50 protein-coding genes (2 of these 50 only partly in view) are annotated in these 57091 nt (G+C 72.5%); 30 read left to right on the top strand and 20 right to left on the bottom strand.

Annotation, left to right across the window (positions count from 1 at the left end; translation table 11 throughout):
• Positions 1-112, bottom strand: the 5' portion of a protein-coding gene (locus tag ACLJPY_RS12025; protein ID WP_410588117.1) for a hypothetical protein. 62 nt of this gene lie to the left of the window's left edge; the window shows 112 of its 174 coding nt (coding positions 1-112); the start codon lies at positions 110-112; the stop codon falls past the left edge of the window.
• 317 nt (positions 113-429) lie between these two features.
• Between ACLJPY_RS12025 and ACLJPY_RS12030 the strand changes: the two genes are divergently transcribed.
• Both ACLJPY_RS12030 and shbA read left to right on the top strand, forming a co-directional pair.
• Positions 430-1377: a hypothetical protein gene (locus tag ACLJPY_RS12030; protein WP_410588118.1), complete on the top strand. Its 948-nt coding sequence runs from the start codon at positions 430-432 to the stop codon at positions 1375-1377.
• Between the two features lie 238 nt (positions 1378-1615).
• A complete protein-coding gene (shbA, locus tag ACLJPY_RS12035) occupies positions 1616-2251 on the top strand; it encodes an RNA polymerase sigma factor ShbA (RefSeq protein ID WP_410588308.1) in 636 nt (211 codons plus the stop codon).
• 22 nt (positions 2252-2273) lie between these two features.
• Here the strand turns inward: shbA and ACLJPY_RS12040 are convergent, their stop codons facing one another.
• Positions 2274-2759, bottom strand: coding sequence for a sigma-70 family RNA polymerase sigma factor (locus ACLJPY_RS12040; RefSeq protein WP_410588120.1), 486 nt, complete (start codon positions 2757-2759; stop codon positions 2274-2276).
• Positions 2760-2927: 168 nt separating this feature from the next.
• The gene (locus tag ACLJPY_RS12045; protein WP_410588121.1) at positions 2928-3296 is read right to left on the bottom strand and encodes an RNA-binding S4 domain-containing protein; all 369 of its coding nucleotides are present in this window, start codon (positions 3294-3296) and stop codon (positions 2928-2930) included.
• Positions 3297-3505: 209 nt separating this feature from the next.
• Between ACLJPY_RS12045 and ACLJPY_RS12050 the strand changes: the two genes are divergently transcribed.
• Positions 3506-5071: a GMC oxidoreductase gene (locus ACLJPY_RS12050; RefSeq protein WP_410588122.1), complete on the top strand. Its 1566-nt coding sequence runs from the start codon at positions 3506-3508 to the stop codon at positions 5069-5071.
• A gap of 31 nt (positions 5072-5102) precedes the next feature.
• Here ACLJPY_RS12050 and ACLJPY_RS12055 read toward each other — a convergent pair whose 3' ends face one another.
• Together ACLJPY_RS12055 and ACLJPY_RS12060 are read right to left on the bottom strand one after the other, a co-directional pair.
• Positions 5103-5588, bottom strand: a complete 486-nt coding sequence (locus ACLJPY_RS12055) for a carboxymuconolactone decarboxylase family protein (protein ID WP_410588123.1) — start codon at positions 5586-5588, stop codon at positions 5103-5105.
• Positions 5585-6679, bottom strand: a complete 1095-nt coding sequence (locus tag ACLJPY_RS12060) for a dihydrodipicolinate reductase (RefSeq protein ID WP_410588124.1) — start codon at positions 6677-6679, stop codon at positions 5585-5587. The genes ACLJPY_RS12055 and ACLJPY_RS12060 overlap by 4 nt, the downstream gene beginning before the upstream one ends.
• A gap of 113 nt (positions 6680-6792) precedes the next feature.
• Between ACLJPY_RS12060 and ilvD the strand changes: the two genes are divergently transcribed.
• On the top strand, positions 6793-8484 hold the full coding sequence (gene ilvD, locus ACLJPY_RS12065; RefSeq protein WP_410588125.1) for a dihydroxy-acid dehydratase: 1692 nt from the start codon (positions 6793-6795) through the stop codon (positions 8482-8484).
• On the opposite strand, the gene ACLJPY_RS12070 is transcribed toward ilvD, so the two are convergent.
• Both ACLJPY_RS12070 and ACLJPY_RS12075 read right to left on the bottom strand, forming a co-directional pair.
• Entirely contained in the window at positions 8463-9830 is a 1368-nt protein-coding gene (locus tag ACLJPY_RS12070; RefSeq protein WP_410588126.1) for a class I adenylate-forming enzyme family protein, read from the bottom strand. The two genes, ilvD and ACLJPY_RS12070, sit on opposite strands and share 22 nt — an antisense overlap.
• A 111-nt stretch (positions 9831-9941) precedes the next feature.
• The gene (locus tag ACLJPY_RS12075) at positions 9942-10355 is read right to left on the bottom strand and encodes an SsgA family sporulation/cell division regulator (RefSeq protein ID WP_410588127.1); all 414 of its coding nucleotides are present in this window, start codon (positions 10353-10355) and stop codon (positions 9942-9944) included.
• Positions 10356-10683: 328 nt separating this feature from the next.
• Here ACLJPY_RS12075 and sigK point away from each other — a divergent pair, with 328 nt between their 5' ends.
• The 4 genes from sigK to ACLJPY_RS12095 all read left to right on the top strand — a co-directional run bounded on the left by sigK (position 10684) and on the right by ACLJPY_RS12095 (position 14225).
• Positions 10684-11280: an ECF RNA polymerase sigma factor SigK gene (gene sigK / locus ACLJPY_RS12080; protein ID WP_410588128.1), complete on the top strand. Its 597-nt coding sequence runs from the start codon at positions 10684-10686 to the stop codon at positions 11278-11280.
• Positions 11277-11957 (top strand): anti-sigma factor domain-containing protein, encoded by a 681-nt coding sequence (locus ACLJPY_RS12085; RefSeq protein WP_410588129.1) that lies wholly within the window; start codon positions 11277-11279, stop codon positions 11955-11957. Before sigK ends, ACLJPY_RS12085 begins: the two co-directional genes overlap by 4 nt.
• Positions 11950-13461 carry a molybdopterin-dependent oxidoreductase gene (locus ACLJPY_RS12090; RefSeq protein WP_410588131.1) on the top strand — a complete coding sequence of 504 codons (1512 nt, stop codon included), beginning with the start codon at positions 11950-11952 and terminating at the stop codon, positions 13459-13461. Before ACLJPY_RS12085 ends, ACLJPY_RS12090 begins: the two co-directional genes overlap by 8 nt.
• 92 nt (positions 13462-13553) lie before the next feature.
• A complete protein-coding gene (locus ACLJPY_RS12095; RefSeq protein ID WP_410588132.1) occupies positions 13554-14225 on the top strand; it encodes a fasciclin domain-containing protein in 672 nt (223 codons plus the stop codon).
• A 1-nt stretch (position 14226) separates the two neighbouring features.
• On the opposite strand, the gene ACLJPY_RS12100 is transcribed toward ACLJPY_RS12095, so the two are convergent.
• The 3 genes from ACLJPY_RS12100 to ACLJPY_RS12110 all read right to left on the bottom strand — a co-directional run bounded on the left by ACLJPY_RS12100 (position 14227) and on the right by ACLJPY_RS12110 (position 17064).
• Complete coding sequence (locus ACLJPY_RS12100; RefSeq protein WP_410588133.1) at positions 14227-15219, bottom strand: LLM class flavin-dependent oxidoreductase; 993 nt, start codon at positions 15217-15219, stop codon at positions 14227-14229.
• A 116-nt stretch (positions 15220-15335) separates the two neighbouring features.
• Complete coding sequence (locus tag ACLJPY_RS12105) at positions 15336-16265, bottom strand: alpha/beta hydrolase family protein (RefSeq protein ID WP_410588134.1); 930 nt, start codon at positions 16263-16265, stop codon at positions 15336-15338.
• Positions 16266-16464: 199 nt separating this feature from the next.
• A complete protein-coding gene (locus ACLJPY_RS12110) occupies positions 16465-17064 on the bottom strand; it encodes a QsdR family transcriptional regulator (RefSeq protein WP_410588136.1) in 600 nt (199 codons plus the stop codon).
• A 120-nt stretch (positions 17065-17184) separates the two neighbouring features.
• On the opposite strand from ACLJPY_RS12110, the gene ACLJPY_RS12115 reads away from it, so the two are divergent.
• The gene (locus ACLJPY_RS12115; protein WP_410588310.1) at positions 17185-17811 is read left to right on the top strand and encodes a DsbA family oxidoreductase; all 627 of its coding nucleotides are present in this window, start codon (positions 17185-17187) and stop codon (positions 17809-17811) included.
• On the opposite strand, the gene ACLJPY_RS12120 is transcribed toward ACLJPY_RS12115, so the two are convergent.
• Positions 17786-17971, bottom strand: coding sequence for a hypothetical protein (locus ACLJPY_RS12120; protein ID WP_013229246.1), 186 nt, complete (start codon positions 17969-17971; stop codon positions 17786-17788). The genes ACLJPY_RS12115 and ACLJPY_RS12120 overlap by 26 nt on opposite strands.
• Before the next feature lie 400 nt (positions 17972-18371).
• A complete protein-coding gene (locus tag ACLJPY_RS12125; RefSeq protein ID WP_410588138.1) occupies positions 18372-19424 on the bottom strand; it encodes a LacI family DNA-binding transcriptional regulator in 1053 nt (350 codons plus the stop codon).
• 110 nt (positions 19425-19534) lie between these two features.
• On the opposite strand from ACLJPY_RS12125, the gene ACLJPY_RS12130 reads away from it, so the two are divergent.
• The 6 genes from ACLJPY_RS12130 to ACLJPY_RS12155 all read left to right on the top strand — a co-directional run bounded on the left by ACLJPY_RS12130 (position 19535) and on the right by ACLJPY_RS12155 (position 28043).
• Positions 19535-20461 (top strand): carbohydrate ABC transporter permease, encoded by a 927-nt coding sequence (locus tag ACLJPY_RS12130; protein WP_410588139.1) that lies wholly within the window; start codon positions 19535-19537, stop codon positions 20459-20461.
• A gap of 70 nt (positions 20462-20531) precedes the next feature.
• Positions 20532-21341, top strand: coding sequence for a carbohydrate ABC transporter permease (locus tag ACLJPY_RS12135; RefSeq protein WP_410588312.1), 810 nt, complete (start codon positions 20532-20534; stop codon positions 21339-21341).
• 47 nt (positions 21342-21388) lie between these two features.
• The gene (locus ACLJPY_RS12140) at positions 21389-22732 is read left to right on the top strand and encodes an ABC transporter substrate-binding protein (protein WP_410588140.1); all 1344 of its coding nucleotides are present in this window, start codon (positions 21389-21391) and stop codon (positions 22730-22732) included.
• Complete coding sequence (locus ACLJPY_RS12145) at positions 22729-24276, top strand: alpha-N-arabinofuranosidase (RefSeq protein ID WP_410588141.1); 1548 nt, start codon at positions 22729-22731, stop codon at positions 24274-24276. The genes ACLJPY_RS12140 and ACLJPY_RS12145 overlap by 4 nt, the downstream gene beginning before the upstream one ends.
• The gene (locus ACLJPY_RS12150) at positions 24269-26023 is read left to right on the top strand and encodes a glycoside hydrolase family 35 protein (protein WP_410588143.1); all 1755 of its coding nucleotides are present in this window, start codon (positions 24269-24271) and stop codon (positions 26021-26023) included. The genes ACLJPY_RS12145 and ACLJPY_RS12150 overlap by 8 nt, the downstream gene beginning before the upstream one ends.
• Positions 26024-26150: 127 nt before the next feature.
• A complete protein-coding gene (locus tag ACLJPY_RS12155; protein ID WP_410588145.1) occupies positions 26151-28043 on the top strand; it encodes an RICIN domain-containing protein in 1893 nt (630 codons plus the stop codon).
• Positions 28044-28079: 36 nt separating this feature from the next.
• On the opposite strand, the gene ACLJPY_RS12160 is transcribed toward ACLJPY_RS12155, so the two are convergent.
• Positions 28080-28415 carry a DUF3140 domain-containing protein gene (locus ACLJPY_RS12160; RefSeq protein ID WP_410588147.1) on the bottom strand — a complete coding sequence of 112 codons (336 nt, stop codon included), beginning with the start codon at positions 28413-28415 and terminating at the stop codon, positions 28080-28082.
• 174 nt (positions 28416-28589) lie between these two features.
• Between ACLJPY_RS12160 and ACLJPY_RS12165 the strand changes: the two genes are divergently transcribed.
• On the top strand, positions 28590-29315 hold the full coding sequence (locus ACLJPY_RS12165; RefSeq protein WP_410588314.1) for an ANTAR domain-containing response regulator: 726 nt from the start codon (positions 28590-28592) through the stop codon (positions 29313-29315).
• A gap of 456 nt (positions 29316-29771) precedes the next feature.
• Here the strand turns inward: ACLJPY_RS12165 and ACLJPY_RS12170 are convergent, their stop codons facing one another.
• Positions 29772-30641 (bottom strand): MurR/RpiR family transcriptional regulator, encoded by an 870-nt coding sequence (locus tag ACLJPY_RS12170; RefSeq protein ID WP_410588148.1) that lies wholly within the window; start codon positions 30639-30641, stop codon positions 29772-29774.
• Positions 30642-30758: 117 nt separating this feature from the next.
• On the opposite strand from ACLJPY_RS12170, the gene ACLJPY_RS12175 reads away from it, so the two are divergent.
• The 3 genes from ACLJPY_RS12175 to ACLJPY_RS12185 are packed head-to-tail and all read left to right on the top strand — an operon-like array spanning position 30759 to position 33774.
• On the top strand, positions 30759-32150 hold the full coding sequence (locus tag ACLJPY_RS12175) for an MFS transporter (protein WP_410588150.1): 1392 nt from the start codon (positions 30759-30761) through the stop codon (positions 32148-32150).
• Entirely contained in the window at positions 32147-32569 is a 423-nt protein-coding gene (locus tag ACLJPY_RS12180; RefSeq protein WP_410588152.1) for a GAF domain-containing protein, read from the top strand. Before ACLJPY_RS12175 ends, ACLJPY_RS12180 begins: the two co-directional genes overlap by 4 nt.
• Entirely contained in the window at positions 32566-33774 is a 1209-nt protein-coding gene (locus ACLJPY_RS12185; protein ID WP_410588153.1) for an amidohydrolase family protein, read from the top strand. Before ACLJPY_RS12180 ends, ACLJPY_RS12185 begins: the two co-directional genes overlap by 4 nt.
• On the opposite strand, the gene ACLJPY_RS12190 is transcribed toward ACLJPY_RS12185, so the two are convergent.
• Both ACLJPY_RS12190 and ACLJPY_RS12195 read right to left on the bottom strand, forming a co-directional pair.
• Positions 33775-34839, bottom strand: coding sequence for an aldo/keto reductase (locus ACLJPY_RS12190; RefSeq protein ID WP_410588154.1), 1065 nt, complete (start codon positions 34837-34839; stop codon positions 33775-33777).
• 82 nt (positions 34840-34921) lie between these two features.
• Entirely contained in the window at positions 34922-36427 is a 1506-nt protein-coding gene (locus ACLJPY_RS12195; protein ID WP_410588155.1) for a tannase/feruloyl esterase family alpha/beta hydrolase, read from the bottom strand.
• A 122-nt stretch (positions 36428-36549) separates the two neighbouring features.
• Here ACLJPY_RS12195 and ACLJPY_RS12200 point away from each other — a divergent pair, with 122 nt between their 5' ends.
• The gene (locus ACLJPY_RS12200) at positions 36550-39633 is read left to right on the top strand and encodes an AAA family ATPase (RefSeq protein WP_410588157.1); all 3084 of its coding nucleotides are present in this window, start codon (positions 36550-36552) and stop codon (positions 39631-39633) included.
• 93 nt (positions 39634-39726) lie between these two features.
• Positions 39727-40761: an alpha/beta fold hydrolase gene (locus ACLJPY_RS12205; RefSeq protein WP_410588159.1), complete on the top strand. Its 1035-nt coding sequence runs from the start codon at positions 39727-39729 to the stop codon at positions 40759-40761.
• A gap of 220 nt (positions 40762-40981) precedes the next feature.
• Here ACLJPY_RS12205 and ACLJPY_RS12210 read toward each other — a convergent pair whose 3' ends face one another.
• The gene (locus ACLJPY_RS12210) at positions 40982-42574 is read right to left on the bottom strand and encodes an ABC-F family ATP-binding cassette domain-containing protein (RefSeq protein WP_410588160.1); all 1593 of its coding nucleotides are present in this window, start codon (positions 42572-42574) and stop codon (positions 40982-40984) included.
• 193 nt (positions 42575-42767) lie between these two features.
• On the opposite strand from ACLJPY_RS12210, the gene ACLJPY_RS12215 reads away from it, so the two are divergent.
• Positions 42768-43790 carry an NAD-dependent epimerase/dehydratase family protein gene (locus ACLJPY_RS12215; protein ID WP_410588161.1) on the top strand — a complete coding sequence of 341 codons (1023 nt, stop codon included), beginning with the start codon at positions 42768-42770 and terminating at the stop codon, positions 43788-43790.
• A 186-nt stretch (positions 43791-43976) separates the two neighbouring features.
• On the opposite strand, the gene ACLJPY_RS12220 is transcribed toward ACLJPY_RS12215, so the two are convergent.
• The 3 genes from ACLJPY_RS12220 to larB are packed head-to-tail and all read right to left on the bottom strand — an operon-like array spanning position 43977 to position 46350.
• The gene (locus ACLJPY_RS12220) at positions 43977-44450 is read right to left on the bottom strand and encodes a DUF4383 domain-containing protein (protein WP_410588162.1); all 474 of its coding nucleotides are present in this window, start codon (positions 44448-44450) and stop codon (positions 43977-43979) included.
• Entirely contained in the window at positions 44447-45658 is a 1212-nt protein-coding gene (gene larC / locus ACLJPY_RS12225; RefSeq protein ID WP_410588164.1) for a nickel pincer cofactor biosynthesis protein LarC, read from the bottom strand. Before larC ends, ACLJPY_RS12220 begins: the two co-directional genes overlap by 4 nt.
• Positions 45655-46350, bottom strand: coding sequence for a nickel pincer cofactor biosynthesis protein LarB (larB, locus tag ACLJPY_RS12230; RefSeq protein ID WP_410588166.1), 696 nt, complete (start codon positions 46348-46350; stop codon positions 45655-45657). The genes larC and larB overlap by 4 nt, the downstream gene beginning before the upstream one ends.
• 196 nt (positions 46351-46546) lie before the next feature.
• On the opposite strand from larB, the gene ACLJPY_RS12235 reads away from it, so the two are divergent.
• The 8 genes from ACLJPY_RS12235 to ACLJPY_RS12270 all read left to right on the top strand — a co-directional run.
• Entirely contained in the window at positions 46547-47392 is an 846-nt protein-coding gene (locus ACLJPY_RS12235) for an asparagine synthase-related protein (RefSeq protein WP_410588168.1), read from the top strand.
• Positions 47393-47594: 202 nt separating this feature from the next.
• Positions 47595-49424: a BTAD domain-containing putative transcriptional regulator gene (locus ACLJPY_RS12240; protein WP_410588169.1), complete on the top strand. Its 1830-nt coding sequence runs from the start codon at positions 47595-47597 to the stop codon at positions 49422-49424.
• 179 nt (positions 49425-49603) lie between these two features.
• Positions 49604-51268 (top strand): class I adenylate-forming enzyme family protein, encoded by a 1665-nt coding sequence (locus ACLJPY_RS12245; RefSeq protein WP_410588170.1) that lies wholly within the window; start codon positions 49604-49606, stop codon positions 51266-51268.
• Positions 51269-51454: 186 nt separating this feature from the next.
• Positions 51455-53374, top strand: a complete 1920-nt coding sequence (locus ACLJPY_RS12250; RefSeq protein ID WP_410588171.1) for an FAD/NAD(P)-binding protein — start codon at positions 51455-51457, stop codon at positions 53372-53374.
• Positions 53371-54699 carry a lyase family protein gene (locus ACLJPY_RS12255; RefSeq protein ID WP_410588172.1) on the top strand — a complete coding sequence of 443 codons (1329 nt, stop codon included), beginning with the start codon at positions 53371-53373 and terminating at the stop codon, positions 54697-54699. Before ACLJPY_RS12250 ends, ACLJPY_RS12255 begins: the two co-directional genes overlap by 4 nt.
• The gene (locus ACLJPY_RS12260) at positions 54696-55760 is read left to right on the top strand and encodes a branched-chain amino acid aminotransferase (RefSeq protein ID WP_410588173.1); all 1065 of its coding nucleotides are present in this window, start codon (positions 54696-54698) and stop codon (positions 55758-55760) included. The genes ACLJPY_RS12255 and ACLJPY_RS12260 overlap by 4 nt, the downstream gene beginning before the upstream one ends.
• 7 nt (positions 55761-55767) lie before the next feature.
• A complete protein-coding gene (locus ACLJPY_RS12265; RefSeq protein WP_410588315.1) occupies positions 55768-56370 on the top strand; it encodes a disulfide bond formation protein DsbA in 603 nt (200 codons plus the stop codon).
• A gap of 10 nt (positions 56371-56380) precedes the next feature.
• Positions 56381-57091, top strand: partial view of an ATP-grasp domain-containing protein gene (locus ACLJPY_RS12270; RefSeq protein ID WP_410588175.1) — the 5' portion only. It continues 537 nt past the right edge of the window; the window shows 711 of its 1248 coding nt (coding positions 1-711); its start codon is at positions 56381-56383; its stop codon lies off the right edge, out of view.

The following is a 57091-nucleotide window of genomic DNA, read 5'->3' on the forward strand; positions in this document are numbered from 1 at the left end:
CCCCGGCCGCCAGTCCGACGAACACGGACAGGTGGGCGGCGGCCGGCACGGCGGTGATCAGGAACAGCCGCAGCGACCCCGAGATCAGCAGGCGCCACATCCTCGGGCTCATGATCAACAAATACCCGGCCCGTGCCGCCGTCAACCGGGTCCGCCCACGTTCACCCGCGGGGGTGGTGGCTCGGAATCCCGGTGTGCGGGATCGTCATTTCGACACTTCCACCGCCGGGGTCGCGTGGGTTTCCGCCGGGAAATCGCGGCGGGGCAATGGGCGCGCTGTTAGCCGATCGCCAAGGAGTTTCGGCGTTTCGGCGTCGCTCCCGGAACGGGAACCGCGGGATAACGATCCGTTTGCCGGAGCGTGATCGACTGGACATCGGCGGTGGTGCTGGCCAGCATTGATGCCCGTGCGAGGAAGGGGAGACAACGGTGAGCCTCAGTGCGGCGGACGTGGTCGGCGAACTCAAGACCCTGCGCAAAGGGAGGGCAATTTTCACGACACCGCTCGCGGACCGGATCGGTCCCGCATTGCGCGCCGCTTGCGGCATTCTGGAAGATGACGGAACCGTGGAGGTGCGGCGCAAGCTGTCGGATCGATTGCGCCCGCTGGTCGAGTCGTTGCCCGACGATCTGAAGATCGCGTTGCTCGCCGCATTCGCGTTCGAGGAACGGGCGCGCAAACCGTTCTACCAGGAACGGGTGCACTGGGCGGCGAACACGCTCGACCGCGACGACCGGACGGTCCGGCGCCGGATCGACGAGGGGATCGAACAGCTCGCCGCGCTGGTCGTCGCGGCGGCCGGGCCGGCGGACCGGCGCACGCCGGGCCGCGGCTGGCACACCGAAGAACTGCGCGTCACGCTGGCGCTCGACCAGCCGGTGGCGGAGGCGTTCGAATTCCGCAGGGTGGTCGCCGACGCCGACGAAATCGCCGTGCTCGACCTCGCGCTGACGCTGCCGGCCACCGGCGGGTCCGGTGGTTCGGTGCGGGAGACGGACCTCGGCGTCGACGTGTTCCACGGCGGGGTGCTCGCCGGCCGGGCGATGGAATCGAGTGACCGGATCGGGTTGCCGTTGCGGCTGCCGGAGCCGTTGCGCCGGGGCGCGCGGCACGAGGTCGGCCTGCGGTTCCGGGCGAATTTGCGCGAACCGCGGTACGTCTGCGTGCCGCGGCACCCGTGCGACCTGTTCGACCTGCACGTCCGCTTCGGTGAACGCGTGCCGAAACGGATCGTGTGCGAGGAAAAGGTTTCCCCGGCCGGTGGGGCCGACCGGACGCGGACCGGGACCGCGCTGGCGGCCGACGACGCCGGCGAGGTGCACGTCCGGTTCCGGAACCTCGCTCCGGGCTTCGCGTACGGAATTCGCTGGAGCTGAAACTTCCGGGATCTGTCCAGTATTTGTCCGGTGCCCCGCCGGTGTCCGGCGACCGTTTCCGCCGGGTCGTGAACGGTTAACGGACAATATCTGGACAACCCCCACCACTCTGCAACGTTGCTGGTCAGCGCCTCGATTACTCCGGATGTCGGACCGGGAACCGTCCAGCCACCGTAATGTCCGTTGTGGACGGACGAGACGGACCCGCCGGCGGAAACGAGGAGGGCCCGTGGAGACCATGATCGCCCAGGTGGCGCCGGCTGTCGACGGCTACACCGTGCTGGAGGACGCGCCGAGGCCGGAGGGCGGCCTGGCGAAGGAGCGGCTCGACCCGGTGGTGGCGGCCGCACGCGGCGGCGACCCGGCTGCCGTCCGGGAGCTGCTGGAGCTCATCAAGCCGATGGTCGTGCGCTACTGCCGGGCGCGCATCGGCGGCCGGGACCTGTCGTACCTCTCGGCCGACGACGTCGCCCAGGAGGTGTGCCTGGCGGTGCTGAAGGTGCTGCCGGGCTACCAGGACCGCGGGGGCTCGTTCGTGTACCTGGTGCGCGCGATCGCGGCGAACAAGGTCGCCGACGCGTTCCGCTCGGTGGCCAGGGACCGGTCGAAGCCGGTCCCGGAGCTGCCGGACCGGCCGCTGGGCGGCAACGAGCCGGAGAACCACGTCCTCGAACTGGACCTGGGTGCCCGGCTGGGCCGGCTGATCGCGTCCCTGCCGCCGCTGCACCAGGACATCCTGTCGCTGCGGATCGTCGCCGGCCTGTCGGCGAACGAGACGGCGGAGGCGCTGGGCATCTCCGCCGGCAACGTCCGCATCACGCAGTTCCGCGCGTTGACGAAGCTGCGCGCCATGATCGGCGAAGGTGGGCTGTAGGGCGGCACGGCGGGGGCGTGGGTCAGGGGCTGGTCACGACCTTCCGCAGCTGGCCGAGCGCTCGGTGCTGGGCGACGCGGACCGCGCCCGGCGTCGAGTCCACCGCCGCCGCGGTCTCCTCCGCCGACAGGCCGACGACCACGCGCAGCACGACGATCTCCCGCTGCTTGCGCGAAAGGACCCGCAGCAGTTTCGCCATCCGCTCCCGCAGTTCCCGCCGCAGCGCGTGGTGTTCGGGGCCCATGGCCGAATCGGGCGCGTCGGGCAGTTCGGCCACCGGTTCGTCCGGCCGCGCGGCCGCCTCGCGCGCGGCCGCCACCTTGGCGCGCGCGATGTCGCGGACGAAGTCCGGGAACGGCCGGTCCGGCGACCACCGCGGCAGGGCGTCGAGCAACGCCACGCAGACGTCCTGGGCGACGTCGTCCGCCGTGTCGGGGTCCAGGTGGGCGCGGCAGTAGCGCACCACGAGCGGCCGTGCCGCGGCCAGCAGGGTTTCCGGGTCGGTCATGAAGTTCCCTCCGTGCGGAGGAACTACCCGCATTCCGGCGGGCCCGATCGGCCCGGCGCGGATTCCCGGCTATTTCCGGAACGGCCGGGAGAGAAGCGGAGATCCCTTGATCGACGGGGAAGATGACCTAGTGTCCTACGTGGCCGGACGTCCCGGACGGCTTGCGGCCTAGGGTTCCTGCCCGAACCGGAAGGCGTCCAGCACCCGGCGCTCCCGTTTGGTCGGCCGGCCCGCGCCGCGGTCGCGGCGGGCGACCGGGATCGCCGACTCCGGTGGCGGCTTCGGTGTGCGGTCCACGTAGCACGTCGCCGCGTCCGGGGCGCCCACGCGCTTCTGGATCACGCGGACCACGTCGAAGACCTTCGTCGTGCCGCCGACGCGCAGGCGCACTTCGTCGCCCGGGACGACCGTCGTCGCCGGCTTGGCCGGTCGGTCGTTGACGCGCACGTGGCCGCCGCGGCAGGCCGCCGCCGCGTCCGGGCGGGTCTTCGTCAGCCGGACCGCCCAGAGCCAGCGGTCCACTCGGGTGGACTCCACAGTCGTCCATCATGGCCCATTCAGCGGCACCACCACCCAACCCCGCCAGGTTACTCGTGGGTATATGTCGACTTGTCTGCAGCGTCAAGCTATAACTTGTTCTAAAATACCTCAACGGTGAGGAACAAGGCATGAGCGACGAACCCATGTGGCGAACAACTTCCGGCTCAGTGTCCCGTCGCGTCTTCATTGCTGGAACCGGTTCTATCTTGGCGAGTGCCGCGCTGGCCGGTCGGGCGTCGGCCACCGCGCCGCAGCCGACGGCCACGACGGCCGCGATCAACGACGGCGCCCGCGTCTCCGCCCTGGTGATCGGGTCCGGTTACGGCGGTTCGGTCGCCGCCCTGCGGCTCGCACAGGCCGGGGTCGACGTGCAGGTGGTCGAAATGGGCATGGCCTGGGACACCCCGGGCCCGGACGGCAAGGTCTTCTGCGCCACGACCAGCCCGGACCAGCGCTCGTACTGGCTGCGCACCAGGACGAAGCAGCCGTTGTCCAACTTCCTCGGGTTCCCGATCGACAAGGACATCCCGCGCTACACTGGCATCCTCGACGCCGAGGAGTTCAGCGGGATCACCGTGTACCAGGGCCGCGGGGTCGGCGGCGGCTCGCTCGTCAACGGCGGCATGGCCGTGACGCCCAAGCGCGAGAACTTCGGCGCGATCCTCCCCACGGTCGACGCGAACGAGATGTACGACGTCTACTACCCGCGCGCCAACGCCGGGCTCGGCGTCGCCAACGTGCGCCCGGCCTGGTTCGACACCACCGACTGGTACCAGTTCGCCCGCGTCGGCCGGAAACAGGCCCAGCGGTCCGGGTTCCCGTTCGTCTTCGTGCCGGACGTGTACGACTGGAACTACATGGAGCAGGAAGCGGCGGGTACCGTCCCGAAGTCGGCGCTGGCCGGCGAAATCCTGTACGGCAACAACTACGGCAAGAAGTCGCTGCAGAAGACCTACCTGCCGAAGATCGCCGCGACCGGCCGGGTCGGCATCTCGCCGCTGCACCGCGTGACGCAGGTGGTACCGGCCGCCGGGGGCGGCTACACCGTGACCATCGAGCAGCTCACCACCGCGGGTGCGGTGGCCACGATCAAGACCGTCACGGCCGGCACGGTGTTCTTCGCCGCGGGCAGCGTCGGCACGAGCAAGCTGCTGGTGAAGCTCAAGGCGACCGGTGCGCTGCCGAACCTGAACGACGAGGTGGGCAGGGGCTGGGGCGACAACGGGAACGTGATGTGCGGGCGCGCCAACCAGATCTGGGACCCGACCGGCGCCTCGCAGTCGACCATCCCGTGCGGCGGCATCGACAACTGGGCCGCGGGTGGTGCCTTCGCGGAGGTCGCGCCGCTGCCGACCGGGATCGAGACGTGGGCCTCCTTCTACCTGTCGATCACGAAGAACCCGAACCGCGCGCAGTTCACCTGGAACCCCGCCACCCGCGCGGTGGAGCTGAACTGGCAGACGGCGTGGAAGCAGCCGGGCATCGACATGGCGAAGACCATCTTCGACAAGATCAACGCCACCGAGGGCACGATCTACCGCACCGACCTCTTCGGCACGTACAAGATCTGGGGCGACCACCTCACCTACCACCCGCTCGGCGGCGCGGTGCTCGGCAAGGCGACCGACAACTACGGCAGGCTCGCCGGCTACCCGGGCCTGTACGCGATCGACGGCTCGCTGATCCCGGGCAACACGAGCGTCAACCCGTTCGTCACCATCACGGCGCTGGCCGAACGCAACATCGAGAAGATCGTCGCGCAGGACTTCTGAGCCGCGGGGGGTGCGGGGCGGGCCCCGCCCCTCACCCCCGGTGGGACGGCAGCACGCAGACGGTGTCGATGCCCAGGACGTGGTTGAGGCGGCCGAACGCCAGCCAGGCGCCGAGGCTCATGCTCAGCTCCACGATCTCCTGCTGCGTGTAGGACGCCGACATCCGCTTCCAGAACTCGTCGTCCAGGTTGTGGTGGTCGGTCGCGTACCGCTCGGCGTACTCCGCCGCCAGCCGCGTCCGCTCGTCGAAGCGGCCGGTGGTGCGCCACTGCGACACCGCGTCCGCGAACTCCGGCTCGACCTTGACGCCGTCGCGTTCGGTGCGCCAGTCGAGGCAGAAGACGCAGCCGTTGAGCTGCGCGATCCGCAGCCGCGCGGCTTCGAACTCCCGCAGCCCCAGCGTCGTGTGCTCGTACACCGCCAGCGAGAACTGCGACGCGGCGATCCCGATGCCGGGCACCATCTCGCCCCAGACGTATCCGATCGGGTCCTTGCCCTCGGGGATGTCGATGTTCACGAGCGCCTCCTTCCGAGCTTGCCGGCTGCCGGGCGCAGCGGGACGTCGAGTGCGTCGTAGAGGCCGGGTTCCGCCGCGGCCAGCCAGTCGATCGCGCCGACCAGGCGGCCGACGGCGGTGGCGTTCCCGCCCGCCGACCGGTTCTCGCCTTCGTCGGTCGCCTCGACGGTGACCTCGATGCGCGGCCGGCCTTCGATGATCACGCGGTGCGCGCCGTCGCCGCTGGGCGGCGCCGGCCAGTCCGGCGCGCACGACGGGTGGATGCGGGTGACGTGCTCGATGACGATCCGCGGTTCGCCGCCGACGATGCCCTGCACCTCGAACCGCACCGCGCCCTGCGTGCCCTTCTCGAACTCGCCCATGGTCCGCGTGGACACGGTTTCGTCGAGCGGGCGCCGGTCGAGCGTCTCGCGCAGTTCGCCGACCTCGACACCGAGGCCGCGCGCGATCAGCCGGACCTGGCCGCCCCACACCATCGACGGCACGCCGGCCATCAGCATCGGCGGGTCGTACTCCATCGGCTGGCCCATCCCGACCAGGTACCGGACGGAGTCGGGCTGCTCGTACGTCGAGTAGTCGAAGATCTCCTGGCAGCGGACGACGTCGACGTCCGTGCCGAGCCCGCTGACCAGCAGCGGCAGCACGTCGTTGCCCCAGCCGGGGTCGACGCCCGAGACGAACAGCGAGCCGCCGCCTTCCTCGACCGCCGCGAGCACCGGGTCCCGCAGCTCCGGAGGGGCGTTGCGCTGGTCGTAAAGGGGGTACAGCGCCGGTGTCACGACCACCGCGCCCGCCCGGACCGCGCGGACGATGTCGGCGAGCGCGTCGTCGAACCGGACGTCACCCGAAGCGGCGTAGACGACCGCGCGCGGGCCCGCCGCCAGGACGGCCTCGATGTCGTCGGTGGCCGCGACCCCCAAGGTGAAGTCGAGTCCGGCCAGCGCACCGGCGTCCTTGCCGACCTTCGCCGGGTCGTGGACGAGCACCGCGGTGAGCTCCAGCGCCGGGTGGGCGTCGACGGCCCGGATGGCCGCCCGGCCGACGTTGCCCGTGCCCCACACCACTGTGTTGATCGAAGCGGTGGCGATCATGGCCTGAGTTTTCGCCCGCCCGCACGGGCGCGGGTAGGAAATCGTTCCGGCCAGCGGACCGCGCGTCCGTTGGTAACATGACCAGCGCCCGAACGTCGTATCAGAGGCCCGCGATGACGATCGACCCGAAACCCCGCAGCCGCACGGTGACCGACGGGATCGAGGCCGCGCCCGCGCGCGGCATGCTCCGCGCGGTCGGGATGGGCGACGGCGACTGGGGCAAGCCGATCATCGGCGTCGCCAGCTCGTGGAACGAGATCACCCCGTGCAACCTGTCGCTGGACAGGCTGGCCCAGGCGTCGAAGGAAGGCGTGCACGCGGCCGGCGGCTACCCGCTGCAGTTCGGCACGATCTCGGTGTCCGACGGCATCTCCATGGGCCACGACGGCATGCACTTCTCGCTGGTCTCCCGCGAGGTCATCGCCGACTCCGTCGAGACGGTGATGCAGGCCGAGCGGCTCGACGGCTCGGTGCTGCTGGCCGGCTGCGACAAGTCGCTGCCGGGCATGCTGATGGCCGCCGCGCGCCTCGACCTGGCGTCGGTGTTCCTCTACGCGGGCACGATCGCCCCCGGCTGGGTGAAGCTCACCGACGGCACCGAAAAGGACGTCACGCTCATCGACGCCTTCGAGGCGGTCGGCGCCTGCCGCGCGGGCCGGCTCGGTACCGCCGACCTGGACCGCATCGAACGCGCCATCTGCCCCGGTGAAGGTGCCTGCGGCGGCATGTACACCGCGAACACGATGGCGTCGGCGGCCGAAGCGATGGGGATGAGCATGCCGGGCTCGGCGGCGCCGCCGTCCGCGGACCGGCGGCGCGACCACTACGCCCACCTGTCCGGGGAAGCCGTCGTCGGCCTGCTCGAAAAGGGCATCACCGCGCGGGACATCCTCACCCGGGAGGCGTTCGAGAACGCCATCACCGTCGTGATGGCCCTCGGTGGTTCGACCAACGCCGTGCTGCACCTGCTGGCCATCGCGCACGAGGCCAAGGTGCCGCTGACGCTCGACGACTTCAACACCGTCGGCGACCGCGTCCCGCACCTGGGCGACCTGAAGCCGTTCGGCAAGTACGTCATGAACGACATCGACCGCCACGGCGGCATCCCGGTGCTGATGAAGGCGCTGCTGGACGAGGGCCTGCTCCACGGCGACGCGCTCACCGTCACCGGCCGCACGGTGGCCGAGAACCTCGCCGCGCTCGACCCGGACCCGATCGACGGCGAGGTCCTGCGCGGCCTGGACAACCCGCTGCACCCGACCGGCGGCATCACCATCCTGCGCGGCTCGCTCGCCCCCGAAGGCGCGGTCGTGAAGTCGGCGGGCTTCGACACGGCGAGCTTCGAGGGCCCGGCGCGCGTGTTCGAGCGCGAGCAGGAGGCGATGACGGCGCTGAACGAGGGCCGGATCGAGGCCGGCGACGTCGTCGTCATCCGCTACGAAGGCCCCAAGGGCGGGCCGGGCATGCGCGAGATGCTGGCCATCACCGCGGCGATCAAGGGCGCCGGGCTCGGCCGCGACGTCCTCCTGCTGACCGACGGGCGGTTCTCGGGCGGGACCACCGGCCTGTGCATCGGGCACGTCGCCCCCGAGGCGGTCGACGGCGGCCCGATCGCGTTCGTCCGCACCGGCGACCGGATCGCGATCGACATCAAGGCCCGCAGCATCGACCTGCTGGTCGACGCGGCCGAGCTGGCCCGCCGCCGCGAGGGCTGGGAGCCGCTGCCGAACAAGTTCCCGGAAGGTGTGCTCGGCAAGTACGTCAAGCTGGTGCGGTCGTCGTCCTACGGGGCCGTCACGAGCTGAGCGAGGGCGCGCTTGTCCACCTTGCCCACGTCGGTGAGCGGCAGCGCGTCGACGAAGGCGACGCGCGCCGGGACGTAGTGCTCCTGGCCGAAGGTCTCCCGCGCGTGGGCTTTGAGCGCGGCTTCGGTCACCTCGCCGGACCTGACCACCGCTGCGTGCAGCACCTGGCCGTCCGGGCCCGGGACGCCGAAGACCGCGGCGGCCCGCACGGCCGGGTGGGCCGCGAGGGCGTGTTCGACGACGGTCGTGGGCACCTTCGTACCGTGCTCGCCGGCCACGACGACGTCGTCCGCGCGGTCGAGCAGGTAGAGGTAGCCCTCGTCGTCGAAGCGGCCGAGGTCGCCGGTGCGCAGCCAGCCCGCGCCGACCTCCGGGCCGCCGAGGTAGCCGTCCATCATCGCCAGTCCGCGCACCTCGACCTCGCCGTCGCCGGTGATGCGCGCTTCCATCCCCGGCACGATCCGGCCGACCGAGCCCAGCCGCTCGGGCCGCCCGATCAGCTCGGCGGCGGAGATGTTCGCGATCATCGGCGCCTCGGTGAGGCCGTAGCCCTGGCCGACGACCGGGCCGAAGACGTCGAGGGCCTGCGCGAGCCGGTGCGGCGGCAGCGGCGCGGCCCCGAGGGAGAGCGAGCGGACGCTGCCGAGGTCGGTTTCCGGGCGGTTCGGGTGGTCCAGCAGCGCGGCCAGCCGGGGTGGGGTCAGCGAGAGCGTGTCGATCCGGTGCCTCTGGATCGCGTCGAGAACCGCTCCTGCGTCGAAGCCGTCGTGCACCACCACGGTGTCGTGGCGCAGCAGCGCGCCGAGGACGGTGGCGTTGCCGGTCATGTGCGTCATCGGGGCGACGAGCAGCGTGCGGCCCGGGCCGTCCGGTGACGGCGTGAAGATGTGCGCCATGCCGTCGTAGATGCCGCTGTGGCGGATCAGCTTCGGGGCGCCGGTGGTGCCGCCGGTGGGGAAGAGGAGACGGACGGTTTCCGGCGGGCGCAGCGGCTGCGGCTCGCCGTCGAGGTCGTCGAGGGTCCGGACGTCGCCGGCGGGCCAGTCGTGCGGGCGGTCGGTGACGACGGTGGCGCCGTTCGCCGCGGCGAGCCGGTCGCCGGTGGGCGCCGAAGCGGGGACCATGAGCACGGTGGCGCCGCGGAGGAGGGCGGCGAGCTGCACGAGGACCGTCTCGGGCCGGTTGCGCAGGTCGACGGCGAGCGTGCCGACCTCGCCGAGGCCGCCGTGCAGGCGGCGCAGCCGGTCCCGGGCCTGGTGGTAGGTGGTGACGCTGTCCTGGATGAAGAGGGGACGGTCACCGCCCTCGTCGAGCGCGGCGAGGACCTTCGTCAGGAAGAAGCTCACGCTCAGGGACGGTACTCAGGTGAGGCTTGTTCTGCCGTCGCCCGCCGCATGGCTTCGCTGCTCCGGCCGCCGGTTCGCGCGTGGGGCGCGGCGGGCTGACCAGAACAAGCCTCAGTCCTGGTAGGAAAGCTTTTCCATTTCCTCGTCGAAGTCGAACCAGTCGCTCTCGCGGCCGGCCGGGACGACGTCGTAGGTGCGGTCGAGGAAGGCCGCGATCTCCTTGGCGGGTGCTTCGAGCACGGCGGCGCCGTCGGGGGAGCTGAGCTCCACGACGACCAGCGCGGGGTCGCCGGCGGGCCCGATCCGCACGTCGCCGTCGCCGCAGCGGCCCAGGAGGCCGTCGGCGAGCAGGTCGCGCCCGAAGAGCCAGCGGACCGCGCTCGGGCCGGCGTGCAGCACCACGGCGACCGCGTACGGGTCGAGGGTGTCGTACTCCAGCTCGGCCGGCACGGGCCGCGGCGCGGCCCCGAAGGTGCGCAGGGCGAAATCGATGCGGGCGGTGGTGAGGTTGTCCGGGTCGGTCATGGGGACCGCCTTTGCTACTCGTCGGTTAACTTCGTCTGGTTCCAGGGATAACCCATAGTCAGTTCAACGCCCAGCGTTCCGAATAACTTTCACACTCTGGGGTGATCAAGAAGTGTCCGAGGTCACCGTCCGCATGGCCGATCGGGCAATCCTCTCACCCGCTGTGCGACCGGTCGGCGGTGCTTTCGAAGCCGGGCCGCCGCCGGATGGGTCCGGGCGCCGGATTTGCGCCGTCCGAGTGGGATAGGCCACCGCGCACCAGTCCGGGCCGTCGCCCGGCCGCGAACCCCTCCCGAGGAAGTGGTGGATGAGGTGGAGGGTGCCGGGCATGGGTGAGCGTGGGCGGCTGCGGCTGCAGCCGGACGAGGCGCCGGCGCTCGCGCCGAGCGCCGAAGAACTGCTTCGGCGGGTGGCGGCGGGGGACGAGACGGCGTTCGCGTCGCTGTACGACCTCGTCGCCGGGCCGGTGCTCGGCCTCGCGGTGCGGGTGCTGCGCAGCCGGGCGCAGGCCGAAGAAGTGGCGCAGGAGGTGCTGGTGGAGGTGTGGCGCAAGGCCACGAGGTACGAGCCGGAGCGCGGCGGCGCGCTGTCGTGGGTGCTGACCATCGCCCACCGCCGGGCCGTGGACCGCGTGCGCTCGCACCAGGCCGGCGTCGACCGCGAGGAGCGGGCCGGCCTGATGGACGTGCGGCGGCCGTTCGACGAGGTCACCGAGTCCGCGCTGGCGGGACTGGAGCAGCAGCGGGTGCGGCAGTGCCTGTCCGCGCTGACCGACCTGCAGCGCGAGTCGATCGTGCTGGCCTACTACAACGGCTACACCTACCCGGAGGTCGCCGAGGTGCTCAAGGTCGCGCCCGGCACCGTGAAGACCCGCATCCGGGACGGCCTGATCCGGCTGCGCGATTGCTTGGGGGTGGACCGGTGACCGCCGAGCTGCACACACTGACCGGGGCCTACGCCCTGGACGCCGTGTCCGAGGGGGAGCGCGCCGAATTCGAGCGTCACCTCGGTGAGTGCGTCGCCTGCCGCCAGGAGGTGGCGGAGCTGCGGGCCACCGGCGCGCGGCTCGGCCTCGCCGCCGCGGTGGACCCGCCGCCGGGGCTGAAGCTGGTGGTGCTCGCCGACGTCGCCCGCACCCGCCAGGTGCCGCCGCGGGTGCCGGTCGTCCGCCGGCTGAGCCGGGCCAAGACGTGGCAGCTGCGGACCGGGCTCTTCGGGGCGGCCGCCGCGGCCGTGGTGGCGGTCGCCTTCGGCGCCACCAGGACACCCGCGCCCGTCGATTCGGTGCTGAGCGCGCCGGACGCGTCCGCTGTCCAGGGCGTCGGCGAGGGGCACGCCACGCTCGTCGTCTCGCGTAGCCGGCACCAGGCCGTGCTGCTCGCCTCGGAGCTGCCCGCGCTGGACGCCGGGCACGTCTACCAGGTGTGGCTGATCGGCGCCGGCGGCGCGCGGTCGGCCGGGCTGATGACGCCCGCGGCGTCGCAGCGGATGCTCGTGGCCGACCTCCCGGCGGACGTCGACCGGATCGGGATCACCGTCGAGCCGGCCGGCGGTTCGGCCGGCCCGACGTCGCCCGCCGTCACCAGGATTTCCCTTGTCTGACGGCGAGCTGCGGCGCGGGACGGCCGCCCTGCTGGGCGTCCTGGCCCTCGTCGCGGCCCTGGCGGCGGGGCACCTGGTGGCCGGGTTCGTCGGCGTCAGCGCCTCGCCGTACCTCGCGGTCGGCAACGGCGCCATCGACCTGACCCCGGTGTGGCTCAAGGACTTCGCCGTCCGGACGTTCGGCACGCACGACAAGCTCGTGCTGCTGTCCGGGATGGCCGTGGTGCTGGTGCTGGTCGCGGCCGTGGCGGGGCTGCTGTCCCGCCGCACGCCGGTGCCGGGGCTGGTGGTCGTCGCCGGGTTCGGGCTCGTCGGGCTGGTCGCGGTGTACGCGCGTCCCGACCTCGGCCCGATCGCGCTGCTCGCGCCGCTGGCGAGCCTGGTCACCGGGGTGGCGACGTTCGCCTTCCTGCACCGGCTCGACGTCGCACCGGACGCCTCGCGCCGGAGGGTGCTGCTCGCGGGCGCCGGCGTGGTCGCCGGGGCCGGGGTCGCGGGCCTCGGCGGGCAGCTGCTCGCCGGCAGCCGGGACGCGACGGCGTCGCGCGAAGCGGTCGGGCGGCTGGTCCCGGCCCGGACCGCGCCGATGATCCCGGCCGACGCCGACTTCGCGAAGCTGGGCACGCCGCCGTTCCTGACGCGCAACGCCGACTTCTACCGCGTGGACACCGCGTTGACCGTGCCCCAGGTGCGGACCGAGGACTGGAGCCTGCGGCTGCACGGCCTGGTCGACCGCGAACGGCGGTACCGCTACGGCGACATCCGCAACCGGCCGCTGGTCGAACGCACGATCACGATGACCTGCGTGTCCAACGAGGTCGGCGGCACCTACGTGTCCACCGCGAACTTCATCGGCGTCGACCTGGCCGACCTGCTCGAAGAGGCCGGGGTGCGCCCCGGCGCCGAACAGCTCTTCTCGTCCAGTGTGGACGGCTGGACGTCCGGCAGCCCGGTCGCCGCGGCCGTGGACCGCTCGCGTGGGGCGATGCTCGCCATCGGCATGAACGGCGAACCGCTGCCGCTCGAACACGGTTTCCCGGCCCGGCTGGTCATTCCGGGGTTGTACGGGTACGTCTCGGCCACGAAATGGGTGACCGACCTCGAAGTCACGACCTGGTCCGCGCGGCAGGCGTATTGGCTGAAACGCGGCTGGGGCCGTGAAGCACCGATCAAGACGGAATCGCGGATCGACACGCCGAAGGGTTTCGAAACCGTCCCTTCGGGGAAGGTCCGGGTGGCCGGGATCGCCTGGGCGCAGCACACCGGGATCGCGAAGGTCGAGCTGCGCATGGACAACGGCCCCTGGCGGGAAGCCGTGCTGTCGCACGAGGTGAACGCGGAAACCTGGCGCATGTGGTGGCTCGAGTTCGACCTCGGACCGGGCGGGCACCAGGTCGTCTGCCGGGCGACCGACAAAAGCGGGTACACGCAGACGGAAATGCGTGCGGGCACCGTGCCCGACGGGGCGACCGGGTGGCACAGCATCGCCTTCACGGCACGGTGACCCGGATCACCTGAACGGGGCCAATCCATTTACCGGACAGCTCCGAATACCGATCAAGAAGAAATAATCAGCCGTATATGGGAGTGATTTACGTGACCAAGCTCCGTGTCGCCGGAATCGGCGTCGCCGCCGTTGCCGCCCTTTCGCTGACCGCGTGCAGCAGCAGCGACACCGCTTCGTCGGGCAGTTCCAGCAGCTCGATGCCGTCGTCGTCGGTGCCCGCGCCGTCGTCCAGCATGGCGTCCGGCACCGCCAACGGCGTGACCACCAACGCCGACGTGTTCGGCCCGGCGTGTTCGCAGCTGCCGCAGGGCTCCGCCCCCGGCTCGCTGGACTCGATGGGCCCGCAGCCGGTCGCCTCGGCCGCGTCGACGAACCCGCTGCTGACCAAGCTGGTGGCGGCCGTCAAGGCCACCAACCTGGTCGACACGCTGAACAGCCAGGAGGCCATCACGGTGTTCGCGCCGGCCGACCCGGCGTTCGCCGCGCTGGGTGACGCCAAGTTCAACGAGCTGGCCGGCAAGCCCGCCGAGCTGGCGCCGATCCTGCAGTACCACGTCGTCGGCAAGCGCTACGACGCCAAGGGCCTCGCCGCGGCCGGTTCGGTCGACACGCTCAACACCGCCGGTGGCCCGGTCAAGATCGAGGGCTCGGGCGACAACATGACGATCAACGGCGCGAAGATCCTGTGCGGCAACATCCCCACGAAGAACGCCACCGTCTTCGTGATCGACAAGGTGCTGACCCCGGGCACCAACAAGTGATCTAGCGTCCCAGCAGCGGGCCCAGGCGTTCCGCGATGTCGGTGAGGATCTGCACGTAGTCTTCGTGTTCGAAGGTGAACGGCAGGGCGAAAGCCACCTCGTCGATCTCGCGGAACGCCTGGTGCGCGTGCAGCCGCTCGGCGATTTCCGCGGACGTGCCGACGAAGTCGGGGGAGAACAGCATCCGCGCGGGGCCCTGGGGTTCCGCGGTGCGGGGCAGCCGCTTCTCGGCGTAGGCCGCGTACTTCGCCCGCTGTTCCGGTGTCGCGCGGTCGGTGGGGATCACGACCAGGCCCTGCGAGATGCGGCCGGTGGGGTGCTGCTCGCGGAACGTCCGGATGTGCGAAAGCTGGATCTCGGCGAAGTCCGTGCTCTCGCCTTCGGCCTTGACCACGCTGCTGGTCAGGAAGTTCATCCGGTGTTTCCCGGCCCACTCCGCCGAGCGCAGGCTCGCGCCGCCGTACCAGAGGCGGTCGCCGAGCCCGGGCGACTGCGGCTGGACGCGGTCGGAGAACACCTCGAACCCCTGGGTGCCGCTGAAGCCGGTGGCCGGCTCGCCGCGCACGAAGTCCAGGAGCCGCTGGACGCGGTCGTAGGAGAAGTCCTCGGCGTCCGCGGTGTCCGGGTAGAGGGCGTGCTTGACCTCGTCCCAGCGCATCGGCGGGCCGACGCTGATCCCCGGGTTGAGCCGGCCGCCGGAGAGCAGGTCGACGGTGGCGAGGTCCTCGGCCAGCCGCAGCGGGTTCTCCCAGCCGAGCGGGATGACCGCGGTGCCGAGCTCGATCCGGCTGGTCCGCTGCGACGCGGCGGCCAGCACGGCGACCGGCGACGAGATGCCGTACTGCAGGTGCCGGTGGCGCACCCAGGCGCTGTCGAACCCGAGCTGTTCGCCCAGCTCGATGATCTCCAGCGTCGACTCGTGACCCCGGCGTGGGTCGGCCGCGTCGAACAGGCCGATGGTCAGGAAGCCGAGCTTCCGCAGTGGTCGTGGCACGGTGCCGATTCTGCCTCGCGCCCGCGCGGTGTTCCAGCTGGTGGACTACCGCTGCTCGAGCCCGGAAGACCGGTGCGGTGTCGTCACCCGCACCGGCCCCGGAGATCCGTTTCGCGTCAGCCGTTGTGCGGGCAGTTACCGCGGTAGTCCGAGATGGACAGGCTCGTGCTCGGGATCGGGCACAGGAACTGTTCGTAGCGGGCGTCGTTGTCGATGAAGCGCTTGAGCCAGGACAGCGTGTACTTCGCGATCGTCGTGTTCGGCGAGTTCGGGGCGAAGTGGCTCGCCCCGCGCAGCTCGAGGTACGCGCGGTCCAACGTGGTGGGCAGGCTCGTGTAGAAGGGGATCGAGTGCGACGCCACCGGCGCGACGGTGTCGGACTGCGCCCCGACGACCAGGGTCGGCACGCGCAGCGTCGACCAGTTCTTCGTCAGGTCCCAGCCGGTCAGCGGCACCGCGGCCTGCAGCGACGGGCGCGAGCGCGCCGCTTCCAGGGTGCCGCCGCCGCCCATCGAGTGGCCGACGACGCCGAGCCGGGTGCTGTCGATGCGCGAGCGGACCGAGCTCTGCTGGGTCAGGTAGTCGAGCGAGGCCAGCAGCTGCCTGCCCCGGCTGTCGGGCTGGTCGCTGGTGGTCAGGGTGTCGATGGTGAACACCACGAACCCCTGCGACGCCAGGCGCGGGCCCAGCCAGGCGATGCTCGACTGCGTGGCGGTGAAGCCGGGCGCGATCGAGATGGCGCCGAACGTGCCGGCGGTCGTGGTCGTCGGGTAGTAGATGGTGCCGCCGCCGAAGCCGGACACGGCCAGGCGTGACACCGTCACGGTGCTCGTCGCGAAGGAGCCGGCGGTGGCTTCGATGCTGGCGGTGGTGGGGTCGGGGCCCCGCTCGTAGGGGTTCGCGGCGGCGGGCGCCGGCGCGGCGACGCCGGTGGTCAGCGCCAGTGCGGCCAGCACGACGCCGGCGGCCTTGGCGCGCCACCCGCGGCGGCGGGAAATTTTCTCACCCGAGCCGGACGACGTCGGCGGGCTGGTGAGTGTGGACATGGATCGCTCTCTTTCCCCGGGCAGGCGAAAGCTCGCCCGGACACAGACGGGCGGATCGGCAGAACTGGTGCACGGCAACGGAAGAGGGGTGCCGCGGGCGGGGTGCGGGGTAACCGCTTTCCCGTCGCCTATGAAACACCTTGGCGAAATGTTCCACATCCTCCGAATGGGGGAGTGGACTGACGAACTGTGCGGTCGCTCAGTGAACGGGCACCGGCTCCAGGGCGCCGCGCACGAGGGTGTCGATCAACGTCGTCGCGACGGTCAGGTCCACCGAGCGGGCGGCCAGTACGTCGGAATAGAGGAAGGACTCGCCGAGCCGGACCACCGCGAACGCCAGGTCGGGCAGCCCGACCAGCGGGGCCAGCCCGGCCGCTTCGGCGTCGGCGCGGAAGAGTTCGACGTGCGCGTCGACCAGCCCGGGCTGGACGGCGCCGCGCGGGTCGGTCAGCACGCGCAGGGCGACGCTCGACTCCGCCTCGATCAGCTTGCGCATGCCGTCGCTGCCGGCGACCTCGCGCCGGTACTCCTCCATGACCCAGAGGGAGCGCAGCCGGCCCTCCGGCGTGCGCACCGCGTCGCCGTGCCGGGCACGCCAGCCGTCGAGCGCCCGCTGCCAGGTCCGGTCGGAGAGCAGCCGCAGCCCGGCGCCCATGAGGTCGTCGCGGTTGCCGACGCGCCGGAAGAACGTCGTGCGCGAAATCCCGAGGTCGGCCGCCATCCGGCCGAGGTCGAGGCGCGTCCCGGCCAGCAGCAGCCGGGCCGCGTGCCGGACGATGTCGTCGGTCGAGACGGTCACCGGCTCACCCTAGCTCCGCCGGCGTCGTGGCGGAGCCGGGTGCCGCGGTCCGCAGGTGGCCGCCGGTTACCTTGAAGTGCGCGGTGCCCCTTCGGTTAGCGTGGGTTCGTGCGCGTAGACATCTGGTCCGATCTGGTCTGTCCCTGGTGCTATCTCGGCAAACGCCGCTTCGAGCAGGCGGTGGCCGAAGCCGGCGTGGACGTCGAGGTGGTGCACCACTCGTTCCAGCTCGATCCGTCGTTCCCGCGCGGGACTTCGCGGCCGACGCGCGAGGTGCTGGCCGAAAAGTACGGCCGGACACTGGAAGAAGCCGACGCGATGGAAGCCGAGATGGAGCAGCGCGCGGCCGCCGACGGCCTCGAGTACCACCTCGACGGCGTCCACATGGGCAACACCGTCGACGGCCACCGCCTGGTCCACCTCGCGGCTTCCCGCGGTCTGGCCGATGCTGTCGTGGACAGGTTCTACGCGGCGCACTTCACCGAGCGCCGTTCGCTGTTCGACCACGATTCGCTGGTGTCGCTGGCCGCGGAAGCGGGACTGGACGCGTCCGAGGCGCGGGCCGTGCTCGATTCCGACGCCTACGAAGCGGAAGTGGCGGCGGACGGCGAGCAGGCCCGCGCGCTCGGCGCGTCCGGCGTGCCGTTCTTCGTGATAGATCAGCGGTACGGCGTGGCGGGAGCCCAGTCGCCGGAGGTGTTCGCGCAGGTGCTGAGGCGGGTCAGCGACGGCGCCGCCGCCGGGTGAACCGCGACCGGTCGGTGGCGACCCCGGCCAGGTGCAGGGCCACGCACAGCAGCCCGGCGGTGGTGAGCGTCCCGGTGGTGATCACCGGACCCAGCCCGAACCCGGCCAGCTCCATGAGCAGAGCGAGCCCGAAGAGCACGGCGGCGAGAATGGCGAGCATGAAGGCCTCGTTTCGGTGGGGGTGCGCCCGAATGGTCCACACCACTGCGACGTTCGCGGGACCGAGGGTCCCGGCGTTGGTGGCCGGTAATTCCCCCGCCCCGCCCACCTGAAACGACCTCTTTGACGCACCCGACAGCTCTGCCCGTACCCGGAGAGGCAACTCGCGTGATCAGCGAGGCATCACCCGTGATTGGAGGGGCATCTCGCGTGACTGGAGGGGCATCGCGCTGATGCCCGCTCAATCACGCGAGATGCCCGCTCAGACACATGTGATGCCTGTCCAATCACGCGAGATGCCGTTCCGGACACGGGTGATGCGCGCCTGATCACGGGAGCTAGCCGGGCCCGCGGGGGCGCCCCCCGAATTCCACGCTACCGGAGGGCACCGACAGTTTTCGTCACGCAGGCGGTGGCGCCGTGCTGGAGCGGATCACCAGTTCCGTTGGGAGCAACACTGGTTCGCCGGCCTCAGTGCCGGTCTCGATTTCCGTCAGCAACGCCGCCACCGCGTGGCGGCCCACCGCCTCGAACGACTGGCGGATCGTCGTCAGCGGGGGCCAGAAGTGGGCCGACTCCTCCATGTCGTCGAAGCCCACCACGCTGACCTCCGACGGCACCGCGCGGCCCGTCTCGTGCAACGCGCGCAGCAGTCCCAACGCCATCTGGTCGTTCGCCGCGAACACCGCCGTCACCGTCGGGTCGGCCGCCAGCTGCAGGCCCGTCCGGTAGCCCGACTCCGGAGACCAGTCGCCGGCCAGCACCGGCGGGACCACGCGCCCGGATCGCTCCAAAGTGGCCTGCCACGACTTCCGGCGCCGCTCCGCCGAGTACGACTGCGGTGGACCGGCGATGTGCCAGACCGTCGAGTGCCCCAGTGACAGCAGGTGGCTCGTCGCCCGGGCGGCTCCGTCGGCCTGGTCGTTGTCCACCACCGGGTAGTCGTAGCGGGCGCTCGAGTCGATCACCACCACCGGGAGCCCGTGCGGGAGCTCGATTTCGCTCTGGTCGAGCTGGTGCTGCTCGATGAGGATGATGACGCCGTCGACGGCCTGCTCGTTCAGCGTGCTGAACGCGCCCGTCACCTCGCCCTGCGTCGGGCGCGTCACCGGCATCAGGATGATCGAGAACCCCTCCGTCACGACCGCCGCCGCGATGGCGTCGAGCGTGCGGCTGTTGCCGAACGTCGGGAGCGCCGAAATGATCACCCCGATGCTGCGGAACTGGCCGTTGCGCAGGGCGCGGGCCGCGCTGTTGGGGCGGTAGCCGACCCGGCGCATCGCGGCGAGGACCCGCTCGCGGGTCGCGTCGTCCACATTGGTCTTCCCGTTGGCCACCCGGGAGACCGTCTGGCCCGACACGCCCGCCTCGCGGGCCACGTCCGCCATCGACGGGCCTCGGCGCCGGGCGGGGCCGGGTGCGGATGACGTCGCTGTCTGGCGCGGCACGGTCACTCCTCGGCTTTCTGGACATGTTTACGTCAACACGTTACTCTGCGGCCGTCCATGTTGACGTAAACATCACCCGGGTCCCCGACCCGGCCGCACCACCACTCGGAGAGACGATGACGTCCACAGCGGCTCCGCCCGCCCCGGTGCCGTCGCGCCGGGCGCCCGCGGCCCGCCGGTCGCGGCGGAACTGGCGGGGCTGGCTCTTCGTCGCGCCGTTCATGCTGGTGTTCGCACTGACCTTCATCGCGCCCGTCGGGTACGCGTTCGTGCTGAGCCTCTTCCGCGACCAGGCCTTCTTCGGCGGCACGGTCTTCGTCGGGGCCGACAACTACGTGCAGGTCTTCGGCGACCCGAAGTTCTGGGAGGCCTTCCGGCGGGTGCTGGTCTTCCTCGCCGTGCAGGTGCCGATCATGCTCGTGCTCGCGCTGATCGCGGCACTGGCGATCGACAGCGCCCGGCTGCACGCCGCCGGCTTCTTCCGGATCGTGATCTTCCTGCCGTACGCCGTCCCCGCCGTGGTGGCCGCGCTGATGTGGGGCTTCATCTACGGTGACCACTTCGGGCTCGCGGCCGACCTGAACCACCTGCTGGGCACCTCGGTGCAGCCGCTGGCGCCGGGCTGGCTGCTCACGTCGATCGGCAACATCGTCACGTGGGAGTTCGCCGGCTACAACATGCTCATCTTCTACTCCGCGCTGAAGGTGATTCCCAAGGAGCTGTTCGAGGCGGCCGCGATCGACGGCGCCGGCGCGTTCCGCACGATCCGCTCGGTCAAGCTCCCCGCGATCCGGGGCGCCATCGTCGTCGCCACGATCTTCTCGATCATCGGCAGCTTCCAGCTGTTCAACGAGCCGAACATCATGCGCAACCTGGTGCCGAACACGATCGGCACCTTCTACACGCCGAACATGTACGCCTACAACCTTTCCTTCAACGGGCAGCAGTACAACTACTCCGCCACCGTCGCGATCGTGATGGGCGTGATCACCGCGGTCATCGCCTACGTCGTGCAGCTGCGCGGCTCCCGGAAGGAGATCTGACGTGGCCGTTCTTCCCCGGACGCAGTTCTCGGTGACCAGACCCCGCAAGTCGCGTGTCCTGACCGGCTTCATGGCGCTCTACCTGCTCTACACCCTGGTTCCGCTGGTGTGGCTGGTGATCAACGCGACCAAGACCCAGCCGTCGCTGTTCTCGACCTCGGGGCTGTCCTTCGGCGACTCGTTCGCGCTCTTCGACAACATCGGGCAGACGTTCACCTACAACGGCGGGATCTTCTTCCGCTGGCTCGGGAACACCCTGCTCTACGTCGTGGTCGGGGCCGGCGGCGCGACGATCCTCGCCACGGCCGCGGGGTACGGGCTGGCCAAGTACCGCTTCCCCGGCCGCCGCGCGGTGTTCGCCGTCGTCCTCGGGGCCGTCGCCGTGCCGCCGACCGCGCTGGCCGTGCCGACGTTCCTGATGTTCAGCAAGCTCGGGCTGACGAACACGCCGCTGTCGGTCATCATCCCGTCGCTGATCAGCCCGTTCGGCCTGTACCTGGTCTGGGTCTACGCCGCCGACGCCATCCCGGACGAGCTCCTGGAAGCGGCGCGGATCGACGGCGCGGGCGAACTCCGGATCTTCCTCACCGTGACGCTGCGCCAGCTGGTCCCCGGGATCATCACGGTCGCGCTGTTCACGATGGTGCAGACGTGGAACAACTACTTCCTGCCGCTGATCATGCTCAGCGAGCCGAAGTGGTACCCGCTGACCGTCGGGCTCAACCAGTGGAGCGCCCAGGCCAACGGCGCCGGCGCCCAGCCGATCTTCAACCTGGTCCTCACCGGGTCGTTGCTCACGATCATCCCCCTCGTCGTCGCTTTCCTGCTCATGCAACGGTTCTGGCAGTCCGGGCTGAGCGCCGGAAGCGTCAAGCAGTAGCAGCGTCATCAGCAAACAGCCGTCACACCGCCGTGAAGGGACACCCGATGTCACGCATCCGCAACCGCGCCAAGGCGGCCGCCGCCCTGGCGCTGGCCGCCGCACTGGCGGCCGGCTGCTCGTCCGGGGGCGGCTCGTCGTCCGCGCCCGCCGCCGCCACCGGCACGCAGGACTCCGTCGACGCCGCGCTGAAGGCGGGCGGCGAGCTCACCTACTGGAGCTGGACGCCGTCGGCGAAGGACCAGGTGGCCGCGTTCGAGAAGGAATACCCGAACGTCAAGGTCAACTACGTCAACGCGGGCACCAACAAGGACGAGTACACCAAGCTGCAGAACGCGATCAAGGCCGGCTCGGGTGCCCCCGACGTCGCCCAGATCGAGTACTACGCCCTCCCGCAGTTCGCGCTGACCGATTCGCTGGCCGACCTGAACCAGTTCGGGTTCGGCTCGTTCGAAAAGGACTACAGCGCCTCGACGTGGGCGCAGGTGAAGAACGGCAACGGGCTCTACGGCCTCCCGCAGGACTCCGGCCCGATGGCGCTGTTCTACAACAAGGAAGTCTTCGACAAGAACGGCATCGCCGTCCCGAAGACCTGGGACGAGTACATCGCCGCGGCCAAGAAGCTGCACGCCGCCGACCCGACCAAGTACATCACCTCCGACACCGGTGACCCCGGCTTCGTGCTGAGCATGATCTGGCAGGCGGGCGGGCGCCCGTTCACCGTCGACGGCCGGAACGTGAAGGTCGACCTCGCCGACGCGGGCACCAAGAAGTGGACCGCGCTGTGGGACCAGCTGATCCAGGGCAAGCAGCTCGCCCCGGTCAAGGAGTGGTCCGACGACTGGTTCCGCGCCCTCGGTGACGGCACCATCTCCTCTCTGGTCAGCGGCGCCTGGATGCCGGGCAACTTCATCTCCTCGGTGCCCGGTGCCGCCGGCAAGTGGGCCGTCGCGCCGATGCCGACCTACGACGGCAAGCCGGTGACTTCGGAGAACGGCGGCAGCGCCCAGTCCGTGGTCAAGCAGAGCAAGAACCCGGCGCTCGCCGCGGGGTTCGTGCGCTGGCTCAACCACGCCGGCGGTGTGCAGCCGTTCATCAAGAGCGGCGGCTTCCCGTCCACCACCGCGGACCTGACCTCACCCGCGTTCGTCGACCAGACCGTGCCCTACTTCGGCGGCCAGAAGATCAACCAGGTGCTGACCCAGGCATCGAAGGACGTCGCGCCGGGCTGGACCTACCTGCCGTACCAGACCTACGCCAACAGCGTCTTCAGCGACACCGCGGGCAAGGCCTACCTCAACGGCACCGGCCTCGACGCCGGGCTGGCGGCCTGGCAGCAGGCCATCGTGGACTACGGCAACCAGCAGGGCTTCACGGTCAGCGCCGGATGACCGTCCACATCGAAGGCGACGTCGGCGACCCTGCCCAGGTGATCGGCCCCGTCCCGCGTCGCCTCTTCGGCTCGTTCGTCGAGCACATGGGCCGTTCCGTCTACACCGGGCTGTACGAGCCGGGCCACGCCACTGCGGACGAACGCGGGTTCCGCGGCGACGTCCTCGAGCTGGTCCGGGAACTCGGCCCGACCGTGCTCCGCTATCCCGGCGGGAACTTCGTCTCCGGCTACCGCTGGGAAGACGGTGTCGGGCCCGAGCGGCCCGTCCGGCTGGATCCGGCGTGGCACAGCGTGGAACCCAACCGCTTCGGCCTGCACGAATTCGCCGCGTGGGCCGAAGCCGCGGGTGCCGAGGTGATGTACGCCGTCAACCTCGGCACCCGCGGCGTCCAGGAGGCCGCCGACGTCCTCGAGTACTGCAACCACGCCGGCGGCACCGAACTGAGCGAGCGGCGCCGCGCCAACGGCGCCGACCGCCCGTTCGGCTTCAAGCTGTGGTGCCTGGGCAACGAGATGGACGGCCCGTGGCAGATCGGCCACAAGACGGCCGAGGAGTACGGCCGCCTGGCCGCCGAGACCGCCCGGCTGATGCGGATGATCGACCCGGACCTCGAACTCGTCGTCGCGGGCAGCTCGCACGCGGACATGCCGACGTTCGGCGAGTGGGAGCGGACGGTGCTGCGCCACACCGCCGAGCTGGCCGACCACATCTCGCTGCACGCCTACTACCAGGAGCTGCACGGCGACACCGACAGCTACCTGGCCAGCGCGGCCGCGCTGGACCGCTACATCCGCACGACCGCGGGTGTCATCGACGAAACGCTGGCCGAGCTCGGCCTCGACAAGAAGATCGGGATCAGCGTCGACGAGTGGAACGTCTGGAACCTGCGCCGCTGGAACGAGGTCGACCAGGCGAAACTCGCCGAGGGCGGCTGGCGGCAGCACCCGCGGATCATCGAGGACACCTACACCGTGACCGACGCGGTCGTCGTCGGTTCGCTGCTGAGTTCCCTGCTGCGCAACGTCGACCGCGTCACCATGGCCAACCAGGCCCAGCTGGTGAACGTCATCGCGCCGATCCGCACCGAACCCGGCGGCCCGGCGTGGCGGCAGACGACGTTCCACCCGTTCCAGCGGGTCGCCGCGCTGGCCCGCGGGGCGAGCCTGCGCCTGACCGTCGAAGGCGACCGGCTGCGGACCGCGCAGCACGGCGAGGTCGACCTCGTCAACGTCGCCGCGACGGTCGGGGAGTCCGGGCGCGGGGCGGTGTTCCTGACCAACCGCGCGACGGCGTCGGCGACCGAGGTCCGGCTCCGCCTGCGCGGCGCGCGGTTCGGCGTCTACGCCGCCGAAACCCTGGCCACACCGGACGGCGAGACCCGCCACACCGTGAACACCGCCGATGCACAACCGGTCCGGCCGGTGCCGCTACCCGGCGCCGCCGCGACGTCCGATCCCGGGGGGACCACCATCACCGTGACACTGCCACCGCTGTCCTGGACCGTGCTGCAGCTGACCCCGCAGGCGGGCCCGCATGCCTGAGTTCGCCATCGGGGAGCGCGACTTCCTGCTCGACGGCCGCCCGTTCCGCATCCTCTCCGGTGCCCTGCACTACTTCCGCGTCCACCCGGACCTGTGGGCCGACCGGATCGACAAGGCCCGGCGGATGGGGCTCAACACCATCGAGACGTACGTGGCGTGGAACGCCCACGCCCCCGAGCCCGGCGTGTTCGACCTGACCGGCGGCCTCGACCTCGACCGCTTCCTGCGGCTGGTGGCCGAGGCCGGGATGTACGCGATCGTGCGGCCCGGCCCGTACATCTGCGCGGAGTGGGACAACGGCGGCCTGCCGGCGTGGCTGTTCCGCGACCCGTCGGTCGGGGTGCGTTCGTACGAGCCGAAGTACCTCGACGCCGTGCGCGACTACCTGACGAAGGTGTACGAGGTCGTCGTCCCGCACCAGGTCGACCGCGGTGGGCCGGTGCTGCTGGTCCAGGTCGAGAACGAGTACGGCGCCTTCGGCGACGACAAGCGCTACCTGAAAGCGCTCGCCGAGCACACGCGCGAATCCGGTGTCACCGTGCCGCTGACCACAGTGGACCAGCCGACGCCGGAAATGCTGGAAGCGGGCAGCCTCGACGGGCTCCACCGCACGGCGTCGTTCGGTTCCGGTGCCGAGGAGCGGCTGGCCGTCCTGCGCGCGCACCAGCCGACCGGCCCGCTGATGTGCAGTGAGTTCTGGAACGGCTGGTTCGACCACTGGGGCGCCCACCACCACACGACGCCGGCCGCGGATTCGGCGGCGGAACTCGACGCGCTGCTCGCCGCGGGCGCGTCGGTCAACCTCTACATGTTCCACGGCGGCACCAACTTCGGCCTCACCAACGGCGCCAACGACAAGGGCGTCTACCAGCCGCTGATCACCTCCTACGACTACGACGCGCCGCTGGACGAAGCGGGTGACCCGACGCCGAAGTACCACGCCTTCCGCGACGTGATCGCCCGCTACCACAAGGTGCCCGACACGGTCCCGCCGCCGGCGCGGCCCGCGCCGACGCCGTCCGGCGTGCTCGGCGACCCCGTCCGGCTGCTCGACGCCCCGGAGCGCTGGGGCACCTGGGAGTTCCACGAGGAGCTGCCCGCGTTCGACGACCTGACGCCGATGCCGCAGCTCGCACTGCTGCGCACGAGGATCGAGGGCGAGCGACCCGGCGTGCTGACCTTCGGCGAGGTCCGCGACCGCGCCACGGTGTTCTTCGACGGCGACCTCGTCGGCACGCTCAGCCGGGACCACCACGAGCGCGCGCTCCCGCTGCCGCGGGCGACCGGCGAGCTGCTGGTGCTGGTCGAGGACCAGGGCCGCGTCGACTACGGCCCGCGCATCGGCGAGGCGAAGGGCATCATCGGCGGGGCGGCGCTGCACGGCGAGCCGCTGGCCGGCTGGGACGTGCTGCCGTTCGACCTGGCCGCGCTGCCGTCGCTGCGGCCCGTGCAGCCGGAGCCGGTGGCGGGTGCGGTGGCCGGGCCGGTGCTGCTGCGCGCCGACATCGATGTCGACGAGCCCGCCGACCTGTTCCTCGACACCGGCGAGTGGGGCAAGGGCGTCGCGTGGCTGAACGGGTTCGCGCTCGGCCGGTACTGGCGGCGCGGCCCGCAACGGACGTTGTACGTGCCGCGCCCGGTGGTCCGGGCCGGCGCCAACGAACTCGTCGTGCTCGAACTCGGCACGCTGCTCGACCCCGCGGCCCGGTTCGTGCCGCGGCCGCTGCTGGGCCACACCGAAGCCTGAGGAAGTCCCCACCGAAGCGAAGGGCAGTTCGACGATGAACCTGCGGCGTTTGCTCACCGTCCTTTGTGTACCGATTGTGGCCTCCGGTCTGGCGGCGGCGCCCGCGGCGGCCGCTACCGCCGTCACGGTGAAACCGGATCCGACGTACCGGCAGCAGCCGTTCGACGGCTGGGGCGCCAGCCTGGCCTGGATGGCCGAGGCGACCGGCGGCTACCCGGACGCCGTCCGGAACCGGCTGGCGGACCTCGTCTTCGGGCCCGAGGGGCTGAACCTGAACATCGCCCGGTTCAACGTCGGCGGCGGCAACGCCCCGGACGTCCCGGCGTACCTGCGCCCGGGGGCCGCGGTCCCCGGCTGGTGGAAGGCGCCGGCCGGCACCACCCGCGCCGACCAGGACTGGTGGACCCCCGGCGACCCGGCCGAGTTCGACCCGAAGGCGGACCCGAACCAGCGCTGGTGGGTCGACCGGATCAAGAACCGCGTCACGAAGTGGGAGGCGTTCAGCAACTCGCCGCCGTACTTCCAGACCGTGTCCGGGTACGTCTCGGGCGGTTTCAACGCCACCGACGAGCAGCTGCGCGCCGACAAGATCGGCGACTTCACCGCGTACCTGACCCAGGCGGTGCGCACCCTGGAAAAGGCGCACGGCATCAGGTTCACGTCGGTGAACCCGATGAACGAGCCGAACACGAACTACTGGAAGACCACCCTGGGGGCCGACGGCAACCCGGCCGGCGGACGGCAGGAAGGCGCGCACATCGGCCCGTCGGTCCAGTCGCAGCTGATCCCGGCGATGGCGTCCGCGTTGAAGGCGGCCGGCTCGCGGGCGGTCGTCTCCGCGCCGGACGAGACCAACCCGGACACCTTCGCCGCGGACTGGGCCGGCTGGTCGGCCGACGCCCGCGCCGCGGCGGGCCGGCTCAACGTGCACACCTACGGCACCGGCAACCGGCCGGTCCCGCGGGACCTGGCCAAGGGCGCGGGCAAGCCGCTGTGGATGAGCGAGGTCGGCGGCAGCTGGCTCGACCGGCAGGACTTCACGGACATGGACCCCGGCCTCGGCATGGCCGAGCAGATCACCGACGACCTGCGGCTGCTGGAGCCGAGCGCGTGGGTCAGCTGGCAGCCGATCGAGGACTACGACAACATGAAGCCGGGCGGGGAGTCCGCGGCCGGGATGAACTGGGGCGAGATCCAGGTCCCGTTCGACTGCCCGAAGAACGCCACGCTGCAGACCTGCCCGATCCGGACGAACACGAAGTTCAACACCATGCGGAACTTCACCCACTACATCCGGCCGGGTGATCGCCTGATCGGGGTGGACGACACCGCGTCGACGGTCGCCATGCGCGGCGAGGACCTGACGACGGTCGTGCACACCAACGCGGGCACGGACGAGCAGGACGTCACCCTCGACCTGTCGGGCTTCCGGACCGTCCGGCCCGGCGCGTCGGTGACGCCGGTCGTCACCGACGTCACCGGGGCGCTGAAGCGCGGCAAGCCGGTGCGGGTGACCGCGGGCCGGGCGACGCTGCGGGTGCCGGCGCGTTCGGTGACGAGCTTCCTCGTCGACGGCGTCTCCGCGGCGGCGGCCGGCACGGGCATCGGCTCCGGCAAGCCGGTCACCTTCACCGGCGTGCAGAGCGGCAAGTCGCTGTCGGCGGAGAACGGTTCGCTGGTCCAGCGCACCACGGACGCCTCGGCGACGGCGCAGCGGTGGACGCTCACCGACCGCACGGGCCGCTACGGCAACCGCGACCGGTTCACCATCACCAACGCGGGCACCGGCCAGGTCCTCGGCACGTCGGGCGGCGCGGTGACGCTGACCGCGGCGGGCACGTGCGACCCGGCGGCGGAATGGACGCTTTCCACGACAGGCGACGGTAGTTGGACATTCGTCAACGCGGCGACCGGCCAGCTGCTCGACGTCATCGGCGAATCCCGCGACGACGGCGCCCGCATCGGCCTGTACAAGCCGACTAACGGGCCCAACCAGCGCTGGCAGGCCGTCGCCCGCTGACCCCGAGCGCCCCAAGGCGGCCTTGGGGCGCTTGGGTCAGGCCGGTTTGAGCGGGTCGTGGCCGATCGACATCAGGCGGTGGCGCCAGTGGCTCTCGCCCGCCGTCGGTTCGAGGTCGTCGCGGCGCTGGGCGTGCACGCGGTCGACGACCTTGCGCATCACGTCCGCGTCGCGCTGGTCCACGTCGGACCTGCGCTTGCGCAGGATGGCCAGCACTTCGTTGCCGGTCGGCGGCCCCGCTTCGCCGGGGAGCGGCTCGGTCTCCGGACCGGCGTCGCGCGTGCGCAGCCAGTCCTCCAGCTCGCGCGAAGTCATGTTCACCACCCGGTGGAACTCCGCCCACAGCTCGTCGTCAACAGCCGGATCGTCCATGGTCCCGGGCTACCCGGCGCGGCCGACGTCAAACCGGGGCCGGTGGCCGGTAGAATTCGTCCGGACCCGTTGAAACGCCAGCGGTGGTCTCTGTTGACGCTGCTGGCGAGCTCGAACCCGTGCTCGCCGCTTGACGCATGGGAGGGGTGGGCCTTGCCGACCACTGGCGACGGCATGGCGGAGCGGGTCGACGAGCTGAACGCCGTGCTGGCCGATCTCGTCGGGGTCCTCGAATCGATGTCCGACACGCCGGGCCTGCTCGACGCGGTCTGCGGCGAGGCGGTCCGGGTGGTCCCGGACGCGGACCTGGCCAGCATCATGGTCGTCCGCGACGGCGTGACGCAGACCGCGGCGTTCACCGACGAGCGGGCCCGGCGCATCGACGACGTCCAGTACGCGGCGGGCGACGGTCCGGGCCTGCTCGCGGCGCTGACGGGCGAGGTCGTCCGGGTGGCGGTCGCCGAAACCGGCGACCAGTGGCCCGAATTCGTGGCCGCTGCGAAGGAACTGGGCGTGGGCAGCTACCTGGCGGTCCCGCTGCGGGTGGACGACACGCTGGTCGGGGCGATCACGCTGTTCGCGTTCGAGGGCCACGGCTACCACGAGTTCGACACGAAGGTGCTGCGGCTGTTCACGTTGTGCGTGGAGACGGTGCTGCGGCTGACCCGCCGCTACCGCGAGGCGCGCGGCCTGGCCGACGAGCTGCGCAACGCGATGGAGACCCGGGCGGTGATCGAGCAGGCCAAGGGCATGCTGATGCTGATCCACCGGGTCAACGAGGACGCGGCGATGCACCGGCTGATCGTGGAGTCCCAGCACACGAACATCAAGCTGCGGGACGTGGCCGCCCGGTTCACCAAGCGGATGAGCTCGGCGGACGGGGGCCCGCCCCGGCACTGACCGGCTCCGTCGCGGGCCCGGCCGGACCTCCGGCCGGGCCCCCGACGGACCGCTTCGGCCGTACCTGCCGGACCGCTTCGCACCGGAGGTGCGGAAGCTCGGCGGGCCATGTTCCGCGTCACCCCGACGGACGCCGGGTGCAGCAGGTCGAGCCGGGACCGCCCTGCGCCGGTGCGCAGCTGAGGGTGTTCGGCGAGCAGCGGCGTGGTGTGCAGGGGTCTCGGGGGCGAGTACGGCCGCGGCGTCCTCGCGGTCGGCGGCCACGGCGGTCCCGAGTAGGTCGAGGGTAGCCAGTGACGTGCCGCTCGCCCGGACGCCGAGGTGCCCGGCGAGCGCCCCCTGCCTGGTCGCGGGCCCTGCCGAGACCCGGCCGAAGCTGCGGCGCAGCGAAAGCGGCGAGCTGTCCGGCGGCGTCGCTCGGCTGGATCACAGCAGGTCGATGCGCATGACCGGCGGTCACCCCGACGGGCGCCGGTGCAGCAGGTCGAACCGGGACCACATCGCCTCCGCCGCCTCGATCGACGCGCTCGTGCGGGCCGGGTCCACCGCCGCCAGCTGGGCCACGATCGCCTGGACCAGGGCCATGCCCGCCGTCAGCGACGGGAAGAACGTCACGCCCTCCGCCGGCACGAGCAGCACTTCCTCCGCCGCGCCCGCCAGGGCCGGGCTGGCCGCGTCCGTGATCGCGAACACCCGGGCGCCGCGGGCGCGGGCCTCGTCCGCCGCCAGGACCGTGCTCTCGTACAGGCGCCAGAAACTGATCGCCACCAGGACGTCGTCGGCGGTCAGCTTGGCCGTCTGGTTCGCCAGTTCCGCGTCGCCCGCCGTCACCGCGTGGACGTCGTAGCCCGCCAGGCGCGCGTTGTGCGCCATGGCGATCCCGACCGCCGCGTAGCTGCCGTCGGCGATCACCAGCGTCCGGCGGGCCGCCGCGATCGCGCGAGCGACCTCCCGCAGCACCTCCTCGTCGAAGCGCCGGTTCAGCAGCGCGAGGCTGTCCAGGTCACGGCGCAGGGACGCCGAGCCGGGGGAGTCGACGCCGCGGTGCTCCTCCGCCACCTGCGGCGCGCTCAGCGACGACATGTACCGCGCCCGCAGCTCCTGCTGCAACGCCGGCCAGCCCGCGAAGCCCAGCGCCTGGGCCGTGCGCGTCACGGTCGCCACGTTGACCCCCGCGAGCTGCGCCAGCTCGGCCGTCGAGCCGAACGACGCCCGCCGCGGCTGGGACACGAGCACCTCCAGCACCGCGGCCGACTTCGGCCGCAGGCCGCGGTCGGGCAGCCGGTCGCGCAGCCACGCCTCGAAACCGTCGTCGGTCTCCGCCACCTCGGCGCCTCCCCTCGGGTCGGGTGCACCGTAACGCAACCAGTTCTGCAACGAACGTTGCAGTTTCGTCGAACTGCAGTTTATGTTGTCGGCACTCCCCGACGGAAGGCGTTCCCCATGACGCTGCTGGCTCGACTGGACCGGCTCCCGCTGAGCCGTCCCCACTACAAACTGCTGCTCATCGGCGGGCTCGGCTACACCTTCGACGGCATGGACTCGGCGGTCGTCGCCTTCCTGCTGCCCAGCGCCAAGGCCGTCTGGCACCTGGACAACGGCCAGCTCGGCCTGATCGGCTCGGCGACGCCGTTCGGCTTCCTCTTCGGCGCGATCGCGGCCGGCCTGCTCGGCGACCGCATCGGCCGCAAGAAGGTCATGATGTACGCGCTGGCCTTCTACGCGCTGTTCTCCGTCATCGCGTCCTTCTCCCCGAACTACGAGGTCTTCCTCGGCGCCCGCGTGCTGGCCGGCGCGGGGGCCGGCGCCGAAAGCGCGATCATCGCGCCCTTCCTGTCCGAGTTCGTCCCCGCGAAGCGGCGCGGCTGGTTCGTCGGCGCGCTCGCCGGGTTCTTCTCCTTCGGCTTCGTCGCGGCCGCGCTGATCGGGCGGTTCGTCGTGCCGTCCTTCGACGACGGCTGGCGGATCGCGCAGCTGGTCACCGCGCTGCCGATCATCATGCTGCTGTGGTGGCGCCGGTCCCTGCCCGAATCGCCACGCTTCCTGCTGGCCCACGGGCGGGCCGCCGAGGCCGAGGCCGTCGTCGCCAAGATCGAGCGAGACGTCGAGAAGGCCACCGGCACCACCCTCCCGCCGGTGCCACCCGCCGACGCGCGTCCCGCCACCGAGACGCCCAAGGTGAACCTCTTCAGCGCGCTGAAGTTCCTGTGGAGCCCCGCGATGCGGCGCCGGACGGCGGTGATCTGGACCGTCTGGTTCGTGATCACGTTCTCCTACTACGGCTTCTTCTCGTGGATCCCGACGCTGCTCGTGGAACGCGGCATCACGGTGACGAAGAGCTTCGAGTTCTCGATCATCATCTACCTGGCCCAGGTGCCCGGGTACTTCTCGGCCGCGTGGCTGTCCGAACGGCTCGACCGCAAGCACACCATCGCGCTCTACCTGGCCGGCTCGGCCGTGAGCGCGTTCTGGCTGAGCCAGACGAGCGCGCCGTGGTCGATCACCTTGGCCGGGGCGGTGCTGTCCTTCTTCCTCAACGGTACCTACGCCGGGGTGTACTCCTACACGCCCGAGGTGTTCCCGACCTGGATCCGCGCCAGCGGCACCGGCCTGTCCAGCGCATTCGGCCGCGTCGGCAGCATCCTGGCGCCGACGATCATCGGCCTGTCCGCGGCGAGCCTCGGCTTCGCCGGCGTCTTCGGCCTGACGACGGCGGTGCTGGCCGCCGGAGTGCTCTGCGTCCTCGTCTTCGGCCTGGCCACCGCGGGCCGCTCGCTCGAAGAACTGACCGAACACGGCGCCCCGGTGGCGGCCGCGAAGGAGATGACGAAGTGAGTTTGTCCACTGTGGAAGAACGGGTGCGCGCCGAACTCGGCGTCCGGCTGTTCACCGTGCTCGCGTGGGTCCCGGAACGCAAGGCACTGCGCCGGGTGCACAGCAGCCACCCGGCGCAGTACCCGGTCGGCGGGGAGAAGACCGTCGAGGTCGCGGCGGGCTGGCTGGCGCGCTGCATCACCGCGCAGGAGCCGTACTTCGGCCCGGACCGCGCCGCGGTGCGCGAGATCTTCGCCGACCACGACCTGATCGAGTCCCTCGGCTGCGGCTCGATCATCAACGTGCCGGTGGTCGACGGCGGCCGGACGCTCGGGGTGCTCAACATCCTCGACGCCGAAGGCGCCTACGACGAGGATTCCGTGCGAAAAGCCGAACTTCTCGCCCCGCTGGCCGTGCCGGCGCTCAAGGAGGAACAGTGAACCTGCTGCTGCGCAACGCCCGCCTGCTCGACCCGCTCTCCGGCGAGTACACCGAGGGCGACCTCCGGTGCGCCGACGGCCGGATCGCCGAGGTGGGCCCCGGCCTGGCCGCGGCCGACGTGCCGTCGCTGGACGTGCGGGGCGCGGTCGTGCTGCCCGGCCTGATCGACGCGCACGTGCACGTCACGGCGTCGACGGCCGACCTGGGTTCGCTGTCTTCGTCGTCACCGTCCTACGTGGCCGCCCAAGCCGCCCGCACGATGAGCGGCATGCTCGACCGCGGGTTCACCACGGTCCGCGACGCCTCGGGCGCCGACTTCGGCCTCGCCGACGCCCAGGCGGACGGGCTGTTCCGCGGCCCGCGGCTGCTGTTCTGCGGGCGGGCGCTGAGCCAGACCGGCGGCCACGGCGACAGCCGCACCCGCGGCACCCACGTGCAGGACGACCACCCGTGCTGCGCGGGTCTGGGCCGGGTCGCCGACGGCGAGGACGCCGTCCGCGCCGCGGCCCGCGACGAGCTGCGCAAGGGCGCCCACCACATCAAGGTGATGGCGTCCGGCGGCGTGGCGTCCCCGACCGACCGCATCGATTCGACGCAGTATTCGGCCGGGGAGCTGCGTGCGATCGTCGAGGAAGCCGAGGCGGCCAACCGGTACGTCGCCGCGCACGCCTACACCGCCCGCGCCGTGAACCGCGCTCTCGAACTGGGTGTCCGGTCGATCGAGCACGGCAACCTCCTCGACGACCGCAGCGTTGCGCTGTTCCGGGAGCACGACGCCTTCCTGGTCCCGACGCTGGTGACGTACTGGGCCCTCAAGGAAGAGGGCCGCGAGCACGGGCTGCCGGAATCGAGCTGGCGCAAGGTCGACGACGTCCTCGGTGCCGGCCTGGCGGCCCTGGAGCGCGCGGCCCGCGGCGGCGTCAAGCTGGTCTACGGCACGGACCTGCTCGGTGGCATGCACCGCCACCAGAACCACGAGTTCCGGCTGCGCGCCGAGGTGCAGTCCCCGCTGGAGGTGCTCCGCTCGGCGACGTCGACGGCGGCGGAGCTGCTGAACCTCACCGGCGAGGTCGGCACGCTGGCCGTGGGCGCGCACGCGGACCTGCTGGTGGTCGAGGGCGACCCGCTGGCGGACATCGGCGTGCTGGCCGAGCCGAAGCACTTCCGCCACGTCGTCCAGGGCGGCGCGGTGGTGTCCGGCTGACTACCAGTTCCGCACCGCGGGCGCGTACCCCGCCGGCTTGTCGCCGATCTTCAGGCCCGGGCTGACGATCCAGTGCTGGTAGGCCGGGGTGAACATCCGGTGCACCGACGCCGGCGGGACCGCGCTCGCCTCGTCGAGCTGCGTGCGCAGCTCGGCCGGGAGTTCGAAGTCGAGCGCGGCCGTGCTCGTGCCGAGCTGGTCCGCGTTGCTCGCGCCGACGATGGCCGCGGCGACGCCCGGCTGGGTGGCCACCCAGTTGAGCGCCACCTGGGCCATCGTCACGCCGAGGGCGTTCGCGACCTCTTCCAGGGGCTCGAGCAGCTGCCGGTCGCGGTCGGTCCACGTCGGGGCGTTGCTGAGCCGGCCCGCGCCGCCGTCGCGGTACTTGCCGGTGAGGAAGCCGCCGGCTAGCGGGCTCCACGCCGTGACGCCGAGGCCGAGGGCCTGGCCCAGCGGGACGTGCTCGGTCTCGATTTCCCGCTGCACCAGCGAATACGGCAGCTGGAGGGTGACCATCGGCGCCAGCCCGTGCGCCTCGGCGAGGGTCTGCGCGCGGGCGGCGTACCAGCTCGGGACGTCGGACAGCCCGGGGTAGCGGATCTTGCCCGCGCGGACGAGGTCGTCGAACGTGCGCACCACCTCTTCGACCGGGGTGATGCGGTCCCAGGTGTGGAGCAGGAAGACGTCGACGTGGTCGGTGCCCAGCCGGCGCAGGGACGCCTCGAGCGCGCGGATCATGTGCTTGCGCCCGTTGCCGCCGGCGTTGGGGTCGGCCGGGTCGACGCTGTTGGTGAACTTGGTGGTGAGCACGAGCCGGTCGCGCGAGTGCGTTTCGGCGATGAGCTTGCCGAGGATCGTCTCGCTCTCGCCGGCGGTGTAGAAGTCCGCGGTGTCGACGAAGTTGCCGCCTTCGTCGAGGTACTTCCGGAAGATCGGGCGGGCTTCGGCTTCGGTTTTGCCGTAGGCGGCGTGGAAGCCGCCGGTGCCGAAGTTCATGGTGCCGAGCGCGATCCGGCTGACGCGCAGGCCGGAGCGGCCGAGGAGGTAGTACTGGTCGAGTGCCATGAGCTCAGCGTGCCGACCGGATTTTGGACCCGCAAGTCCAGTCCGCGAGCGCCGGGGGAGGTGGCGCTCGCGGACCGGGGTCTCAGCGGCAGCGGTAGCTCGACGCCGTGGCCGGGTCGCCGCCGGTGTAGCGGGAAACCCGCGGCAGCGGGCACAGGTCGCGCGTCTTGCCGTCTGCGGACGCGGCCGCGAGGGTGGCGGGCGCCTTGCCGTGCTCGACCCAGTCGACCAGCGCGCCGAGCGCGTTCGTCGGCTCCGGGCCGCCACCGCCGAAGCAGTGCTCGACCCCCGGCGCGAGGAACAGCCGGTAGAAGTCGTTCACCCGCTGCGGCCCGCCCATCGTGCGCTCGACCTGGGCGCGGTAGGACAGCGTGCCGCCCGGCGGGATGAGCTGGTCGTTCGCCCCGATGAAGGTGATCAGCTTGCCGCCGGCGCGGCGGAACGCCGACAGGTCGGGGTCGGACGTGCCGATGACGTCGTCGTACTCGCGCACCGACTGGCGGAACAGGGCCGCGAACTGCGCGTACGTCAGCTTCGAGGTGTCGAAGCCGTCCTGCTTCTCCAGGAACGACTGCACCCACTTGACGGCGACCGGGAAGCCCGGCGCGACCAGCGTGCCGTCCGGGCCGGGCTGCGTGCCGGCCAGCCACGTGAAGTCCGCGCCCTTCGGCAGGCCGGCCCACAGCCTGCGGCCGCGCTCGTCGGTCGGGCCGGCCCAGATCTTGCGCACGACCTCGGCGTCCGCGGCGGTGACGGTGACCTCGTGGCCGTCGCAGACCAGCTTGGTCCCGACGAGGCCGCGCGGGTCGTAGCCGCACTCGTCCGGGCGGTCGACGATGCCGTTGGTGACGCCGTCCCGCGCGTCGCACGCCTGGACCGCGGCCGTGCGGAACGCCGAAAGCACGCAGGGGCTGGGGAAGTCGTGGCTGGAGTTCATCACGACCTGCGGCCACAGCGTGGCGACCGCGAACTGCGTCCAGTCGACGGCGGGGGCGTTGGCCAGGATGCCGTCGAAGTCCTGCGGGTACGCCTGGGCCTCGGAGTAGCCCTGGCGGCCGCCGGTCGAGCAGCCGGTCCAGTAGGAGTACGAGATCGGGCGCTGGTAGTACCGCTGCGTGACGGCCTTGCCGACGACGGCTTCTTCGTGCACCGATCGGGTGGCGAAGTTGGTCAGGAGCGTCCGGTCGACGTGGCCGTCCTTCAGCGCCCAGGACGTGTCGAGGCCGTTCAGGGACACGCCCGCGTCGGTGGTCACGGCCGCGTAGCCGTCCTTGACCGCCTGCGGGAGCGCGTCGAAGTTGCCGGCGGCGTAGGCGCTGCCGCCGAGCGCCTGCAGGCGGCCGTTCCACCCGGTGTCCGGCAGGGCCACGGCGACCTTGACGTGGTCGGCGCCGGTGTGGGTGAGCGTGACGGTGATCAGGCAGGACGACGCCTGGGGCGCGGCCTGCACCGATTCGATCTTCGCGCCGGGCGGCGCGGGCACCGCGACGGCGGCGCACGGGGTCGGGGTTGCTGCTGCCGAGGCGGCCGGCTGCGTGACGGTGGTCAGCAGGAGCGGCACGGCGGCGGCGAGAAGGAGGCGTTTCATCGGTCTCTCCGGTCGCTTTCGTCCGATGTGGACATTGCGGTCGAACGGTAGGCGGCCGTCCGGTGGCTTCGCGCCCGTCGGATGACGCTGCCGGCGTAAGTCACTCGGCTAGGGTCGGTCCCATGGCGCTGACCGGACGGGACACCGAGCTGAAGGAGCTGGGCGAGCTCGTCGAGGGGCCGGACGACCGCAGTGGCGTCCTGATCCGCGGCGAAGCGGGCATCGGGAAGTCCGCACTGGCCGCGGCTACGGCCGCGGCGGCGTCGGTCGCGGGGCTGAAGGTGCTGCGGACGACCGGCGCGGAGGCGGAGCGGAACCTGGCGTTCGCCGGGCTGCACCAGCTGCTGTACCCGGTCCGGAGCGGCGTCGCGCAGCTGCCGGGGCCGCAGCGGGACGCCCTTGAAACGGCGCTGGGGCTGGCGTCGGGAGCCGAGCCGAGCGCGTACTTGGTCGGCCTGGCGGCCCTGACGCTGCTGGCCGAGGAGGCGGCGGCCAAGCCGCTGCTGCTGGTGGCGGAGGACGTGCACTGGCTGGACCGGGCGAGCGCGGACGTCCTGGCGTTCGTGGCGCGCCGGATCGAGACCGAGCCGATCGTCCTGCTGGCCACGCTGCGCGACGGCGCAGAGTCCCCGCTGGCCGACGCGGGGCTGACCCCGATGACGCTGGACCGCCTTGCCCCGGAAGCGGCGGCCGAGCTGCTGGACGCGGTGGCGCCCCGGCTGGCGCCAAGGGCCCGGACGCGGGTGCTGGCGGAGGCGGCGGGCCTGCCACTGGCGTTGACGGAGCTGCCCGCGGCGGTGGGTGAGCTCGACGGGCTGGACCCGGTGCTGCCGCTGACGGAGCGCCTGGAGCGCACGTTCACGGCCCGCGTGGCCGCGCTCCCGGAGGCGACGCGCACGGCCCTGCTGGTGGCGGCGTTGAACGAGACGACATCGCTGTCGGAGACGTTGACGGCGACGGGCGCGCTGCTCGGGATGGGTGGCACGGGGGCGCCGGGCGGGGGCGATGTCGACGCGAGCGGCGCGGAAGTTTGCGCTGGCGGGGTGGCCGGGTCGGGCGCGGAGGCAGGGGCTGGTCGGAGCGGCTCGGGGGCTGGTGCTGCGGGGCGCGGCGGGGCCAGAGCGGGTGTGGAGGCAGAGGTCGCGCGAAGCGGCGCAGCCGGGTCGGGTGCAAAGCCCGGATCCGGTCGGAGCAGCGGGGGCAGGTCGGACGCGGGGGCTGCCGCGGGTAGTGGCGCAGGCGGGTCGGGCGCAGAGTCGAGTGTTGCGGGCTGCGGCGGCGGGGCCGGGTCGGGCGTGGAGGCTGGTGCTGCGGGGCGCAAGGCCGCAGCCAGGCCGCCCGCGGCGGCGTTTCCTGCCCCAGTCGCCGATGCCGCGATCCTCGCGCCTGCCGTCGAAGCCGGGCTCGTCGATCTGCCCGCCGGGGCCGTCACCTTCCGGCACCCGCTCATGCGGTCCGCCATCCCCGCCTCGGCCACCCCGCTCGAACGCCGGAACGCTCACCTCGCCCTCGGCCAAACCCTCCGTGACCAGCCCGATCGCCGCGCGTGGCACCAGGCTGCCGCCAGTTCCGGGCCCGACGAAACCGTGGCCGCCGAGCTCGAGCGCGCCGCCGAACGAGCTCGGTTCCGGGGTGGCGCGGCCGCGGCCGTTGCCGCTCTCGAACAGGCCGCGCGGCTCAGTCCCGGTGCCGATGACAAGACCGATCGGCTGCTGCTGGCCGCCGAACTGGCCGTCGAATCCGGGCGGCGGGAGACCGCCGAACGGCTCGTCCACGCCGCCGCTCCCGTCGATCCGCGCCGCCGGGCCACCGCCGCGCGGCTGCTCAGCGAGTTCGAAGACGGCGTCCGCGAAGATCCCGCCCGCGTCGCGGAACTGGCCAGGACCGCCGCCTCCGTCGCCGACGGCGGGCAGCACGACGCCGCCCTGCGGATCCTCTGGAGCGCCGCCATGCGCTGCTTCTGGACCGAGCCCGGCGCAGCCGCGAGAGAAGCTCTCCTCGACGTCGCCGATCGGCTGCCCGTGCCCGATCACGACCCGAGGATCGTCGCCGTCACCGCGTACGTCGCGCCCTTCGACCGCGGCGAAGCCGTCCTGGCCCACCTGCGGGAGCTGGTCGCGAAAACCGGTGCCGATCCCGAGGTCGACCGGTACCTGGGCAGCGCCGCGCTGCAGGTCGGCGCCTTCGACCTGGCCGCCCGCTTCTCCGCCGCCGCCGCGCCCGGCCTGCGGGCCCAGGGCCGGCTCGGGCTGCTGCCGCGGGCGCTGGCCGTCCAGGCGTGGAGCCGGGTCCGGCTCGGCGACCTGGCCGGGGCCGGGCCGGCCGCGGCGGAGGCCGTCCGGTTCGCCCGGGAGACCGGCCAGCCGTTCATGGGCGGGCTCGCCACCGCCGTCCAGGCCGAGATCGCCGCCCTACGCGGCGAGCACAAGCAGGCGAAAGCCCTGGCCGACGAGGCCGAACGCGCCGGGCTCGCGGCCGGCGCCCGGCCCGTGCTGGCCACCGTGCAGCTCACGCGCGGCCTGACGAGCCTGAGCGAAGGCCGGTTCGAGGACGCGTTCGCCGACCTGCGGCGGCTGCTCGACCCCGCCGACCCCGCCTACCAGCTGGCGTTGCGCACCTACTGCGTCGCGGAACTCACCGAGGCCGCGGTCCGGGCCGGGCGGACCGACGAGCTGCGGGACGTCCTCGCCGAACTCGAGCCGCTCGCGGCGCGGACGCCGGCACCCGCCCTGCACATCGGCCTCCGGTACGCGCGCGCCGTGCTCGACCCGAGCGACGAGCGGTTCGCCGAAGCGCTGCGCGCCGACCTGACCGGCTGGCCCGCCGAACGCGGCCGCGTCCACCTGGCCTTCGGCGAGTGGCTGCGGCGGCAGCGGCGGGTCGTCGAATCCCGGACGCACCTGCGCACCGCGCGGAAGACGTTCGACGCGCTCGGCCTGGCCGCCTGGGCCGACCGCGCCCGGCGCGAGCTGCGCAGCGCGGGCGAGTCGAGCCCGAACCGCGGCCCGGACGCCCGTGACAAGCTCACGCCGCACGAGCTGAGCATCGCGCAGCTGGCCGCGGACGGCCTCACGAACCGGGAGATCGGGCAGCGGCTGTACCTTTCGCACCGGACCGTCGGCACCCACCTGCACCGGATCTTCCCCAAGCTCGGCGTGAGCTCCCGCGCCGACCTCGCCGAAAAGCTGAAGACCCTCGAAGGGTGACGTACGCCGATTGCGTCATCCGACGGGCGCGGAGGTCACCAACCCGCTCCTAACGTCGTGAAAGTCAACCACTCTTTCGCGCAGGAGCAGCAGATGATCAGCAGGAGAAGGTTCGGGCAGGCGTTCGCGGCCGGGCTCGCGGCGACGTCCTTGGCGGCCTGCTCGTCGGGCACTCCCGCGACCGCGACCGCGCCCGCCCCCGCGCCCGACCTGCGGGCCGGCTCGGGGGAGCACACTTCGCTCGGCCCGGTGAAGCAGGCGGACGCCGGGGTGCTCACCGTGGCCTACCACGAGTTCGGGCCCGCCGGCGGCCAGCCGGTGGTGCTGCTGCACGGCTGGCCGTACGACCCGTACAGCTACGTCGACGTCGCGCCGGTCCTGGCCGCCGCCGGCTACCGGGTGATCGTCCCCTACCTGCGCGGCTACGGCCCGACGGTGTTCAAATCCGCCGCCACGGTCCGCAACGGCCAGCAGACGGCGGTGGCGCTCGACGTGATCGCCCTGCTGGACGCGCTCAAGATCGACAAGGCGGTCTTCGGCGGCTACGACTGGGGCGGCCGGACCGTCGACATCATCGCCGCGCTGTGGCCCGAACGCTGCAAGGCGATCGTCGCGGTGAGCGGGTACATCGTCACGAACCTGGCGGCGAACAAGCAGCCGCTGACCCCGCAGGCCGAGCTCGGCTGGTGGTACCAGTACTACTTCGCGACCGAGCGCGGCCGCGCCGGCTACACGGCGAACCGCCACGACTTCAACAAGCTGATCTGGAAAACCGCGTCCCCGGCCTGGAAGTTCGACGACGCGACCTACGACCGCAGCGCGGCGGCGTTCGAGAACCCGGACCACGTCGCCATCGTCATCCACAACTACCGCTGGCGCCTCAGCCTCGCCCCGGGTGAGCCGCAGTACGAGGCGTACGAACAGAAACTGGCCGCCGGCGCCACCATCGGCGTCCCGTCGATCACCATCGGCAGCGACTTCGACGGCGCGGCCAAGGACGGCAAGGCCTACCGCGCGAAGTTCACCGGCAAGTACGAACACCGGATCTTCGACGGCATCGGCCACAACGTGCCCCAAGAGGCACCGCGGCCGTTCGCCCAGGCGATCGTCGACGCGGACCGGATGTGAGAAAGGGGCCCGGAAACCCGGGCCCCTTTCTCAGCGCGTCGCGCGGTGGATCACGTCGAAGGCCGCCGCCAGGATCGGCCGCCGGCCCGCGGCCACGACCGCCGTGTCGAGCGCCGGCAGTCCCGCGGCGAACATGGTTTTCCTTTCAGCGGGGTGACTCCACCACGCCAGGAACGCCCGAAGGCCCGCGGCGACCGTCGCCCGACGTCACCCGTGTACGTCACCGCAGTTCGCCGTCCTCGAGCCGCAGCCAGCGGTCGATCCCGATCTTCGCGAGGAAGCGCTCGTCGTGGCTGACGACGACGAACGCGCCGCGGAACGCCGTCAGCGCGCTCTCCAGCTGCCCGGTGCTGACCAGGTCGAGGTTGTTCGTCGGCTCGTCGAGCAGCAGCAGCTGCGGGGCCGGTTCGGCGAACAGGACGCAGGCGAGCGTGGCGCGCAGCCGTTCGCCGCCGGAGAGGACGCCGACCGGCAGGTGCACCCGCGAACCGCGGAAGAGGAAGCGGGCCAGCAGGTTCATCCGCTGCGCCGTCGGCAGCGCCGGGGCGGCCGTCGCCAGGTTGCCGGCGACGCTGCGGTCGTCGTCCAGCAGGTCGAGGCGCTGGGACAGGAAGGCGATCCGGCCGTCGGCGCGGGTCAGGGTGCCGCTGTCCGGCTCGAGATCGCCGTTGACCAGCCGCAGCAGGGTCGACTTCCCGGCGCCGTTCGGGCCGGTCAGCGCGATCCGCTCGGGACCGCGGATCGCCAGGTCGGCGCCGTCGCCGAAGAGGTCGCGCACGCGCAGGCCCTCGCCGAGGAAGAGCGTCCGGCCCGCCGGGACCTCCGTCTGCGGCAGCTGGAGGCTGATCTGCTGCTCGGTCCGCAGTTCGCGTTCGGCTCGGTCGAGCTTGGCCTTCGCGGCGCCGACGCGGGCGGCGTGCGTGCCGTCCGCCTTCGCCGCCGACTCCTGGGCGTTGCGCTTCATCGTGCCGGCGAAGATCTTGGGCAGGCCGGCGTTGCCGAGGTTGCGCGACGCGGCGCTCGCCCGGCGGGCGGCGCGCTCCCGGGCCTGCTGCATCTCCCGCTTCTCGCGCTTGACGTCCTGCTCGGCGGTGCGGATGTTCTTCTCGGCGACTTCGCGCGCCGCTCGGACGGCGTGCTCGTACGCGGTGAAGCCGCCGCCGTAAAACCGGATTTCGCTGCCGTGGAGCTCGGCGATCCGGTCCACCCGGTCGAGCAGCGCGCGGTCGTGGCTGACCACGAGCAGGCCGCCGGACCAGTCGTCGAGCACGGCGTAGAGCTTGCGGCGCGCTTCGGCGTCGAGGTTGTTGGTGGGTTCGTCGAGCAGCAGCACGTCCGGCCGCTTCAGCAGTTGCGCGGCGAGGCCCAGTGAAACGATCTGGCCGCCGCTGAGGGTGCTCAGCGTGCGGTCGAGCCCGATGCCGCCGAGGCCGAGGCGGTCGAGCTGGGCCCGGGTGCGTTCCTCGACGTCCCAGTCGGTGCCGATGGTGGTGAAGTGCTCCTCGTCGACGTCCCCGGCTTCGACGGCGGCGAGCGCGCGCAGCACCGGGGCGATCCCGAGGATCTCGGCGACGGACGGCTCCCCGCTCAGCGGCAGGTCCTGCGGGAGGTAGCCGAGCACGCCGTCGACGCCGACGCTCCCGGCGGAGGGCGGCAGGACGCCGGCGACGAGCTTGAGCAGCGTCGTCTTGCCGGCGCCGTTCGGGGCGACGAGACCGGTGCGGCCGGCCGGGAAGGTGGCGGACAGGTGGTCGAAGACGGGGGTGTCGTCCGGCCAGGAGAAGGACAGGCCGGACAGCACGATTTCGGACATGGCGAAGACCTCGATGGGGTGAAATCGGAAAAGGGGACGTCGACGGCGGCCCGCACCGGCGCTGCCGGGGGCCTGCGCACTCCGGGGCTACCCGGAGATGTCGACGTCACCTGCCACGACTGGTCTCCTCCAGACGATCTTCGCCTGCGAAGATAGCAGGATTGGCGGCCCGGAGCCCGGGTAACCGCCCCGGATGCGCATCGTGGTGACCGGAGCGACCGGCAACATCGGGACCGGGGTCGTGCGCGCGTTGGGCGCGGATCCGCAGGTCGAGACCATAGTCAAGGTCGCGAGGCGGCCGGCGGACGGCGTCGTCACGGCCGACGTCGAACGCGACGACCTCGTGCCGCACTTCCGCGGCGCGGACGCGGTCGTGCACCTCGCGTGGCTGTTCCAGCCCACCCGCCGTCCCGAGCGGACGTGGCGGGCGAACGTCTTCGGCTCGATGCGGGTGTTCGAAGCGGCGGCCACGGCGGGGGTGCCGAAGCTCGTCTACACGTCGTCGATCGGGGCGTACTCGCCGCGGGAGGACGACTCGCCCGTGACCGAGGACTGGCCGACGCACGGCTGGCCGGGAGCGGCGTACACGCGGGAAAAGGCGTACCTGGAACGGTACCTGGACAGTTTCGAGGCCCGGCACCCGAAGCTCGACGTCGTCCGGATGCGGCCGGGGTTCGTCTTCCAGCGCAGCGCCGCGACGGAGCAGCGGCGGCTGTTCGCCGGGCCGTTCGTGCCGGGTTCCCTGGTGCGGCCGGGCCTGATCCCGGTGGTGCCGGACGTCCCGGGGCTGCGGTGCCAGATCGTGCACACGGACGACCTCGCCGACGCGGTCCGCCGCGCCGTGACGCGCCCGGTGCGCGGGCCGTTCAACATCGCGACCGGCCCGGTCGTGGACCCGCGTTTCGCGGCGGACCTCCTGGGCGCGCGCACGATCCCGGTACCGGCGGGCGTGGTCCGCGCGGCGGTGGACGCGGCCTGGCGCCTGCACGCGATCCCGGCGACGCCCGGCCTGTTCGACGCGGTGATGCGGCTGCCGGTGATGGACACGGGGCGCGCGGAGTCCGAACTGGACTGGCAGCCCCGGCACGACGCGGCGTTCGCGTTGAAGGAGTTCCTCGCCGGGCTGCGCGGGGGCGAGGGGGCGGACACGGCACCGCTGGCCCCGGACCGCCACCGCCTGCACGAGGTTTCCACCGGGGTCGGCCGGAAGCCCTGACCCCCGGCTCCCCGCGCCCCAAGCGCCCCAATGTGGCCTTCGGTGCTCCATCCATGCCCCCGCCGCCACCCTCAACGGAGGCGCTTCGCGCCGCAGTGCTTGATTCAACGCAACCAAGGCGGCCTTGGGTGCGTGAGACGCAACCAAGGCCGCCTTGGGGCGCTTGAGCCTGGGGTCGCGCTCGGGTCAGTGGCCCTGCTTCTCCGGTTCCGGGTACTGGCCCCGCGCCCGGTCGGCGGCCGTGGTGGCGATGCCCGCGGCGATCATCGCCACGCCCAGACCCAGGTGCAGCCAGTCGTCGGCGTTGTCCATCGGGAGGATGTTGGCCGCGCTGTCGTGGTCCAGCGCGAGGCCGAACACCCACAGCAGCACGTAGATCCCGCCGCCGATCATCAGGAACGCGCGCGAACTTCCGTTGGCGCGGGCGGCCAGCACGCCGAATACACCGAACAGCAGGTGGACCAGGTTGTGCAGCACCGACACGGTGAACACGCCGAACAGTTGCGCCCCCGACTCGTGGCCGGCGAACTTCAGTGCGTCGTAGTCCGTGGTGATACCCGGGATGAACCCCAGCACGCCGACGAGCAGGAACGCGATCCCGGACAACAGGGCGGCGGCCCGGGCGGTGCTCCGCCGGGGCCGGGCGTGGACTTCGGTCATGGCGCCCGGCTACCCGGACCCGAACCGGGCAAACCCGCCACGTGCCGCACTTCGGCCAGGACCCGGCGCAACGGCTGCCCGGTGGCCTCCGCGGCCGCCCGCACCTGCTCGTACTCGGGCTGGGTCGTGACCACCTCGCCGTTCAGGTAGCCGCGCTTCACACCGACCGGGGTGCCGCGGTAGTCCACCGTGACGCTGTCCCGCGGCAGCGCGCGCCGCTCGACCGGGGACAGCCGGACGCCCAGCGTCGTCGTGTGGGCGAACACCGCCGCGCAGACGCCGTCGACGCGGTCCGCGGCCGCCAGCGCCGTCAGGAGCACGCCGGGCCGTCCCTTCGGGGCGGTCACCGAAGCGCACCAGGCGTCGGCTGCGCCCGCGCCGCGCAGGGCGGCCAGCACCTCCGGCCACAGCCGGGGATCCAGGTCGTCCACAGTGGATTCGACGACCGTCATCGCCGTGGACACCCACGCCGGGGCCGCGGTTCCCGAGCCGACGACCACCCGGACGACGTTCGCGTGGCCGGGCGGGTCGGCCGTCCCCGCGCCGACGCCCACCTTCTCCGGTACGCACGCGGGCATCGGGCCGTACGCGTCGGCGAGGGTGACGAGCAGCGCGGCGCCGGTCGGTGTGCACAGCTCCCGTGCGGCCGGGTGCGCGGCGACCGGGGCGGCCGCGCCGGTGAGCAGCGCGAGCACCGCGGGTGGCGGCACGGTGAGCCGGCCGTGCGCCGCGGTGACCGTGCCCCCGCCGACGGCGATCGGCGACACCGTGACCGTCGCGTCGAGCAGCCCCACCGCGTCCAGCGCGAGGGCGCAGCCCACGATGTCCACGACGGCGTCCAGCGCGCCCACCTCGTGGAAGTGCACCCGCTCCGGTTCGATGCCGTGCACCGTGGCTTCGGCCTCGGCCAGCCGGCCGAACACGCCGGTGGCGAACCGCTCCGCCGCGTGGGGCAGCGCGGCGCTCCCGATCAGCTCGAGGATCTCCGGCAGGTGCCGGGCGTGCCGCGTCTCCGGTGCCTCGACGGTCACCTGCCGGGCACGCAGGCCGTGCCGGCGCACCACCGCTTCGGTGAGCCGGACGTCGTCGAGGTGCAGCCGGGCCAGTCCGGCGAGCACCGCGCCGAATTCCGCGCCGGCGTCGACGAGCGCGGCCAGGAGCATGTCGCCGGCGCAGCCGTTGCCGGCGTCGATCCAGCCGATGGTCACGGGGCCACCGCCTGCCGGGCGACGCGGGCCGCGGCGACCCCCGCGCCGAAGCCGTTGTCGATGTTCACCGTCACGACGCCGGGGGCGCAGCTGTTGAGCATGGTCAGGAACGCCGTCAGCCCGTCGAGGTGCCAGCCGTAGCCGACGCTCGTCGGCACCGCGATCAACGGCGTGCCGCACAGTCCACCGAGGACGGTCGGCAGGGCCGCTTCCATCCCGGCGATCGCCACGACGGCGTTCGCCCCGGCGATCCGGTCCCGTTCGGCCAGCAGCCGGTGCAGCCCGGCCACCCCGACGTCGATCACGAGGTCCGGCTCCGCGCCGAAGACCGCCACCGTCGTGGCGCACTCCCGGGCGACGGGCAGGTCGGAAGTGCCCGCGCACACGACGGCCACCCGGCCGCGCGGCGGGGGCAGCGGCCCGAGCCGCACCGTGCGGCCCGCGTCGTCGATGTCCACGCCGGGCAGGGTTTCCCGGCACCGCGCCCGGGCTTCCGCGCCGACGCGGGTGGCGAGGACGGCCCGGCCCGGATGGGCTTCGTGCAGGCGCGCGAGCGCGGCCGTGATCTGCGCGGGTGTCTTCCCCGCGCCGAACACGACTTCCGGGTCACCCGTGCGGGCGGCGCGGTCCAGGTCGAGGCGGGCGAATCCGAGGTCGGCCGTGGCCGGTGCGGAACTTCCTGTCGATACCACGACCGGCACGCTAGTGTCGGCGCGATCCCGCTGTAAACGCCGTGCCGGGAATGCCGCACGAATACGGCAATGGGTTGACTCGGGCCGACCGCCGCGGGTCGACTTGGCCGCACCAGAAGAGTCCTCTGAGTGGAGGAAAAGTGCTTTTTCGGCCGAAATGGGGCACGGTGACCGGACGACCTGCGGGAATGTGGTAATGCGCCCCGGAATCGAAGAACGGCTGCTCGCCGGGGTCGGTGCACTGGGGAGTGTGGCCGTGGCGTTCTCCGGTGGCGTCGACTCGGCGCTCGTGCTGGCCGCGGCCGTGCGGGCGCTGCCCGCCGGGCGCGTGCTGGCGGCGATCGCCGACTCGCCGAGCCTCGCGCGGGCGGAACTGCGGACCGCGCGCGAGGTCGCCGAGGGGCTCGGCGTGGAGCTGGCCGAGGTCGGCGTCGCCGAGCTGGCCGTGCCCGGTTACCGGGCCAACGCGGGTGAGCGCTGCTACTTCTGCAAGCAGACGGTGCTGACCGCGATCGGCGGGCTCGCGCACCGGCGCGGGCTGGCGCACGTGGCCACGGGGACCCACGCCGACGACCACCGCGCGCTGCACCGCCCCGGTCTGCGGGCCGCACGGGAGCTGCGGGTCGCCGAGCCGCTGGCCGAGGCCGGGCTGGGGAAGGACGACGTCCGGGCGCTGGCCGCCGCGTGGGCGCTGCCCGTGGCGGACAAGCCGTCGGCGCCGTGCCTGGCCTCCCGGATCCCGGTGGGCGTGCCCGTCTCCGCCGGGCGGCTGGGGCTGGTCGAACGCGCGGAGATCGCGGTGGGCGCGCGCCTGGCCGGGGCCGGTATCCGGGCCCGTGACCTGCGCGTCCGGCTGCTCGGGGCCGGGTTCCGGGTGGAGGTGGACGCGCGGGCGTGCGCGGCCGTCGAAGCGCAGCCGGGGCTCACCGCCGCGGTCCTCGCCGAACTGGGCGGGCTCGGGCTGGCCGGCCCGGGTGTGGTTTCGGTGTACCGCGCGCCGGCTCTCGCGCCGCCGTCGGGGAGCCATGCCGGCTATTCGTGACGCCGGTGCGGGTATTTGTGCCGCCGCCGAACGGGGTAGGAGAAATGCACGGACCGGCTCGCCGGTGCCGGGTGACCGATATTCGCCGCTGAATGGGGAGCGGCAATTCGCCGTGCCCTTTCCGGCGGGCGGGTCACCTTTTGCGGTTTTCACGCGAACTGTCGCGAGCGGTAGCCGTCCGCCTACGGTGGGAAGGATCGGGATGTACTTCAAGCTGCTCGGGACCGTGCGGGTCCAGCGGGACGGCGAACGGGTCGGCCTCGGCGGCCTGCGCCAGCAGCGGCTCCTGGTGATGCTGCTGCTCGACGTCGGCAAGGTCGTCGGGGCCGACCGGCTGCTGGAGGCCATGTGGGACGGCGAGCCACCGGCGACCGCGCGCCGGCAGCTGCACAACGCGGTGGCCGCGCTGCGCCGCAGCTTCGGACCGGCCAAGCACATCGTCGTCAAGGACGGTCCCGGCTACCGCCTCACCGCGGCCGCCCAGGACGTCGACGCCCACCGGTTCACCACGATGGTCGCCGCCGCTTCGGCGGCGGCCGCCGCCGGGCGCACCGACGCTGCCGTGGAGCTGCTGGAGTCGGCGCTCGCCCTGTGGGACGGGCCGGCGTTGGCCGGCCTGCACAGCCCGGTGTTCGAGATCGTCGCCGCGCGGTTCGAGGAGAACCGGCTGGCCGCGACCGAACAGCTCGCCGGGCTGCGCCTCGACGGCGGCGAAGCGGTGGCGGTGGTGCCGCAGCTGGGCGAGCTCGTCTCCCGGCACCCCCTGCGGGAGGAGACCCGGAAGCTGCTGATGCTCGCGCTGCACCGGTGCGGCCGCCCGGCCGACGCGCTCGGTGTGTACGAGCAGGGCCGCCGGCTGCTGCGGGACGAACTCGGCGTGGATCCGGGCGCGGGCCTGCGCGAGCTGCACGAGCGGATCCTGCGTGACGACCTGCCGCACCGCGAGCCGGGCGGCCCCGGCGGGCGTTCGTTCCTGCCGTACGACACGGCCCACTTCACCGGACGCGCCGCCGAGCTCGAGTTCCTGACCGGCTGCCGGCCGGCCGGGACGGCGCTGAACATCCTCGCCGTCGACGGCATGGCGGGGGCCGGCAAGACGACGCTCGCCGTCCGCCTCGCCCACCAGCTGGCGCCGGGCTTCCCCGAAGGGCACCTGTTCATCGACCTGCACGGGCACACGGCAGGCCAGGAACCACTGGACCCGGGAGCCGCGCTGGAGCGGCTGCTGCTGGACTTCGGGCTCGCGCCGGCGCAGATCCCGCCCGACCCCGGGCAGCGTGCGGCGCGCTGGCGGGCGGAAGTCGCCGAGCGGCGGGTGCTCGTCGTGCTGGACAACGCCCTCGACGCCACCCAGGTCCGCCCGCTGCTGCCGGGCACCGGCAAGGCGCAGGTGATCATCACCAGCCGGCGCCGGCTCGCCGGCCTCGACGGGGTGACGTCCCGCTCGCTCGACGTGCTCCCGGCCCGGGACGCGGTGGCCCTGTTCACCCGGATCGCGGGCACCGGCCGCACCCAGCGCCGTCCGGACGCGGTCGCCGAGGTGGTCGCCCTGTGCGGGTACCTGCCGCTGGCGGTCGGGATCGCGGCCTGGCGCTTCCACAACCGGCCGGCGTGGTCGCTGGAGGACCTGGTGTGCCGCCTGCGCGACCGCGCCGGCCGGCTCGCCGAGCTGCGCCTGGGCGACCGCAGCGTGGCGGCGCAGTTCGAGCTGTCGTACCGGAAGCTCACGCCCGGGCAGCGCCGGCTGGTCCGCGTCCTGGGCACCGCGGCCCGGTCCGGCGAGGACTTCGACGCGGGAACGGCGGCGCTGCTGCTCGACCTGCCGGTGCGGGAGGCGGAACGGCTGCTGGAGGAGCTGTTCGACGCGCACGTGCTCGGGCAGCGGGCGACGGGCCGCTACCACTTCCACGCCCTGGTGCAGGAACACGCGCGTGCGAAGGCGGCGGAGCCGGACCGCGACGACGGCCTGCTGACGGCGTTCGGCCGGACCACCCTGCCGTCGGTGACCAAAGTGGAGTGCCGCCTGCGGTGAACCCCGCAGGGCAGGAGTGGACCGGAGGCCGGTATTCCGCCGGCCCCGACCAGGATTCGCCGGAACGCCCCAACGATGCAGCGTCGATGCACCGGCGAGGCAGCCCCGATGGCCGCGCGCGGCAGGCTTGGCCGGTAACCGAACCCGGCCGGCCGGGTGCCCGCACCAGGAGTGATGCCATGGAGTTCACCCACCGGACCGTCCTGAGCCCCGAGCTGCGGGCCAGGGTGCTCGAGGACCCGGCCATCGGCGGCGGGAACCTGCTGCCCGCCATGCTGGAGCTCAACCCGCGCCCGGACGAGCCGTTCATCCACTCGCTGACGCCGATCCCCTACACCGACGGGGAAACGCGCACCCGGTTCAGCCTTCGCGACCTCGACCACCTCGTGCAGAGCTGGTCGGTCTGGTACCTCGAGCGGGGGGTGCGGCCGCGCGACCGCGTCGCCGTCTTCCCGCCCGACTCCATCCAGTACTTCATCCACCTTTCGGCGCTGGCGCAGATCGGCGCCATCTCGATGCTGATCAACAGCAACGCCAAGCGGGACAGCGCGGTGGCGCTCATCGAGCGCAGCGGCGCCATCGGCCTCTACACCGACGCCGAACGCCTCGGCCGGATCGCCGGAGACCTCGACCGGCTGAACCTGAAGTGGGTCGAGACCCGCCAGGACGGGCCGCCGTCGGCCGTGCTGCCCGATCAGGACCGGTTCCGGCACCACCCGGACGACCCCGTCGGCCTGATGCACTCCTCCGGCACGACCGGACTGCCGAAGCCGGTCATCCACACCCACAAGACCCTTTTGGACGGTCCGAAGTGGCGGGCCGTGAACTACCGGGAAGAACCCCGCGCGGTCATCCTCAACGCGCTGCCGCAGTCGCACCAGGGCTGCGTGTCGTTCAACGCCTACACCGTGCTCGGCGGGCAGCCGATGGTCGTCTGGCGGGACGTCTCCGGCGCGGAACTCGCCCACGCCGTCGAGGAGCACCGGCCGACCATGGTGATGGCGTTCGGCCACGCCTACCCGGAGCTCGCCGCGCTCGAGACGCCGCCGGGCGCGCTGGACTCGGTGAACATCTGGGTCTCCATGGCCGACGCCGTCCACGAGCGGCACCTGAAGGAGATACTGGGCCGCCGCTCGCCGGAGCTGCCGCCCGCCGCGTTCCTGGACCGGCTCGGCACCACCGAGCTGGGCTGGGGCGTGCTCATGCAGCCCCGCACCCTGGCGACCGAGCGCAACGACCGCTGCGTCGGCAAGTCGGTCGGGTACGCCGAAGTCGCGGTCGTGCGGGAGAACGGGACCCTCGCCGAGCCCTACGAGCTGGGCCTGCTCGGCGCGAAACCGCCGTCGATGACCGTGGGCTACTGGGGCAACCAGGACACCTACTACCGCAGCAAGCTCGCCGGCTACTGGCTGACCGGTGACGTCGCCTACCGCGACGAGGACGGCAACTTCTACCAGGTCGACCGCGCGGTGGACGTGGTGCACACCGCCGCCGGGCCGGGCTATTCGGTGCAGCTGGAGGAACTGATCCTCAACGAGGTGCCCGGGGTCGGGGACTGCACGGTGGTGGCCGGCCACCACAACGGCGAAGAGGTCGCGGTCGCCGTCGTGACCGGCGACGGCGTGGACGCGGAGAAGGTGCTGTTCGCGGCCAACGAGGTCCTGCGCGCCCACGACAAGCCGGAGCTGTCCGTGGTCGAGGTCGCCACCGCCGACGGGGACTTCCCGCTCGGCGTCACCGGCAAGTCCCTGAAGCGCTTCCTGCGGGACAAGTACGCCGACCTCGCCACCCACGTCCGCGACCGCCGGGGCGAGCACCTGGCGACGACCGACGCGCTCGCGTGACCGCTCGTCGCCGGGCACCGGGCCGTCGCCGTCGCCCGGCGGCGCGGCGGCTTCGAGCCACGCAGTCCACCGGACGCGTTCCGGGGTGGCGGGCCGGACCTGCTCGCCCGAGCCCGGAAGGCGACCGGGCCCGGCCGCAGCCTGCGGGCACACCGACCGGCCACGCGGCCAGGGAGCGGGAGACCAGTGTCCGGTGAAACGTCGGAGATCGCCGTGGTGGGGCTCGGCCCGCGCGGGCTGTCGGTGGCGGAACGGCTGTGCGCCAACGCCGCCGAGCTCGGGCCGCCGGGGCGCCGGCTGCTCGTGCACCTCGTCGACCCGCACCTGGCCGAGGGCGGCCGGGTGTGGCGGAGCACGCAGGACCGGCTGCTGCTGATGAACACGGTCGCCTGCCAGGTGACCATGTTCGCCGACGAGAGCGTCGGCTGCGCGGGCCCGGTCGTGCCCGGCCCGAGCCTGTACGAATGGGCCCGCTCGATCGCGCTGCTCGGCAGCCCGGACGTCCCGGCCGCCGTCCGCGCCGAAGCCGCGGCGCTCGGGCCGGACGACTACCCGTCCCGCGCCTTCTACGGCAGTTACCTGCGCTGGACGCGGCGGCGGATCGCCCGGCTCGCGCCGCCGTCGCTGCGGTTCGAGGTGCACCCGGCGCGAGCCGTCGACGTCCGGGACACCGCCGGGCGGCAGGAAGTCGTGCTCGACGACGGTGGCGTGCTCGGCGGGCTCGACGTGGTCGTGCTCGCGCTGGGCCACCTGCCGCACGAGCTCGGCCCGGCCGAAGCCCGGTTGAGCCGGTACGCGCGCGAGCACGGCCTGCGCTACCTGCCGCCGGGGAACCCGGCCGACGCGCCGCCGTGCGAGGCCGCCGCCGGTGAGCCCGTGCTGCTGCGGGGAATGGGGCTGAACTTCTTCGACCACCTGGCCCTGCTCACGCTCGGCCGCGGTGGCGCGTTCACCCGGACGCCGGCCGGGCGGCTGGCGTACCGGGCGTCCGGCCGGGAGCCCCGGCTGATCGCGGGGTCCCGGCGAGGCGTCCCGTACCACGCACGGGCCCGCAACGAAAAGGGCGCGTTCGGCCGGCACGAGCCGCGGTACCTGACCCCGGCGGTGATCGACCGGCTGCGGGGCGGCGCGGACTTCCGCCGGGACGTCTGGCCGCTGATCGACCAGGAGGTCCGCACGGTCTTCTACGCGGCCCAGGTGCGGGAACAGGGGTGTGCCTGCGACGCCGGGGAGTTCGCCGCGGCGTTCGCGGCGGCCGGGCCCGCCGACGTCTCCGCCGATCCGCCCGCCGTCCGGGAGACCGAGGCGCAGCGGACCGTCCTCGCCGGTTTCGGCCTGGCGCCGGACTGGGACTGGCGGGCGGTGGCGAACCCCTATTCGGCCGCCGACCTCGTTTCGACCACGGCGTTCCGCCGCCGTCTCCGCGCCCTGGTGGCCGCGGATCTCACGGAGGCGGCGAAGGGCAACGTGACCGGACCGCTGAAGGCGGCGACGGACGTCCTGCGCGATCTGCGCAACGAGATCCGGCTGGTCGTCGACCACGGCGGGATCTCCGGCCGGTCGTACCGCGACGAGCTGCAGGGCTGGTACGTCTCGCTCAACGCGTTCCTGTCGATCGGGCCGCCCGCCGAGCGCGTCGAACAGTTCGGTGCGCTCCTGGACGCCGGTGTGCTCGAGGTACTCGGGCCGGACCTGCGGGTGACGGGTTCCGGCGGCCGCTTCCGGGCCTGGTCGGCGGCGTGCCCGGACGTCACCGCCGAGGCGACGACCCTGATCGAGGCCCGCCTGCCGGAGACCGACCTGCGGCGCACGGCCGATCCGCTGCTGCGGGCGATGCTGGCCCGCGGGGCGTGCCGCCCGTACCGCATCGGCGAGCACGTCACCGGCGGCCTGGCGGTGACGCGGCGGCCGTACCACGTCCTGGACGCCCGCAACCGGCCGCACCCGAGACGGTTCGCCTTCGGCGTGCCGACCGAAGGCGTGCACTGGGTGACGGCGGCGGGCATCCGGCCGGGGGTCGATTCGGTGATCCTCGGTGACGCCGACGCGATCGCCCGGTCCTGCCTGGAGGCCGTGGCCGGAGCCGGGTCCCGGAGGGCGGCATGAGCGGGTGGCTGGCGCCGGCGTGGGCCGGGACGGACGCCGACGCGCTGGTCGGCGACCACGCCCTGCTCACCGCGCTGCTGGACACCGAGGCCGCGCTGGCCGAGGCGCAGGCCGAACTGGGGATGATCCCCGCGGCGGCCGCGGCGGCGATCCGTGCGGCCGCCGTGCCGGAAAAGCTGGATCCGGCCGCGCTGGCCGCGGGGGTGCGCGCGACGGCGAACCCGGTGGTGGCGTTCGTCGCCGCGCTCACCGCGGCCGTCGGCCCGGACGCCACCGAATACGTGCACCGCGGCAGCACCAGCCAGGACATCCTCGACACCGCACTGATGCTGCTCTGCCGGGCCGCTTTCGACCGCATCGAGCGGGAGTTGCTCGCGACGGCCGCGGGCCTCGCCGGGCACGTCCGGGCTCACCGGGACACGCCGATGGCCGGGCGCACGCTGACCCAGCACGCCGTGCCGGTCACCTTCGGGCTCAAGGCGGCGACCTGGCTGCACCTGGTGCTCGACGCCGTCGAGCGGGTGCGCGGGGTCGCGTTGCCGGTGTCACTGGGCGGTGCCGCGGGAACCCTCGCCGCGTACCGGGAATACGCCGGCGGCTCGGCCGAGCGGACGCTGCGGCTGCCGGACCTGGTCGCGCGGCGGCTGGGGCTGGCTCCCCAGGTGCTGCCGTGGCACGGGATCCGGACGCCGATCGCGGACACCGCCGCCGCGCTGCTGGTCACCACCGGGGCGCTCGGCAAGATCGCCGCGGACGTGCTCGTGCTGGCCCGCACCGAGATCGGCGAGGTCACCGAAGCGCCGGCGCCGGGACGGGGCGTCTCGTCGGCGATGCCGCAGAAGCACAACCCGGTGTTCGCGACGCTGCTGGCGACCGCGGCCCGCCAGCTGCCCGCGCTCGCCGTCGTGCTGTTCCAGTCGATGGCGGTGGAGGACGAGCGGTCCGCCGGCGGCTGGCACGCGGAGTGGCAGCCACTGCGGGACGCGCTGCGCATCACCGCCGGCGCGGCGGCGAACGCGGCCTGCCTGGCCGGGTCACTGCGGGTCTCCCCGGCGGCGATGGCGGCGAACCTGCAGCTCACCCGGGGCGCGATCGTGTCCGAGCGGCTCAACGCGGTGCTGGCGCCCGCACTGGGCAAGGCGGCCGCCAAGAGCCTGCTGGCCGACGCCGCCGCCGAAGCCGAGCGGACGGGGACGGACCTGGCCACCTTCCTCGAGGCGGATCTGCCGCCGAGCCTGCTGGACCCGGCGGGCTACACCGGCCTGTCCGGACCGCTGGCCGACCGCGCCCTGGACCGCTACGACGTCGTCAAGGAGTCGCGATGACCGCCCCCGAACACGCCGGGCCCATGCCCGCCGAGCAGCGGGAAGCGCAGCTGCGCATGCCCGGGTTCGGTTCGCGCTGCTCCAGCCACATGGTCACCGCCCGCTGGACCGCCGGCCACGGCTGGCAGGACATCCGCACCGGGCCCCTCACCGCGTTCGAGCTGCACCCGGCGACCATGGCGTTCCACTACGGACAGACGATCTTCGAGGGCCTCAAGGCGTTCTGGCGGCCGGACGGACGGCACGTGCTCTTCCGCCCCGGCGACCACGCCCGCCGGTTCGCGCGGTCGGCCCGCCGGATGGCCATGCCCGAACTGCCGGAGGCCTGCTTCCTCGCCGCCGCGGCGGCGCTGACGCGCGCCGACCGCGACTGGGTGCCGCCGGCCCGCGGGCACAGCTTCTACCTGCGGCCCTTCATGATCGCCGCCGAAGAGCACCTGTCCAACCGGCCCGCCGAGGAGTACCTGTTCGCCGTCATCGGCAGCCCCGCCCGGCCCGCTGCCGCCGTGCCCGCGCCGATCCGGCTGTGGGCCTCACCGGAGTACGTCCGCGCCGCCGACGGCGGGACCGGCACGATCAAGTGCGGTGGCAACTACGGCGGCTCCTACCTCGCGCAGCGCGACGCGGCCGAGCACGGCTGCCACCAGGTCGTCTGGCTGGACGCCCGGGAACGCCGGTACGTCGAAGAGGCCGGCGGGTCCAACCTGTTCTTCGTCGAGGGCGACCGGCTCGTCACGCCCCCGCTGAGCGGCACGCTGCTGGCCGGCATCACCCGCGACTCGATCCTGCGGCTCGCCGGGCGGCTCGGGCTGGCCGTCACCGAAGAACCCGTCACGCTCGACGGCTGGGAACGCGGCTGCCGGGACGGCCGGATCACCGAGACGTTCGCCTGCGGCACCGCCCGCACCCTCGCACCGGTCGGCCACGCCGTGACGCCGCAGGGGGAGTGGGCCGTCGGTGACGGCGGCACCGGCCCGGTCACCCGCCGCCTGCTGGACGCGTTGCTGGACATCCACCACGGCGACGCACCCGACGACTTCGGCTGGCTGCACGCCGTCTGACGAAAGGATTGCCGTGAAGGTCGACTTCTACTTCGATCCCGCCTGCCCGTTCGCCTGGATCACCTCGCGGTGGATCCTCGAAGTCGAAGCGCGGCGGGACATCACCCTGCGGTTCCGCGTGATGAGCCTCGGGGTGCTCAACGAGGACCGCGAACTCGAGCCGTGGTACCGCGAGTTCTGCGACCGCGCGTGGGGTCCGGTCCGCGTCTGCGTCGCCGCGGCCCGGCAGCACGGCGAGGACGTGCTGCGCGACCTCTACACCGCACTCGGCACCCGGATCCACAACGGACGCAACAAGGACTTCCCCGCGGTCGTCGCGCAGGCACTGGCCGAGGTCGGCCTGCCGGCGTCGCTGGCGGAAGCAGCCGGCCGCACGGAGTTCGACGAAGCCCTGCGCAAGAGCCACGCCGAAGCGCTGGCCCCGGTGGGCGCGGACCTCGGTACCCCGGCGATCCACCTCGACGGCGCCGGTTTCTTCGGCCCGGTGCTCAACGCGATCCCGCGCGGCGAGGAGGCGGCGCAGCTCTTCGACGGTGCCGCGGCGCTCGCGCGCAACCCGCACTTCTTCGAGCTGAAGCGCTCGCGCACGCCCGGTTTGAACTACGAGTGAGGGAACGGCCATGAAACGCATCGGGTTCGTCGAGTCGAACCGGGCCGGATCCGGGTTCGCTGCCCTGCGCGCCGCCCGCGCGCTGGGCCTGCACGTCACCTTCTTCAGCTCGGGGCTGGAGCGCTACCACGCGACGCCGGGCGGCACCGAGGTCCTCGAAGACTGCGTCGACGAGTACGTCTCCTGCGCGACCCACGAACTGGAGCCGCTGCTGGCCGCGGTCAAGGCCGTCGACGCGCGGCAGCCGTTGGACGCCCTGCTGTCGGTGGCCGAGTACGAGGTCGTGCCGACCGCGGAGGCGGCCCGCCAGCTCGGCCTGCCCGGGCCGGACCCGGCCGCGATCCGGCTCGCGCGCACCAAGGCGGGCCAGCGGCGGCGGTGGGCGGAGCACGGCGTGCCGGGCCCGGCCTTCCGCGTGGTCACCACCATCGCGGACGCGGTGCGGGCGGCGGGCGAAGTCGGGTGGCCGTGCGTGGTCAAGGCGGTGGACGAGACCAGCGGTGCCCACGTCGTCCGGTGCACGACACCGGGGGAGGTGGTGGCCGCGGTCGCCGCCATCCGGGCGGAACCGGTCAACCGGCGCGGGCAGACCCGGGCGGCCGAGGTGCTCGTCGAAGAGTGCCTGGCCGGGTTCGAGGTCAGCGTCGAGGTGCTGGCCGGCGCGGGCGGGGTCCGCGTGCTCGGGGTGACCGACAAGGTCGTCGGTGGCCGCAACCGGTTC

This window comes from Amycolatopsis sp. lyj-23 (assembly GCF_046549135.1).
Classification (GTDB): domain Bacteria; phylum Actinomycetota; class Actinomycetes; order Mycobacteriales; family Pseudonocardiaceae; genus Amycolatopsis.

Coding starts and splice junctions, on each gene's coding strand:
- shbA (WP_410588308.1), top strand. CDS start 1,616: ATGATCGCCCAGGTGGCGCCGGCTGTCGACGGCTACACCGTGCTGGAG.
- ACLJPY_RS12040 (WP_410588120.1), bottom strand. CDS start 2,759: ATGACCGACCCGGAAACCCTGCTGGCCGCGGCACGGCCGCTCGTGGTG.
- ACLJPY_RS12060 (WP_410588124.1), bottom strand. CDS start 6,679: ATGATCGCCACCGCTTCGATCAACACAGTGGTGTGGGGCACGGGCAAC.
- ilvD (WP_410588125.1), top strand. CDS start 6,793: ATGACGATCGACCCGAAACCCCGCAGCCGCACGGTGACCGACGGGATC.
- ACLJPY_RS12075 (WP_410588127.1), bottom strand. CDS start 10,355: ATGACCGACCCGGACAACCTCACCACCGCCCGCATCGATTTCGCCCTG.
- sigK (WP_410588128.1), top strand. CDS start 10,684: ATGGGTGAGCGTGGGCGGCTGCGGCTGCAGCCGGACGAGGCGCCGGCG.
- ACLJPY_RS12105 (WP_410588134.1), bottom strand. CDS start 16,265: ATGTCCACACTCACCAGCCCGCCGACGTCGTCCGGCTCGGGTGAGAAA.
- ACLJPY_RS12120 (WP_013229246.1), bottom strand. CDS start 17,971: ATGCTCGCCATTCTCGCCGCCGTGCTCTTCGGGCTCGCTCTGCTCATG.
- ACLJPY_RS12130 (WP_410588139.1), top strand. CDS start 19,535: ATGACGTCCACAGCGGCTCCGCCCGCCCCGGTGCCGTCGCGCCGGGCG.
- ACLJPY_RS12135 (WP_410588312.1), top strand. CDS start 20,532: ATGGCGCTCTACCTGCTCTACACCCTGGTTCCGCTGGTGTGGCTGGTG.
- ACLJPY_RS12140 (WP_410588140.1), top strand. CDS start 21,389: ATGTCACGCATCCGCAACCGCGCCAAGGCGGCCGCCGCCCTGGCGCTG.
- ACLJPY_RS12145 (WP_410588141.1), top strand. CDS start 22,729: ATGACCGTCCACATCGAAGGCGACGTCGGCGACCCTGCCCAGGTGATC.
- ACLJPY_RS12150 (WP_410588143.1), top strand. CDS start 24,269: ATGCCTGAGTTCGCCATCGGGGAGCGCGACTTCCTGCTCGACGGCCGC.
- ACLJPY_RS12160 (WP_410588147.1), bottom strand. CDS start 28,415: ATGGACGATCCGGCTGTTGACGACGAGCTGTGGGCGGAGTTCCACCGG.
- ACLJPY_RS12165 (WP_410588314.1), top strand. CDS start 28,590: ATGGCGGAGCGGGTCGACGAGCTGAACGCCGTGCTGGCCGATCTCGTC.
- ACLJPY_RS12175 (WP_410588150.1), top strand. CDS start 30,759: ATGACGCTGCTGGCTCGACTGGACCGGCTCCCGCTGAGCCGTCCCCAC.
- ACLJPY_RS12190 (WP_410588154.1), bottom strand. CDS start 34,839: ATGGCACTCGACCAGTACTACCTCCTCGGCCGCTCCGGCCTGCGCGTC.
- ACLJPY_RS12195 (WP_410588155.1), bottom strand. CDS start 36,427: ATGAAACGCCTCCTTCTCGCCGCCGCCGTGCCGCTCCTGCTGACCACC.
- ACLJPY_RS12200 (WP_410588157.1), top strand. CDS start 36,550: ATGGCGCTGACCGGACGGGACACCGAGCTGAAGGAGCTGGGCGAGCTC.
- ACLJPY_RS12205 (WP_410588159.1), top strand. CDS start 39,727: ATGATCAGCAGGAGAAGGTTCGGGCAGGCGTTCGCGGCCGGGCTCGCG.
- ACLJPY_RS12210 (WP_410588160.1), bottom strand. CDS start 42,574: ATGTCCGAAATCGTGCTGTCCGGCCTGTCCTTCTCCTGGCCGGACGAC.
- ACLJPY_RS12215 (WP_410588161.1), top strand. CDS start 42,768: ATGCGCATCGTGGTGACCGGAGCGACCGGCAACATCGGGACCGGGGTC.
- ACLJPY_RS12220 (WP_410588162.1), bottom strand. CDS start 44,450: ATGACCGAAGTCCACGCCCGGCCCCGGCGGAGCACCGCCCGGGCCGCC.
- ACLJPY_RS12235 (WP_410588168.1), top strand. CDS start 46,547: ATGCGCCCCGGAATCGAAGAACGGCTGCTCGCCGGGGTCGGTGCACTG.
- ACLJPY_RS12240 (WP_410588169.1), top strand. CDS start 47,595: ATGTACTTCAAGCTGCTCGGGACCGTGCGGGTCCAGCGGGACGGCGAA.
- ACLJPY_RS12245 (WP_410588170.1), top strand. CDS start 49,604: ATGGAGTTCACCCACCGGACCGTCCTGAGCCCCGAGCTGCGGGCCAGG.
- ACLJPY_RS12255 (WP_410588172.1), top strand. CDS start 53,371: ATGAGCGGGTGGCTGGCGCCGGCGTGGGCCGGGACGGACGCCGACGCG.
- ACLJPY_RS12260 (WP_410588173.1), top strand. CDS start 54,696: ATGACCGCCCCCGAACACGCCGGGCCCATGCCCGCCGAGCAGCGGGAA.